General features: G+C 72.5%; 57 protein-coding genes and 3 tRNA genes (2 of these 60 cut by a window edge). 28 read left to right on the top strand and 32 right to left on the bottom strand.

The window, feature by feature from the left end:
* The 6 genes from ggt to AB0316_RS18815 all read right to left on the bottom strand — a co-directional run.
* A protein-coding gene (gene ggt, locus AB0316_RS18840) for a gamma-glutamyltransferase (RefSeq protein WP_366274659.1) crosses the window boundary here: on the bottom strand, positions 1 to 694 show its beginning. 998 nt of this gene lie to the left of the window's left edge; the window shows 694 of its 1692 coding nt (coding positions 1-694); the start codon lies at positions 692 to 694; the stop codon falls past the left edge of the window.
* A gap of 682 nt (positions 695 to 1376) precedes the next feature.
* Positions 1377 to 2096: a 50S ribosomal protein L1 gene (gene rplA / locus AB0316_RS18835; RefSeq protein ID WP_366274619.1), complete on the bottom strand. Its 720-nt coding sequence runs from the start codon at positions 2094 to 2096 to the stop codon at positions 1377 to 1379.
* 110 nt (positions 2097 to 2206) lie between these two features.
* A complete protein-coding gene (rplK, locus tag AB0316_RS18830) occupies positions 2207 to 2638 on the bottom strand; it encodes a 50S ribosomal protein L11 (protein WP_366274617.1) in 432 nt (143 codons plus the stop codon).
* Between the two features lie 107 nt (positions 2639 to 2745).
* Positions 2746 to 3609 carry a transcription termination/antitermination protein NusG gene (gene nusG / locus AB0316_RS18825; RefSeq protein WP_366274615.1) on the bottom strand — a complete coding sequence of 288 codons (864 nt, stop codon included), beginning with the start codon at positions 3607 to 3609 and terminating at the stop codon, positions 2746 to 2748.
* Positions 3610 to 3682: 73 nt separating this feature from the next.
* Positions 3683 to 3952 carry a preprotein translocase subunit SecE gene (gene secE, locus AB0316_RS18820; RefSeq protein ID WP_366274613.1) on the bottom strand — a complete coding sequence of 90 codons (270 nt, stop codon included), beginning with the start codon at positions 3950 to 3952 and terminating at the stop codon, positions 3683 to 3685.
* Between the two features lie 112 nt (positions 3953 to 4064).
* Positions 4065 to 4137: transfer RNA gene (locus AB0316_RS18815), tRNA-Trp, on the bottom strand.
* Between the two features lie 221 nt (positions 4138 to 4358).
* Here AB0316_RS18815 and AB0316_RS18810 point away from each other — a divergent pair.
* The 4 genes from AB0316_RS18810 (at position 4359) to AB0316_RS18795 (ending at position 8269) form a co-directional block, all read left to right on the top strand.
* The gene (locus AB0316_RS18810; RefSeq protein WP_366274612.1) at positions 4359 to 5732 is read left to right on the top strand and encodes an aminotransferase class I/II-fold pyridoxal phosphate-dependent enzyme; all 1374 of its coding nucleotides are present in this window, start codon (positions 4359 to 4361) and stop codon (positions 5730 to 5732) included.
* Positions 5729 to 6250, top strand: coding sequence for a DUF5709 domain-containing protein (locus AB0316_RS18805; protein ID WP_366274611.1), 522 nt, complete (start codon positions 5729 to 5731; stop codon positions 6248 to 6250). The genes AB0316_RS18810 and AB0316_RS18805 overlap by 4 nt, the downstream gene beginning before the upstream one ends.
* Positions 6251 to 6396: 146 nt before the next feature.
* The gene (locus AB0316_RS18800; protein WP_366274610.1) at positions 6397 to 7425 is read left to right on the top strand and encodes an adenosine deaminase; all 1029 of its coding nucleotides are present in this window, start codon (positions 6397 to 6399) and stop codon (positions 7423 to 7425) included.
* A gap of 136 nt (positions 7426 to 7561) precedes the next feature.
* Positions 7562 to 8269, top strand: coding sequence for a hypothetical protein (locus AB0316_RS18795; protein WP_366274609.1), 708 nt, complete (start codon positions 7562 to 7564; stop codon positions 8267 to 8269).
* A gap of 34 nt (positions 8270 to 8303) precedes the next feature.
* Here the strand turns inward: AB0316_RS18795 and AB0316_RS18790 are convergent, their stop codons facing one another.
* The 7 genes from AB0316_RS18790 to AB0316_RS18760 all read right to left on the bottom strand — a co-directional run bounded on the left by AB0316_RS18790 (position 8304) and on the right by AB0316_RS18760 (position 12027).
* On the bottom strand, positions 8304 to 9377 hold the full coding sequence (locus AB0316_RS18790) for a UDP-N-acetylmuramate dehydrogenase (protein ID WP_366274608.1): 1074 nt from the start codon (positions 9375 to 9377) through the stop codon (positions 8304 to 8306).
* A 17-nt stretch (positions 9378 to 9394) separates the two neighbouring features.
* Positions 9395 to 9844, bottom strand: coding sequence for a MaoC family dehydratase (locus tag AB0316_RS18785; RefSeq protein ID WP_366274607.1), 450 nt, complete (start codon positions 9842 to 9844; stop codon positions 9395 to 9397).
* Positions 9844 to 10290, bottom strand: a complete 447-nt coding sequence (locus AB0316_RS18780) for a MaoC family dehydratase N-terminal domain-containing protein (RefSeq protein WP_366274605.1) — start codon at positions 10288 to 10290, stop codon at positions 9844 to 9846. Before AB0316_RS18780 ends, AB0316_RS18785 begins: the two co-directional genes overlap by 1 nt.
* A gap of 125 nt (positions 10291 to 10415) precedes the next feature.
* Positions 10416 to 10586: a 50S ribosomal protein L33 gene (gene rpmG / locus AB0316_RS18775; RefSeq protein ID WP_142181354.1), complete on the bottom strand. Its 171-nt coding sequence runs from the start codon at positions 10584 to 10586 to the stop codon at positions 10416 to 10418.
* Positions 10587 to 10750: 164 nt separating this feature from the next.
* Positions 10751 to 10827: transfer RNA gene (locus tag AB0316_RS18770), tRNA-Met, on the bottom strand.
* Between the two features lie 60 nt (positions 10828 to 10887).
* Positions 10888 to 10960 (bottom strand) — tRNA-Thr (locus AB0316_RS18765).
* Between the two features lie 128 nt (positions 10961 to 11088).
* Complete coding sequence (locus AB0316_RS18760; RefSeq protein WP_366274603.1) at positions 11089 to 12027, bottom strand: hypothetical protein; 939 nt, start codon at positions 12025 to 12027, stop codon at positions 11089 to 11091.
* A 59-nt stretch (positions 12028 to 12086) separates the two neighbouring features.
* Between AB0316_RS18760 and AB0316_RS18755 the strand changes: the two genes are divergently transcribed.
* The gene (locus AB0316_RS18755; protein WP_366274602.1) at positions 12087 to 12908 is read left to right on the top strand and encodes a hydrolase; all 822 of its coding nucleotides are present in this window, start codon (positions 12087 to 12089) and stop codon (positions 12906 to 12908) included.
* Between the two features lie 15 nt (positions 12909 to 12923).
* Here the strand turns inward: AB0316_RS18755 and AB0316_RS18750 are convergent, their stop codons facing one another.
* Positions 12924 to 13127, bottom strand: coding sequence for a DUF2945 domain-containing protein (locus tag AB0316_RS18750; protein ID WP_366274600.1), 204 nt, complete (start codon positions 13125 to 13127; stop codon positions 12924 to 12926).
* 110 nt (positions 13128 to 13237) lie between these two features.
* On the opposite strand from AB0316_RS18750, the gene AB0316_RS18745 reads away from it, so the two are divergent.
* Together AB0316_RS18745 and AB0316_RS18740 are read left to right on the top strand one after the other, a co-directional pair.
* Positions 13238 to 13558 carry a BatC protein gene (locus AB0316_RS18745; protein WP_366274599.1) on the top strand — a complete coding sequence of 107 codons (321 nt, stop codon included), beginning with the start codon at positions 13238 to 13240 and terminating at the stop codon, positions 13556 to 13558.
* Positions 13558 to 14811: a cupin domain-containing protein gene (locus AB0316_RS18740; RefSeq protein WP_366274598.1), complete on the top strand. Its 1254-nt coding sequence runs from the start codon at positions 13558 to 13560 to the stop codon at positions 14809 to 14811. The genes AB0316_RS18745 and AB0316_RS18740 overlap by 1 nt, the downstream gene beginning before the upstream one ends.
* A 143-nt stretch (positions 14812 to 14954) precedes the next feature.
* Here the strand turns inward: AB0316_RS18740 and AB0316_RS18735 are convergent, their stop codons facing one another.
* Positions 14955 to 15719: a helical backbone metal receptor gene (locus AB0316_RS18735; protein WP_366274596.1), complete on the bottom strand. Its 765-nt coding sequence runs from the start codon at positions 15717 to 15719 to the stop codon at positions 14955 to 14957.
* 82 nt (positions 15720 to 15801) lie between these two features.
* Positions 15802 to 19071 (bottom strand): fused isobutyryl-CoA mutase/GTPase IcmF, encoded by a 3270-nt coding sequence (gene icmF / locus AB0316_RS18730; RefSeq protein ID WP_366274594.1) that lies wholly within the window; start codon positions 19069 to 19071, stop codon positions 15802 to 15804.
* Positions 19072 to 19132: 61 nt separating this feature from the next.
* Between icmF and AB0316_RS18725 the strand changes: the two genes are divergently transcribed.
* Both AB0316_RS18725 and AB0316_RS18720 read left to right on the top strand, forming a co-directional pair.
* Entirely contained in the window at positions 19133 to 19693 is a 561-nt protein-coding gene (locus tag AB0316_RS18725; protein WP_366274593.1) for a MarR family transcriptional regulator, read from the top strand.
* Positions 19694 to 19754: 61 nt separating this feature from the next.
* Complete coding sequence (locus AB0316_RS18720; RefSeq protein ID WP_366274591.1) at positions 19755 to 21038, top strand: AGE family epimerase/isomerase; 1284 nt, start codon at positions 19755 to 19757, stop codon at positions 21036 to 21038.
* Here the strand turns inward: AB0316_RS18720 and AB0316_RS18715 are convergent.
* Positions 21028 to 22269: a D-arabinono-1,4-lactone oxidase gene (locus tag AB0316_RS18715; protein ID WP_366274589.1), complete on the bottom strand. Its 1242-nt coding sequence runs from the start codon at positions 22267 to 22269 to the stop codon at positions 21028 to 21030. The genes AB0316_RS18720 and AB0316_RS18715 overlap by 11 nt on opposite strands.
* Before the next feature lie 146 nt (positions 22270 to 22415).
* On the opposite strand from AB0316_RS18715, the gene AB0316_RS18710 reads away from it, so the two are divergent.
* Positions 22416 to 23417: an aldose epimerase family protein gene (locus AB0316_RS18710; RefSeq protein ID WP_366274588.1), complete on the top strand. Its 1002-nt coding sequence runs from the start codon at positions 22416 to 22418 to the stop codon at positions 23415 to 23417.
* A 30-nt stretch (positions 23418 to 23447) separates the two neighbouring features.
* Here AB0316_RS18710 and AB0316_RS18705 read toward each other — a convergent pair whose 3' ends face one another.
* The 3 genes from AB0316_RS18705 to AB0316_RS18695 form a co-directional block, all read right to left on the bottom strand.
* Positions 23448 to 23774 (bottom strand): hypothetical protein, encoded by a 327-nt coding sequence (locus tag AB0316_RS18705; protein ID WP_366274587.1) that lies wholly within the window; start codon positions 23772 to 23774, stop codon positions 23448 to 23450.
* A 135-nt stretch (positions 23775 to 23909) separates the two neighbouring features.
* Positions 23910 to 24233, bottom strand: a complete 324-nt coding sequence (locus tag AB0316_RS18700; protein ID WP_366274585.1) for a hypothetical protein — start codon at positions 24231 to 24233, stop codon at positions 23910 to 23912.
* 100 nt (positions 24234 to 24333) lie between these two features.
* Positions 24334 to 24522 (bottom strand): hypothetical protein, encoded by a 189-nt coding sequence (locus tag AB0316_RS18695; RefSeq protein WP_366274584.1) that lies wholly within the window; start codon positions 24520 to 24522, stop codon positions 24334 to 24336.
* A gap of 80 nt (positions 24523 to 24602) precedes the next feature.
* Between AB0316_RS18695 and AB0316_RS18690 the strand changes: the two genes are divergently transcribed.
* From AB0316_RS18690 to AB0316_RS18675, 4 genes are all read left to right on the top strand, one after another.
* Positions 24603 to 25085 carry a MarR family transcriptional regulator gene (locus tag AB0316_RS18690; protein ID WP_366274658.1) on the top strand — a complete coding sequence of 161 codons (483 nt, stop codon included), beginning with the start codon at positions 24603 to 24605 and terminating at the stop codon, positions 25083 to 25085.
* A gap of 190 nt (positions 25086 to 25275) precedes the next feature.
* Positions 25276 to 28668, top strand: a complete 3393-nt coding sequence (gene lysX / locus AB0316_RS18685) for a bifunctional lysylphosphatidylglycerol synthetase/lysine--tRNA ligase LysX (RefSeq protein ID WP_366274583.1) — start codon at positions 25276 to 25278, stop codon at positions 28666 to 28668.
* A complete protein-coding gene (locus tag AB0316_RS18680) occupies positions 28659 to 29774 on the top strand; it encodes an alpha/beta hydrolase-fold protein (protein ID WP_366274581.1) in 1116 nt (371 codons plus the stop codon). The genes lysX and AB0316_RS18680 overlap by 10 nt, the downstream gene beginning before the upstream one ends.
* Before the next feature lie 145 nt (positions 29775 to 29919).
* A complete protein-coding gene (locus tag AB0316_RS18675) occupies positions 29920 to 30849 on the top strand; it encodes an SGNH/GDSL hydrolase family protein (RefSeq protein WP_366274579.1) in 930 nt (309 codons plus the stop codon).
* A 12-nt stretch (positions 30850 to 30861) separates the two neighbouring features.
* On the opposite strand, the gene AB0316_RS18670 is transcribed toward AB0316_RS18675, so the two are convergent.
* Together AB0316_RS18670 and AB0316_RS18665 are read right to left on the bottom strand one after the other, a co-directional pair.
* Positions 30862 to 31464: an NAD(P)H-dependent oxidoreductase gene (locus AB0316_RS18670; protein WP_366274656.1), complete on the bottom strand. Its 603-nt coding sequence runs from the start codon at positions 31462 to 31464 to the stop codon at positions 30862 to 30864.
* 116 nt (positions 31465 to 31580) lie between these two features.
* Entirely contained in the window at positions 31581 to 32630 is a 1050-nt protein-coding gene (locus AB0316_RS18665; RefSeq protein WP_366274577.1) for an SDR family NAD(P)-dependent oxidoreductase, read from the bottom strand.
* Positions 32631 to 32680: 50 nt separating this feature from the next.
* Here AB0316_RS18665 and AB0316_RS18660 point away from each other — a divergent pair, with 50 nt between their 5' ends.
* Both AB0316_RS18660 and AB0316_RS18655 read left to right on the top strand, forming a co-directional pair.
* Positions 32681 to 33862, top strand: a complete 1182-nt coding sequence (locus tag AB0316_RS18660) for a zinc-dependent alcohol dehydrogenase (RefSeq protein ID WP_366274575.1) — start codon at positions 32681 to 32683, stop codon at positions 33860 to 33862.
* A 62-nt stretch (positions 33863 to 33924) separates the two neighbouring features.
* Positions 33925 to 34296: a hypothetical protein gene (locus AB0316_RS18655; RefSeq protein ID WP_366274573.1), complete on the top strand. Its 372-nt coding sequence runs from the start codon at positions 33925 to 33927 to the stop codon at positions 34294 to 34296.
* A gap of 44 nt (positions 34297 to 34340) precedes the next feature.
* On the opposite strand, the gene AB0316_RS18650 is transcribed toward AB0316_RS18655, so the two are convergent.
* The 3 genes from AB0316_RS18650 to AB0316_RS18640 form a co-directional block, all read right to left on the bottom strand.
* The gene (locus AB0316_RS18650; protein WP_366274571.1) at positions 34341 to 35012 is read right to left on the bottom strand and encodes a UdgX family uracil-DNA binding protein; all 672 of its coding nucleotides are present in this window, start codon (positions 35010 to 35012) and stop codon (positions 34341 to 34343) included.
* 3 nt (positions 35013 to 35015) lie between these two features.
* On the bottom strand, positions 35016 to 35717 hold the full coding sequence (locus tag AB0316_RS18645; RefSeq protein WP_366274569.1) for a DUF6766 family protein: 702 nt from the start codon (positions 35715 to 35717) through the stop codon (positions 35016 to 35018).
* A gap of 81 nt (positions 35718 to 35798) precedes the next feature.
* Positions 35799 to 36203, bottom strand: a complete 405-nt coding sequence (locus AB0316_RS18640) for a hypothetical protein (protein WP_366274567.1) — start codon at positions 36201 to 36203, stop codon at positions 35799 to 35801.
* Positions 36204 to 36351: 148 nt separating this feature from the next.
* Between AB0316_RS18640 and AB0316_RS18635 the strand changes: the two genes are divergently transcribed.
* Both AB0316_RS18635 and AB0316_RS18630 read left to right on the top strand, forming a co-directional pair.
* Positions 36352 to 37167, top strand: a complete 816-nt coding sequence (locus tag AB0316_RS18635) for a sigma-70 family RNA polymerase sigma factor (protein WP_366274565.1) — start codon at positions 36352 to 36354, stop codon at positions 37165 to 37167.
* 394 nt (positions 37168 to 37561) lie between these two features.
* Complete coding sequence (locus AB0316_RS18630) at positions 37562 to 39010, top strand: cation:proton antiporter (RefSeq protein ID WP_366274563.1); 1449 nt, start codon at positions 37562 to 37564, stop codon at positions 39008 to 39010.
* A 27-nt stretch (positions 39011 to 39037) separates the two neighbouring features.
* Here AB0316_RS18630 and AB0316_RS18625 read toward each other — a convergent pair whose 3' ends face one another.
* Complete coding sequence (locus AB0316_RS18625) at positions 39038 to 39451, bottom strand: universal stress protein (protein ID WP_366274562.1); 414 nt, start codon at positions 39449 to 39451, stop codon at positions 39038 to 39040.
* A 293-nt stretch (positions 39452 to 39744) separates the two neighbouring features.
* Between AB0316_RS18625 and AB0316_RS18620 the strand changes: the two genes are divergently transcribed.
* The 6 genes from AB0316_RS18620 (at position 39745) to AB0316_RS18595 (ending at position 45325) form a co-directional block, all read left to right on the top strand.
* Positions 39745 to 40455: a hypothetical protein gene (locus AB0316_RS18620; RefSeq protein ID WP_366274561.1), complete on the top strand. Its 711-nt coding sequence runs from the start codon at positions 39745 to 39747 to the stop codon at positions 40453 to 40455.
* 1 nt (position 40456) lies between these two features.
* Positions 40457 to 41020, top strand: coding sequence for a pyridoxamine 5'-phosphate oxidase family protein (locus AB0316_RS18615; protein ID WP_366274560.1), 564 nt, complete (start codon positions 40457 to 40459; stop codon positions 41018 to 41020).
* 65 nt (positions 41021 to 41085) lie between these two features.
* On the top strand, positions 41086 to 42903 hold the full coding sequence (locus tag AB0316_RS18610; RefSeq protein ID WP_366274559.1) for a GAF domain-containing protein: 1818 nt from the start codon (positions 41086 to 41088) through the stop codon (positions 42901 to 42903).
* A complete protein-coding gene (locus tag AB0316_RS18605) occupies positions 42867 to 43583 on the top strand; it encodes a response regulator transcription factor (RefSeq protein WP_366274558.1) in 717 nt (238 codons plus the stop codon). The genes AB0316_RS18610 and AB0316_RS18605 overlap by 37 nt, the downstream gene beginning before the upstream one ends.
* 255 nt (positions 43584 to 43838) lie before the next feature.
* The gene (locus AB0316_RS18600; RefSeq protein WP_366274557.1) at positions 43839 to 44177 is read left to right on the top strand and encodes an ANTAR domain-containing protein; all 339 of its coding nucleotides are present in this window, start codon (positions 43839 to 43841) and stop codon (positions 44175 to 44177) included.
* 8 nt (positions 44178 to 44185) lie between these two features.
* Complete coding sequence (locus tag AB0316_RS18595) at positions 44186 to 45325, top strand: ArsO family NAD(P)H-dependent flavin-containing monooxygenase (RefSeq protein ID WP_366274555.1); 1140 nt, start codon at positions 44186 to 44188, stop codon at positions 45323 to 45325.
* A 27-nt stretch (positions 45326 to 45352) separates the two neighbouring features.
* Here AB0316_RS18595 and AB0316_RS18590 read toward each other — a convergent pair whose 3' ends face one another.
* Positions 45353 to 46192, bottom strand: coding sequence for an aldo/keto reductase (locus AB0316_RS18590; RefSeq protein WP_366274554.1), 840 nt, complete (start codon positions 46190 to 46192; stop codon positions 45353 to 45355).
* Between the two features lie 203 nt (positions 46193 to 46395).
* On the opposite strand from AB0316_RS18590, the gene AB0316_RS18585 reads away from it, so the two are divergent.
* Entirely contained in the window at positions 46396 to 47364 is a 969-nt protein-coding gene (locus AB0316_RS18585; protein ID WP_366274553.1) for an aldo/keto reductase, read from the top strand.
* A gap of 3 nt (positions 47365 to 47367) precedes the next feature.
* Here the strand turns inward: AB0316_RS18585 and AB0316_RS18580 are convergent, their stop codons facing one another.
* On the bottom strand, positions 47368 to 47847 hold the full coding sequence (locus AB0316_RS18580; protein WP_366274552.1) for a hypothetical protein: 480 nt from the start codon (positions 47845 to 47847) through the stop codon (positions 47368 to 47370).
* 127 nt (positions 47848 to 47974) lie between these two features.
* On the opposite strand from AB0316_RS18580, the gene AB0316_RS18575 reads away from it, so the two are divergent.
* A complete protein-coding gene (locus tag AB0316_RS18575) occupies positions 47975 to 48340 on the top strand; it encodes a DUF202 domain-containing protein (RefSeq protein WP_366274551.1) in 366 nt (121 codons plus the stop codon).
* On the top strand, positions 48337 to 48669 hold the full coding sequence (locus tag AB0316_RS18570; RefSeq protein WP_366274550.1) for a DUF202 domain-containing protein: 333 nt from the start codon (positions 48337 to 48339) through the stop codon (positions 48667 to 48669). Before AB0316_RS18575 ends, AB0316_RS18570 begins: the two co-directional genes overlap by 4 nt.
* A gap of 57 nt (positions 48670 to 48726) precedes the next feature.
* Here AB0316_RS18570 and AB0316_RS18565 read toward each other — a convergent pair whose 3' ends face one another.
* Positions 48727 to 50946: an MMPL family transporter gene (locus AB0316_RS18565; protein ID WP_366274549.1), complete on the bottom strand. Its 2220-nt coding sequence runs from the start codon at positions 50944 to 50946 to the stop codon at positions 48727 to 48729.
* A 220-nt stretch (positions 50947 to 51166) separates the two neighbouring features.
* Between AB0316_RS18565 and AB0316_RS18560 the strand changes: the two genes are divergently transcribed.
* Positions 51167 to 51727: a helix-turn-helix domain-containing protein gene (locus AB0316_RS18560; RefSeq protein WP_366274548.1), complete on the top strand. Its 561-nt coding sequence runs from the start codon at positions 51167 to 51169 to the stop codon at positions 51725 to 51727.
* Positions 51728 to 51742: 15 nt separating this feature from the next.
* On the opposite strand, the gene AB0316_RS18555 is transcribed toward AB0316_RS18560, so the two are convergent.
* The 3 genes from AB0316_RS18555 to AB0316_RS18545 all read right to left on the bottom strand — a co-directional run.
* Entirely contained in the window at positions 51743 to 53719 is a 1977-nt protein-coding gene (locus tag AB0316_RS18555; RefSeq protein WP_366274546.1) for an alpha/beta-hydrolase family protein, read from the bottom strand.
* A 151-nt stretch (positions 53720 to 53870) separates the two neighbouring features.
* A complete protein-coding gene (locus AB0316_RS18550; protein WP_366274654.1) occupies positions 53871 to 54950 on the bottom strand; it encodes an ABC transporter ATP-binding protein in 1080 nt (359 codons plus the stop codon).
* Between the two features lie 143 nt (positions 54951 to 55093).
* On the bottom strand, positions 55094 to 55911 hold the 3' portion of the coding sequence (locus AB0316_RS18545; protein ID WP_366274545.1) for an iron ABC transporter permease. It continues 814 nt past the right edge of the window; only the last 818 of its 1632 coding nucleotides appear in the window; its start codon lies beyond the right edge, outside the window; its stop codon occupies positions 55094 to 55096.

Raw genomic sequence — 55911 nt, 5'->3', positions numbered from 1 at the left:
GCAGCGTCATCTGCCCGCCCATGACGCTGACTCCGGGAGCCGTGTGCGGTGCATTGGACTCGCGGACGATCGCCTCGCCGAGGCGGCCGCGGTAGAGCTCGTCGACGCCGTGGGTTCGCAACGTGCGGTACGCCTTGGCCATGTCGGGGTTGGAGAACAGCGAGCCCACGGCCGGGGCCTGCCCATTGCGCAGGAAGACGCGCGCGGTCTCCGGGAACTTAGAGAACCGTGCCGCGTTCTGCGCCGTCTGGTCGTGGAACGTCTGGTCGACGACGAAGCCCTTCGCCGCCAGCCGCTCCGCCGGCTTCAGGGCCTCGTTCCACGACAGCGTGCCGTAGTCGCGCAGAGCCTTGGCCCACAGTGCGGGCGTGCCCGGCACCCCGATCGACAGTCCGGAGTTGACCACCGTGTTGAAGTCCATCGCGGACCCGTCCGGTTTGCGGAAGGTGTTCTCAGTGAAGGTCGCCGGGGCAGTCTCGCGCCCGTCGATCGTCGAGACCTTCTTGGTCTTCGCGTCGTAGTAGACGAGGAACCCGCCACCGCCGATGCCCGCACTGTAGGGCTCCGTCACCCCGAGAGCAGCAGCAGTGGCCACCGCCGCGTCGGCCGCGTTGCCGCCACGAGCCAGCACGTCGATGCCCACCTGCGAGGCATCCCGGTCGACGGAGGCGACCGCTCCCCCGGACCCGGTCATCACCGGGACCTTCGGCAGCGTCACCGACTTGCCGTGCCACCCGCGGTCGTGCCCGGACTTGGCAGGCGCCACGGAGGGTTGTGCCCCGGCCGCGGCCGGCAGCAACGAGAGTGGGAGTCCGACGACGAGAGCGCCGAGTACCCAGCGTGAACGTGTTGTGCGTGCGCTGTGACGACTCATCCTTCGACCGTAATGCGGCATCCCAGACACCGCCCGTCGAAACCCGTCCTCGAGACATCTGGGACGGAGCGCTCACTCGACTGGGACGGGGCGCTCGCTCGACTGGGACGGGGCGCGCTCTCGAGTGGGGCGGGGTGCGCTCTCGAGTCAGCCTGAGCCGGCTTGGAGCGAGTGGTGCCCATCGTCGGGAGCGGCATCGGCGACGGGCAGCGTGTCCCGGGAAGCGAGCGTGCCGGCATACGCCCGTCGACGCTCCACGCCGCGAGCGACGGTGGGCGCCGGGAGTGACCGGTCGGCCCCGGGAGTGACCGGTGGGCGCCGGGAGTGACCGATCGGCGCCGGGAGTGACCGGTGGGCGCCGGGTGCGACCCCACGCGGCGAGCGGGTGCGGTCGCCGCGGCGCATACCCAGCCACAGACGACGAGAGCCCGGCACCCCAGAAGGGTGACGGGCTCTCGTGAGCAACGAGATCAGGCGGAAGCCTGCTCCTCCTCGAGGAGGATCAGGCGGAAGCCTGCTCCTCCTCGAGGAGGTTGCGGGTCTTGGAGAAGTCGAGCGGGATGCCCGGGCCCATCGTCGTGGAGACGGTGGCCTTCTCGATGTAGCGGCCCTTCGAGCTCGACGGCTTGAGACGCAGGATCTCCTCCAGCGCGGCGGCGTAGTTCTCGACGAGCTTGGTCTCGTCGAAGGAGGCCTTGCCGATGATGAAGTGGAGGTTCGCGTGCTTGTCGACGCGGAACTCGATCTTGCCGCCCTTGATGTCGGAGACGGCCTTGGCGACGTCCATCGTCACGGTGCCGGTCTTCGGGTTGGGCATCAGGCCTCGCGGACCGAGCACCTTGCCGAGCCGACCGACCTTGCCCATGAGGTCAGGGGTCGCGACGACGGCGTCGAAGTCGAGCCAGCCGCCCTGGACCTTCTCGAGCATGTCGTCGGAGCCGACGTAGTCGGCGCCGGCCTCGCGGGCGGCCTCGGCCTTGTCGCCGTTGGCGAAGACCAGGACCTTGGCGGTCTTGCCCGTGCCGTGCGGCAGGTTGACCGTGCCGCGGACGGCCTGGTCGGCCTTGCGGGGGTCGACGCCGAGGCGCATGGCGACCTCGACGGTCTCGTCGTACTTGGCCTTGGCGGTCTGCTTGGCGACGCGGACGGCCTCGAGCGGGGCGTAGACCTTGCCGGGCGCGATGAGCTCGGCGGCTGCGCGGTAGTTCTTGCTGCGCTTCATGGAACTGCTCCTTGCGTGGTGGTGGAGTCGTGGTGCGGACCAGCGCTGGCCCTCCCACGTGGCCGACGGCATACGGTCCGTATGCCGTGCGGCGGGGGTGACGTGCGAGCTCAGAGCTCGGTGTCGATGCCCATCGAGCGAGCGGTGCCGGCGATGATGCGCGCCGCCATCTCCTCGTCGTTGGCGTTGAGGTCTTCCATCTTCTGGCGGGCGATGTCGAGCACCTGCTCGCGCGTCAGCTTGGCGACCTTGGTCTTGTGCGGCTCACCGGAGCCCTTGGGGACGCCCGCAGCCTTCTTGATCAGCTCGGCGGCCGGCGGCGTCTTGGTGACGAAGGTGAACGAGCGGTCCTCGTAGACCGTGATCTCGACCGGGATGACGTTGCCGCGCTGGGACTCCGTCGCGGCGTTGTACGCCTTGACGAACTCCATGATGTTGACGCCGTGCTGACCGAGGGCCGGGCCGACGGGCGGGGCGGGCGTGGCCTGACCGGCCTGGATCTGCAGCTTGATGAAGCCGGAGACCTTCTTCTTGGGGGGCATGGATGCCTACCTTCTGTGTTGCTGGGCCGACGCCAGTGGAACTGGATGGGCGATGACCCGGTTGCATGTCCTCGGGCGGTCAGCCGCACGAGGTCCTACGACCTTCGTCAGATCTTGGCGACCTGGCCGAAGGAGAGCTCGACCGGGGTCTCCCGGCCGAAGATCGAGACCAGCACCTTGAGCTTCTGCGTGTCGGCGTTGATCTCGGAGATCGTGGCGGGAAGGGTCTCGAAGGGCCCCTCCATGACGGTGACGGACTCGCCGACCTCGAAGTCGACGACGCGGACGTCGCGCGGGCCTGCGGTCTTGGCGGTGGCTGCACCCTCGGCAGCAGCGGCGGCCTCGAAGTTGGGGGCGAGCATCGTGAAGACCTCGTCGGTCGAGAGCGGCACGGGCTGGTGCGCGTTGCCGACGAACCCGGTGACGCCCGGCGTGTGGCGCACGGCGCCCCAGCTCTCGTCGGTGAGGTCCATGCGGACGAGGACGTATCCGGGCATCCGGACACGGCGGACCTGCTTCTTCTGGCCGTTCTTGATCTCGGTGACCTCCTCCATGGGGACCTCGATCTCGAAGATGAAGTCCTCCATGTTGAGGGTCTGGATGCGCGTCTCGAGGTTGGCCTTCACGCGGTTCTCGTAGCCGGCGTAGGAGTGGATGACGTACCAGTCGCCGTCCTTCATCCGCAGCTCGCGCTTGAAGTCGGCGACGGGGTCACCGCTGCCCTCGGCGGCCGGCTGCTCGCCGGTGCCGTCCGCGTCGACGGCCTCGTCGGACGCGTCGGACGCGTCGGACTCGCCGGAGTCGGCGAACTCGCCGGCCTCGAGGCCCTCGTCGTCCGCGGAGGCGGTGTCCCCAGCACCGGAGGCGAGGTCGGATGCCGAGACCTCGTCGGCCTCGACCGTGGGGTCGACGACGTCAGTCTCGGTGCTCTCGCCGTTCGGAGCGCCCTCGTGGGCGAACTGCTCGGACACGCTCTGACCTACTTCCTTGCTCGTGGACCAGCCGGTCGCGGCTGGCGGTGTCATCCCGTGACGGGCGGTGCCGTCAGGTGGTGGAACCGGTGAAGGCCCAGGAGATCAGCTTGGTCAGGCCGAAGTCGAGCACCGAGACCAGCGCCATCATGACCACGACGAAGACGACCACGACGGTCGTGTAGCGCACGAGCTCGGGGCCGGTCGGCCGCACGACCTTGCGCAGCTCGTCGAGGATCTGGCGCACGAAGAGGCTGACCGCGCTGAAGAAGCGCGACACCGGGTTGCCGCCGCGAGCCTTGTCGGCACGCCCGGACCCGCGCTTGGCGCTCGTCTCCGTCACGATTCCTTCTTTCTGCCTGGGTGTCGGCCCGCGACAGGCGCCCGACCCGTGGGTCCCACGTCGGGCAGAAGTCGCGTGCCGCCTTGCACGACGACCACATCACCGGGATGCGCAGGGCAAGAGGGACTCGAACCCCCAACCGCTGGTTTTGGAGACCAGTGCTCTACCAATTGAGCTATTGCCCTTCGCCGCAGGTGTTGGGTGCCTCCGGCGGGACGGCATGCGTCAGCATGGCCAGCGAAGCCGTCCGAGGATCGATCATACGGGACGGATGCGCTCCAAGGCGAACCGACCGAGAAGCGGGTCCGCCGCAAGGTGCCGGACTGCTCCTGAGGCACCCACGCGACACCCACCGGCATACGGACGGGGCAGCCTCGGCGACAGGCGGCAGTGGCAGGATCGACGTGTGACGAACCCGCGTACTCCTCTCGCGTCCCTGTCCGACGACGACCTGGCCGGCTTCCTCGCCGAGCAGCGCTCAGCGTACGCGTCGCTGCAGGCGCGCGGTCTCAAGCTCGACCTGACGCGGGGCAAGCCGTCGTCGGCCCAGCTCGACCTGGCCGACGACCTGCTGCGGCTGCCGAGCACGACGAAGGACCGCGCCGGCGTCGACGTGCGCAACTACGGCGGCCTCGAGGGCCTGGCCGAGCTGCGGGAGATCTTCGCCGAGCTGCTCTCGGTCGAGCCCTCGCAGGTGGTCGCGGGCGGCAACTCGAGCCTGTCGATGATGTACGCCACGATCGTCGACTTCCTGCTCTTCGGCGGCGTCGAGTCCCCGCGCCCGTGGAGCCAGGAGGAGAAGGTCCGCTTCATCTGCCCCGTGCCCGGCTACGACCGCCACTTCTCGATGCTCGCGTCGTTCGGGATCGAGATGGTGACCGTCGACATGCACGCCGACGGACCGGACATGCCGGCCGTCGAGGCGCTCGTCAGGGACGACCCGAGCGTCAAGGGCATCTGGATCGTCCCGACCTACGCGAACCCGACCGGCGCGGTCGTCTCCCAGGAGGTGGCGGCGCGCCTGGCCGCCATGCCCACCGCCGCCCCCGACTTCACGATCTTCTGGGACAACGCGTACGCCTTCCACCACCTGACCGAGGAGGAGGCCAAGAGCGCCGACATCCTCAGCCTCTGCGCCGCCTCCGGGCACCCGAACCGTCCGATCATGTACGCGTCGACCTCCAAGATCACGTACGCGGGCGCGGGCGTCGCCGTCCTCGCGGCCAGCCAGGCGAACGTCAAGTGGTACCTCGGCCACCTCGCGATGGGCTCGATCGGCCCGGACAAGGTCAACCACCTGCGCCACGTCGAGTTCTTCGGCGACGCCGACGGCGTCCGCGCCCACATGCGCCGCCACCGCGAGATCATCGCCCCCAAGTTCGCCGCCGTCGACGAGGCCCTGACGGCCGGGCTCGAGGGCCTGGAGATCGCGCAGTGGAGCCACCCGACCGGCGGCTACTTCGTCAACCTCGACGTCCTCGACGGCACGGCTTCGCGGGTCGTGACCCTCGCCAAGGAGGCGGGCATCGCGCTCACCCCGGCGGGCGCCTCCTTCCCCCACGGGCACGACCCGCGCGACCGCAACATCCGCCTCGCACCGACCTTCCCGGTCCTCGACGAGGTGCGCACGGCCATGGCGGGCGTCGCCACGTGCGTGGCGCTGGCGGCAGCCGAGAAGCTGACGCACGAGCGTGCCGGTCGGGTAGGGGCACAGGGCGACGGCTCCACGCCGTCGGCGCAGGACGCCCCGAATACCGCCACCGAAGGAGCCTCGCGATGAGCGACACCGGTCCCACCGAGAACATCGACACCGACCTGACGAGCTACAGCGTCGACGACGAGGACCAGCCGTCGAACCTCGAGGGCCTTCCCGACGACGACGTCGAGGACGAGCTCGACCGCGGATACTCCCCGCCCGAGAAGGAGCGGGGCACCGATGCCTTCGGCACCACGGCCTACGAGGAGTCGCTCGACGAGACGATCGACCAGCGGATCCAGCAGGAGGAGCCCGACCCGAACACGGCCTACGGCGCCCCGGACAACGAGAGCGGTCTCGACGAGGAGCGCGTCGGCGGTGACGACCCCGACTCCATCGCGGCCGATGACGACTGGCTCGGTGACAACGAGGTCGGCGACCAGCGCGCCGGGCGCCTGGTGGCCGACGACGAGGGCGCCCACGAGGACACGGAGAAGCAGGTGTGGGCCAGCGACGTGGGCATCGACGGCGCGGCCGCGTCGGCCGAGGAGGCCGCGGTCCACGTCGTCGACGAGATCGCCGACGAGCCCGACGAGGTCTGAGCCGGCGAACCTGCTGGCCCCGCGCGTCCTGTGACCGGGCGCGCGGGGCCGCGCAGGCATGAGACCGCCCGTCGTTCACCGGCCGTATGCCGTCCGGTCCCCGACACGCCGAGGGCACGCTCTGCGGGGGTGACACACTGACCCGCATGACGCGCGCGGTGCAGGACCTTCCGAAGGCGCACCTGCACCTGCACTTCACCGGTTCGATGCGCGTCGACACCGTCCGCGAGCTCGCCGCCCGCCACGGCATCCGTCTCCCTGACGCCCTCCTGGCCGACTGGCCGCCCCGGCTCGCGCGTGCGACCGACGAGCGGGGCTGGTTCCGCTTCCAGCGCCTCTACGACTCGGCGCGGGCGTGCGTGCGCGGCGAGGAGGACATGCGCCGCATCGTGCGCGAGGCCGCCGAGGACGACGCCGCCGAGGGCTCGCGGTGGCTCGAGCTGCAGGTCGACCCCACGTCGTACGCGCCGTTCGTCGGGGGCATCACCCCCGCCCTGGAGATCGTGCTCGACGAGGCGCGAGCCGTCTCGGCGCAGGGCCGGATCGGTGTCGGCGTCGTCGTGGCGGCCAGCCGCATGCGCCACCCGCTCGAGGCGCGCACCCTGGCTCGCCTCGCGGCGCGGCACGCGGGTGAGGAGCCCGGCGACGTCGTCGGCTTCGGCCTGTCCAACGACGAGCGGCGCGGGCTCATCGGCGACTTCGCACCCGCCTTCGCCATCGCGCGCCGTGCCGGTCTCGCCCTCGTGCCGCACGGCGGTGAGCTGCTGGGGGCGCAGTCCGTCATGGAGACGCTCGAACAGCTTGGCCCGGACCGCATCGGGCACGGCGTGCGCAGCGTGGAGGACCCCCAGGTGCTCGACGCCGTGGCCGAGGCAGGGGTGACCCTGGAGGTGTGCCCCGGCAGCAACGTGGCGCTCGGCGTCTACGCCGACCGGCAGGAGGTGCCGCTGCGGGCCATCGTCGACGCCGGCGTGCCCGTGGCGCTGGGAGCCGACGACCCACTGCTCTTCGGGTCCCGGCTGACGGACCAGTACGCGGCGGCCCGCGAGCTCGGCTTCGACGACGAGGAGCTGGCCGGACTGGCCCGCGACTCCCTCCACGGCAGCCGGATGCCGGAGCGGCTGCGCAAGGCCGCGCTCGCCGACGTGGACTCCTGGCTCGCGGACGGTTCGTGACGCCGGACACGCCGCCAACCCGGACATAGCGGGCAGCCACGAGGCCTGCCCGGACGTCCGACGGCCGCACAGCACGGGCTCAGCCCTGCGGGCGAGTTTGCCCAGGGTCGGGCCCTCCGGTCATGCTGGGCGGGCCATGAAGACTTCTGCCGCCGCTCCCGCACGCCCGTCCACCGCCCCCCGACGCCGCCTGGCCCGCCTCGCCGCCCTCGGCCTGGCGGCCCCCGTGCTCGCGCTCGCGGCCTGCAGCGGCGAGTCCCCGGTCGCGGCCGGCGGCACCACGCCGGCGAGCAGCGCCCCGGCCGGCACGACGGCCCCGACTCCGAGCACGCCCGCACCCGACACGAGCACGACGGCGGCCACGCCGGCGCCGACGACCACGACCGACGGGCCGGCCAGCGACAAGGTCGCCTACGCCAACATCGACGCGGTCATCAAGGACCCGGATCTCGGCCACACCATCACGGCCACGCGCATCGCCCGCCACCTGAAGTGGCCGGGCGGACAGCCGGTCGGCGCCGAGCAGTTCGAGATCGTCGGCGTGCGCGTCATCGCGCAGGCGGGGTCGCGCTACTCCGCCCGCATCGACCCCGCGATGCTCTCGCTCGTGGCAGCGAACCCCGCCCAGACGATCACGCCCACGTCGGAGTTCAAGAACCGCTGGGGTGCGGTCGCGCTCGGGACCGCCCAGCGCTCGCAGACGAGCACCGGCTGGGTCTTCTTCAAGGTCGACCGCGGCACGACGAGCTCGCTCAAGCTGGCCTTCAACCGCCCCGCCTACGAGGTGAGCACGACCGGCAAGAACATCCCGGCGAAGACCTTCTCGGCCGTCCTGGTCAAGTAGGTCCCGCCGGGCCGGGCCTGCGCCCGGTCGAGCCTCAGAGCTGCTCGCCGACGAGCACCGGCTCGTTGACGAGGGTGACCCCGAAGGCGTCGCGGACCCCGTCGCGCACCTGTCGTGCCAGGGCGAGCACGTCCGAGGTCGAGGCTCCACCGCGGTTGGTGACCGCAAGCGTGTGCTTCGTGGACAGCGCTGCCGGAGCCGGCAGGCCGAAGCCCTTGCCGAACCCGGCGTGCTCGATGAGCCACGCGGCGCTGGTCTTGACCCGTCCGTCGGCCTCGGGGAACCGCGGGGGCGTGGGGCCCTCCCAGCCGAGCCGCTCCCCCACCCGCTCGACGAGGTCGTCGAACTCGCGGGAGGTGAGGATCGGGTTGGTGAAGAAGGAGCCGCACGACCACGTGTCGGGGTCGGCGTCGTCGAGCACCATGCCGCGGGACCGGCGCTGCTCGAGGACCGCCTCGCGGGCATCGGAGAGGGGCACGCGCGTGCCGAGGGGGACGTCGAGTCCCTTCGCCAGGGCGGCATACGCGATCGGCCGGCTGAGGTCGGCCACCTCGAACTGGAAGAGCGCGTCGAGCACGACGTAGCGCGAGTGGCCCTTGAACCGCGAGTGGCGGTAGGTGAAGGCGCAGTCGGCGTTCATGAAGGTGCGCACGGCCTGCTCCTGGCGGTCCCAGGTGCGCACCTGCGCGATGGTCTGCGAGACGTCCTGGCCGTAGGCGCCGACGTTCTGGATGGGGGTGGCGCCCGTCAGCCCGGGTATGCCGCTGAGGGCCTCGACGCCCGCCCAGCCCTCCACGACGGCGCGAGCCACGACGTCGTCCCAGACCTCGCCCGCCGCCACGCGCACCACGGCGCCGCCGCAGTAGTCGGCCGACTCTGGCGTGATGCCCGAGGTGGCGACCCGCACCACGGTGCCGGGGAAGCCGTCGTCGGACACGACGAGGTTGGAGCCTCCGGAGACGACCAGCAGCGGCTCGTCGGCGTCGTCGACCTCACGCACGGCATCGACGAGCTCGTCGGTGGTGGTGGCGGTGACGACCCGGGCGGCCGGGCCGCCGACGCGCATCGTCGTCAGGGTGGACAGGGGCAGGTCGGACTGCTCGAGCACGCGGGGGACCCGGACCCTCAGGCCAGCACGGCGACGGCCTGGGCGCGGCCGAGGACCTTCTCGCCGCCTGCCGTGGCCGTCAGCTCGACGGTGACGCGGCGGGTGTCGGGGTCGACCGCCTTGACGACGCCGGAGACCTCGATGTCGGCACCTTCCTCGTAGGGCACCACGACGGGCCGGGTGAACCGCACGCCGTACTCGACGACACGGCCGGCGTCGCCCACCCAGTCGGTGACGATCGTGACCGCGGAGCCCATCGTGAACATGCCGTGGGCGATGACGTCGGGCAGGCCGACCTCCTTGGCGAACCGCTCGTCCCAGTGGATGCGGTTGCGGTCGAGCGAGGCGCCGGCATACTGGACGAGCCGGGCCCGGTCGACGTGGACCGTGAGCGGCGGCAGGGCGTCGCCGACGGCGACTCCGTCGAAGGACCGGACGCCGGCGGGGGTGGTCGACTGGGCGCTCATCACTCTGCTCCTCGGATGACGATGGTCGAGGTGGCGGTGCAGACGGGCTCGCCCGCCTCGGTGGCCAGCTCGGTGCGGGTGGTCACCATGGAGTGGCCGCCGGCCTCCCGGACGGTGTCGACGTGCAGGGTGCCCACGATCGCGTCGCCCGCCGTCAGCGGCCGGTGGTGGACGAAGCGCTGCTCGCCGTGGACGACCCGTGAGAAGTCGATGCCCGCCTCGGGGTCACGGATGAGCTGGGCGTCGCACTGCTGGGCGATGAGGACCGCGAAGGTCGGCGGCGCGATGACGTCGGCGTAGCCTCGCGACCGCGCCACGTTGGTGTCGACGTGCACCGGGTCGGAGGAGCCGACGGCCTCGGCGAACTCGCGGATCTTGGCGGCACTGACCCGGTAGGTCTCGGTGGGCGGGTAGACCCGCCCCTGGAAGTCTGCGTTCACCGGCATACGCGCACCCTACCGAGCGGCGCCGACGCGGGCCGCACGGCGTGCGGGCGCCCGACGGGCCGCGGGAACGACAACGCTCCCCCGGCCCAGGGGGCCGAGGGAGCGATCGCGTCGTGTGCGGGAGCTCAGCGGGTCTCGCGGTGCTCCGTGTGGTGGCCGCACTTGGGGCAGAACTTGTTCATCGCGAGACGGTCGGGGTTGTTCCGACGGTTCTTCTTCGTGATGTAGTTGCGGTCCTTGCAGTCCACGCACGCCATCGTGATCTTGGGACGGACGTCGGTGCTCTTGCTGGCCACGGCAACCTGCTCTTTCGGGAACGTACTCGGGTGTTCTGTCGTCTTGCGACGGGCGTCGCGCGCGTCACGCGTCCCGAGGGCTGCCCGGGTGACATGCAGGCGCGACGTCCTAGGTTACGCGACACACCGACCGATCCGGAAATCGGCGCGGGTGCGCGCGGAAGTGGTAGCGGGAGCGGGACTCGATCCCGCGACCTCACGATTATGAGTCGTGCGCTCTAACCAGCTGAGCTACCCCGCCAAGGCGGCCGTTCCCGGCCCCGTCGCCGTGACGACGGGGAACCGGAATCCGGCTGACCAGAGCCCCAATAGGGAATCGAACCCTAGACCTTTTCCTTACCATGGAAACGCTCTGCCGACTGAGCTATTGGGGCACGGCCGACGTGGTGGACGCGTCGCGTGGACGCTTCCGTCGACCTGTTGTGCGACCGTGACACTACACGGTCCGCGGCGTGGATACGAAATCGAGCAGCCCTGCCGCAGCGAGCCGGTGGCGCCGCCGTCAGTCGTCACGTGCGGCGCCGCGCTCGTCGCCGTCGTGGGCGTCCAGCGCCGACTGTGCCGCAGCCTCCTGCTGCTCCCGCCGATCGCGTATGCGGCCTGCCTCCTCGAGCTCGCCCGTGACCTTCTCGAGCCGGGCCCGAGCCGCGGCCAGCCGGCGCTCGAGGTCGGCGACCCCCTCCACGACCTCCTCCTGTCGAGCCGTGAGCACCGCGACCTGCCGGTCGGCCGAGCGCAGCCCCGACCGGGCGGTCTCGAGCGCCGCCTGCAGCCGGGCCCTCTCGGCCGCCCGTCGTGCGCGCCGCCGCTCCTCGAGGTCGACCGCCTCGCCGTCACCACCCGCCCCGTCTCCCCCTGCGTCTCCCCCTCCACCACCGGGGAGGACTGAGAGGGAGGGACGCTCGGCCGCGCCACGGTTGGGCGTCGCCTCGTCACCGAGCGCGACGGCGTCGGCCAGGTCGACGGAGCCGAAGCCGGAGTAGCTGAGGGCCTTGACGAGGGAGCCGGTCAGCACCGAGGCCTCGGCGTCCTCGTCGGCGATGAGCGCCGTCAAGGTGTCGCGCACCTCCTGCGCGACCCCCGCGCCCAGCCGCTGCCCCTCCTCGGCCGCCACCTCGGCGATCCGGTCGGCGACGACGTCGACCCGCTTGGCACGCTCCCGCCCGAGGACGCGCAGCTGGTCGGCGTCGAGGGTGCGCTGCGCCTCCCGGAGAAGCTCGGCGAAGGACCGCAGCTCGTCGACCTCGTCACGGTGCTCGCGCACGAAGTGGTTGACGGCCCACGCGGCCACGGTCGGCTTGCGCAGCGCGCCGACCGAGGCGGCGAGCGCCTTGTCGCCGGCCGACTTCGCCTGGGCCACCAGCTCGGAGCGCAGCGGCGTGAACCGGGCCGGCGGGACGGCATACAGCTGCTCGACCGCGGCGCGCAGGTGCAGGATCACCCTCGCATCCTCGCGCAGAATCGGTGGCGTGACCCGTCGCGGACCGGCAGGCTGGGCGCGTGACCTGGATCTGTGAGACCTGTGGTGTCGAGACCGCCGACCTGCCCGAGCCTCCGAAGGCGTGTGAGATCTGCGAGGACGAGCGGCAGTGGGTGCCCGAGGACGGGCAGCGGTGGACGACGCTGGAGCGTCTCCGGGAGGCGGGCACGACGATCTCGGTGAAGGAGGTCGAGCCGGACCTGTGGGGTCTGCGCGCGGAGCCCTCGGTGGGCATCGGCCAGCAGACGATGGTCGTCCGCACGCCCGAGGGGGTGCTGCTCTTCGACTGTGTCGGATACCTCGACGACGCCGCGGTGGAGCACGTGCGCTCGCTGGGCCCGGCGCTGGCGGTCGCCGCGAGCCACCCGCACATGTACGGCGTGCAGACCGAGTGGGCGCGGGCCCTCGGGAACGTGCCGGTGCTCGTCGCCTCCGCGGATGCCGAGTGGGTGCGCCGACGCGACCCGCTCGTCGAGCTCTACGACGAACAGCGCGAGGTGGCACCGGGACTGACCCTGCACCGCGTCGGCGGGCACTTCCGTGGGCAGGCCGTCGTCGAGTGGACGGCCGGAGCCGAGGGTCGGGGTGTGCTGCTGGCGGGCGATGCCGTGTTCCCCAACCCGGACCGTCGGTCGGTGAGCTTCATGCGCAGCTACCCCAACCGGATCCCTCTGTCCGGCAACGTCGTACAGCGCATCGCCGACCAGCTCGAGGGCCTGCACCACGACCGCCTCTACAACAACTTCGGCGCCGTGGTGCCGTCGGGCGCGAAGGCCGTGGTGCGCGCGTCCGCGGACCGGCACGCCGCGTGGACGCGCGGCGACTTCGACCACCTGACCTGAGCCCCCGGCCCGGTGTCAGCCGGCGTCGAGTGACGACTCCTTGTGGGCCGCCTTGGCGCCCGTCTTGCTCGACTCGACGATCCAGTACGGCTCGTCCTTCGAGGCGTTGAACTTCTGGCCGTCGAAGGTGAACTCCTTCTCGCGCTTCTCGACCGCCTTGCCGGTGGTGCGGCCCTGCGACGTGTTCCAGTGGACGGTGTCACCCTTGGAGATCCCCATGCGCTCGATCAGAACACGATCCGGCGTGTCGTGCCAGGGGTGAACCGACCGGGTAGGAGGAGGGCGACGTCGCTGTCCGGCGCCGTCTGACACCCCACGGAGGAGAAGCCATGACTGACACCCCGATGGACCCGGTCGGCGAGCCCGCCGGCGACGACCCGATGGCCGAAGGTACCGCCGACGGCGGAGCGGACACGGCCGCACAGGACGGCGGTGCAGACGGCGGCGCCGACTCGAGCGGCGGCGGCGCAGGCGGCGAGGGCCCGGCCGACGGCGGGGCCGACACCGGCACCCACGACGGCGGAGCTGACGGCGGCGCCGACTCCAGCGGCGGAGGCGGCGAGGGGCCGGCCGACGGCGGTGCCGACACCGGCACCGAGGACGGCGGCGCCGACAGCGGTGCCGGGGTGGACCCGACGAACGCGATCTGATGACCGCTGGCACGACGGACCGGGTGCCCACGCGTCGGCGTGGGCACTCGGCCTTGGCACAGCTCGTCCCCTTCAGCCGCGACGAGTTCGCCCGCGACCACTGGTCGCACACGCCCGTCGTCACGCGTGCCGCGGACCTGCCCGGCGGCATACTCGATCTCTTCGGGGAGGAGTCGGTCGACGAGCTCGTGTCCCGTCGCGGACTGCGGGCGCCGTTCCTGCGGGTCGCCCGCGACGGGCGCACGCTCGGCGACCGGGAGTTCACCTCCGGCGGTGGCGTCGGCGCGTCGGTCGCCGACCAGGTCTCGGACGACAAGCTGCTCGGCCACTTCGCCGCCGGCGCCACGATCGTGCTCCAGGGCCTGCACCGCACCTGGGCGCCGCTGATCGACTTCACCCAGCAGCTGGCCGAGGAGCTCGGGCACCCCGTGCAGGCCAACGCGTACGTCACCCCCAGCCAGAACACCGGCTTCAGCGACCACTACGACGTGCACGACGTCTTCGTGCTGCAGATGGGCGGCGAGAAGCGCTGGCGGGTGCGTCCCCCGGTCCACGAGTCGCCGCTGCGCGACCAACCGTGGACCGATCACCGTGTCGCGGTGCAGGAGGCGGCGCGGCGCCCCGCCGAGCACGAGTTCACGCTCCGGCCCGGCGACGTGCTCTACCTGCCCCGGGGCTGGCTGCACTCCGCGACGGCCCTGGGCGGCGTCAGCACCCACCTCACCCTCGGAGTCCACGTCTGGACCCGCCGGCACGTGGCCGACGAGATGGTCTCCCTGGCACTGGCACAGGTCAGTCGGGACACGAGGGTGCGCGCCTCCCTCGGCGTCTGCCCCACCGGCTTCGACCGCGACGGCCTCACCCCGGACATCGAGCTGGTGCGGTCGGCCCTCATCCGCGCCCTGCACGAGCTCGACCCCACCGCGGTCGTCGACGCGATGGAGTCCCGGTCCCGCGCCGCGCTGCGCCCGGCCCCCGTCGGACCCCTGGCCCAGGTGGCCTCGGCAGAGGCGCTCGGGTCGGACATGGTGCTGCGGCTGCGCTCTCACCTTCGCGCGTGCCTCGTGCCCGGAGACGACGGCTCTGCGACGCTGCGAAGCCGGCTGGCCGACTTCGCGGTCGAGCCGCGCGACGTAGGCACCCTGGTGGCCCTCGTCGACGGCGGTGAGCTGCGGGCCGGCATGGTCGGCCTCGACCTGGCGCGACGGATGGTGCTCGCCGGCCTGCTCGTCGTGGTGGAGGACACCGACTGACAGCTCCGCCTGGCCCCTCCTCAACCGTCGAGAGGCCACGTCTGGCCCCTCCTCAACCGTCGAGAGGCCTCATGTGGCCCACCCGGACGCGCCGAGAGGCCACGTCGGGCCCTCGACAACCCCTCGACCAGCTGCCTCTGGCGTCAGCCGGTCACCGCGGCTGTCAGCGCGGCCCGGGCACCGACGAGGGACGGGCCGTACCACGTGAGCAGCCGGCCGCTCACGAGCGCGGTGCGCGCCCGCGCGAACGCCTCCGGCCCGTCGTCCGGGGTGAAGACGTAGGGCTCGTCCGGGAGCAGGACCGTCACGCCTTCGCGGTCGAGGTCCGCGAGGTCGACGTGCGGGTAGCGCTCGGGCGCGTCGGCCAGCACGTTGCGCCAGCCCAGCCGCGCGACGACGTCGCCGGTGAACGTGTCCCGGCCGACGGCCATCCACGGGTCGCACCAGATCGCGACGGCCACCTCGAGCGACGGCTCCGGCAGCGGGCCGCCCCACTCGTCACGGGCCTGCGCGAGCCACGCCGGCGTGCCGACGTCGAGCACCTCGACGAAGAGGCGCTCGAGCGAGTCGAGTGCCGCCGGCACCGTCTCGATGTCCGTGACCCAGACCGGTATGCCGTCGGCGCGCAACCGCTGCACGTCGAGCTCCCGGTTCTCCTCCTTGTTGGCCACGACGAGGTCGGGCCGCAGGCCAGCGATGGCCGCCCGGTCAGGGTTCTTGGTGCCCCGAACCCGTTGCACGGCAAGCTCGCTCGGGTGGGTGCACCAGTCCGTCGCACCGACCAGCCGATCAATGCACGTCGCCGCCAGGGCCTCGGTGATCGACGGCACCAGCGAGACGACCCGGCGGGGCGGCGACGGGAAGGACACGGCATACGCCAGGTCGTCCTCGAGCGTCACGGGCGGCACGACGTGGCCTCTCGACTGCGCGAAGGGGGCAATTCGTGGCCTTTCGACGGTTGAGGAGGGGCCAGACGTGGCCTTTCGACGGTCAGACGTTGCGGCGGTACTGGCCGCCGACCTCGAAGAAGGCCTCGGTCACCTGCTGGAGCGAGCAGACCCGCGCTGCGCGCATCAGGACGTCGAAAACGTTGCCGCCTTCGATGGCGACCGCCTTGAGCTCCTCGAGCTCCGCCCTCGCCTCGACCTCGTGCGCCTTCCGGAACGCCCGCACCCGCGAGAGCTGGCTCTGCTTCTCCTCCTCGGTGCCGCGGGCGAGGACGACCTTGCGCGGCGCCTCGCCCTCGTGCGGGTTGCGGAAGGTGTTGACACCGATGATCGGCAGGCTGCCGTCGTGCTTGCGGTGCTCGTAGAGCATCGACTCGTCCTGGATGCGGCCGCGCTGGTAGCCGGTCTCCATCGCGCCGAGCACTCCGCCGCGCTCGGTGATGCGGTCGAACTCCTTGAGCACCGCGGCCTCGACCAGGTCGGTCAGCTCGTCGATGACGAACGAGCCCTGGAGCGGGTTCTCGTTCATCGCCAGGCCCCACTCGCGGTTGATGATGAGCTGGATAGCCAGCGCCCGGCGCACCGACTCCTCCGACGGGGTCGTCACCGCCTCGTCGAACGCGTTGGTGTGCAGGGAGTTCGCGTTGTCGTAGATCGCGATGAGCGCCTGCAGCGTGGTGCGGATGTCGTTGAAGTCCATCTCCTGCGCGTGCAGGCTGCGGCCCGACGTCTGCACGTGGTACTTCAGCTTCTGGCTGCGCTCCCCCGCGCCGTACTTCTCCTTCATCGCGACGGCCCAGATGCGCCGGGCGACCCGGCCGAGCACGGAGTACTCGGGGTCCATGCCGTTGCTGAAGAAGAACGACAGGTTGGGCGCGAAGTCGTCGACCTTCATCCCGCGAGCGAGGTAGCTCTCGACGTAGGTGAACCCGTTGGCGAGGGTGAAGGCGAGCTGGCTGATCGGGTTGGCCCCGGCCTCGGCGATGTGGTAGCCGGAGATCGACACCGAGTAGAAGTTGCGCACCGAGTGCTCGATGAACCACTCCTGGATGTCGGCCATCATCTTGAGGCTGAACTCGGTGCTGAAGATGCAGGTGTTCTGGCCCTGGTCCTCCTTGAGGATGTCGGCCTGCACCGTGCCGCGGACGTTCGCGAGGGCGTATGCCGTGAGCTGGTCGCGCTCCTCGTCGCCGGGCTCCCTGCCCTCCCGCGCCCGGAAGGCGTCGACCTGCTGGTCGATCGCGGTGTTGAGGAAGAAGGCGAGGATCGTCGGTGCCGGGCCGTTGATGGTCATCGACACGGAGGTGGTCGGCGAGACGAGGTCGAAGCCGTCGTAGAGCGCCTTCATGTCGTCGAGCGTTGCGATGGAGACGCCGGACGTGCCGACCTTGCCGTAGACGTCAGGGCGAGGGTCGGGGTCGCGGCCGTAGAGCGTGACCGAGTCGAAGGCGGTGGACAGGCGGGTGGCCTGCTGCCCCTCCGAGAGCAGCTTGAAGCGGCGGTTGGTGCGGAACGGGTCGCCCTCGCCGGCGAACATGCGCGCGGGGTCCTCACCCTCGCGCTTGAACGGGAAGACGCCGGCCGTGAACGGGAAGTAGCCGGGGAGGTTCTCGCGGCGCAGGAAGCCGACGAGCTCGCCGTGGTCGCGGTAGCGGGGCAGGGCGACGCGCGGGATCTTGTTGCCGGACAGCGACTCTCGCGTCAGGACGTTGCGAATCTCCTTGTCGCGGATGCGCACGACCTGCTCGTCGCCGGAGTACGACTCGACGACCGACGGCCAGTCGTCGAGCGCCTTGGACACCTCGGCCGGCAGGTCGGTGCGCGCCTCCTCGAGAAGGGCGTCGACCGCATCGACCGCGGAGCCGGCACTGCCCACCTCGCCGGCCGCGGCGGCGCCTGCGAGCTCGCCGCGCACGGACTCGAGCCGCTGCACGCGACTGGCCGCGGCGGCATACCGCTCGGTGGCTTCGTGGTAGCCGCGGACGGTGTCGCTGATCTCGGAGAGGTAGCGCACCCGGGAGGCGGGGACGATGGTGGCGATGCGCGTCGACTGCTTGGTCGCGACGTGCGGCAGCGCGCCCTCCTCGACCGGCATCCCCTTGTCAGACAGCAGGGCTCGCAGCTCCTGGTACAGGGCGGTGACGCCGTCGTCGTTGAAGGTGGCGGCCGACGTGCCGAAGACCGGCATGTCGGCCGGACCCTTGCCGAAGGCCTCGCGGTTGCGCACCATCTGGCGCCCGACGTCGCGCAGCGCGTCCTCGGCGCCGCGGCGCTCGAACTTGTTGATGGCCACGACGTCGGCGCGGTCGAGCATGTCGATCTTCTCGAGCTGGCTGCTGGCGCCGAACTCGGGCGTCATGACGTACAGGGAGACGTCGGCGTAGTCGACGATCGCGGCGTCACCCTGGCCGATGCCCGGCGTCTCGAGGATGACGAGGTCGTAGCCGGCGGCCTTGACGACGGAGAGCACGTCGTCGAGGTGGGTCGGGACCTGCGACCCGCCGCGCGTGGCGAGGCTGCGGAAGTAGACGCGGTCGCCGTCGAGCGAGCTCATCCGGATGCGGTCGCCGAGCAGGGCGCCGCCGCCGCGGCTGCGGGTCGGGTCGACGGCGAGGACGGCGACGCGCAGCTTGTCCTGCTGGTCGAGGCGCAGGCGGCGGATCAGCTCGTCGGTGAGGCTGGACTTCCCCGAGCCACCGGTGCCGGTGATGCCGAGCACGGGGACCCGGCGGCGGGACGCGGCCTCGCGGATGCCACCGAGGGTCGCGTCGTCGAGCTCGCCCTCCTGCGCACCCGTGATCGCTCGGGCCACCGCGGTGCGGTCGCCGGCGAGGACGGCCTCGAGCGAGGGGGCACCGATCTCCCACGGGTCGAAGTCGCAGTCGGCGATGACGGTGTTGATCATGCCGGCGAGACCCAGGCGCTGGCCGTCCTCGGGGCTGAAGATGGTGACCCCGGAGTCGCGCAGCCGCGCGATCTCCTCGGGGACGATGACGCCACCCCCGCCGCCGACGACGCGGATGTGGCCGGCGCCGTTCTCCTTGAGCAGCTGCACGAGGTACTCGAAGTACTCGACGTGGCCGCCCTGGTAGGAGCTGACGGCCACACCCTGGACGTCCTCCTCGATCGCCGCGTCGACGACCTCCTGGACGGACCGGTTGTGCCCGAGGTGGATGACCTCGGCGCCCTGCGTCTGCATGATCCGCCGCATGATGTTGATCGAGGCGTCATGGCCGTCGAAGAGGCTGCTGGCCGTGACGAGGCGGACGTGGTGGGAGGGCTGGTGGTGCTCGCGCTGCGCTGCGTCGGACATGGCAAAATACTAGGACTTCCGAATAATGGACGTCAACGCGTCACGCCCCTACGATGGCAGCATGACTGCGGGAACGAGCGCCCCGGCCAGCAGTGCCGGCTCCGTGAGCCCTACGAGCGGTGTCGGATCCGGGCTCGACTTCGACCCCATCGCCCGCGCTCGTCAGCAGTGGACCGAGCAGGGCTGGGTCGCGGCGGCCGACGGCATGGCCGCGATCACCTCCCTCATGCGCGCCCACCAGATCGTGCTGGCTCGGGTCGAGGCGACCCTCAAGCCGCTCGGCGTCACCTTCGCCCGCTACGAGGTGCTGATGCTGCTGTGGTTCAGCAAGCGGGGGTCGCTGCCGATGAAGGTCATCGGCTCGCGCCTGCAGGTGCACCCGACGAGCGTCACCAACGCCGTCGACCGCCTCGAGGACGCCGGGCTGGTCACCCGTTCGACGCACCCGGACGACCGGCGCGCGATGCTCGTCGCCCTGACCCCCACCGGGCGCGAGCTCGCCGAACGCGCCACCAGGGCGCTCAACACAGAGGTGTTCGAACGGCCCGACCTGGGCACCGAGGACGTGCGCTCCCTCGTCGACGTGCTGACCCGGCTGCGCCGCAGCGCCGGCGACTTCTGAGCCGACACCGGAAGTCGACGACCCGGCCTCCGCGCCGCCACGGACTCGTCAGACTGGAGGCGTGCCCGACCAGCACCAGCGCCCACAGCGCCCGCAGCACCCACACCCCGACGAGGAGCAGCACCTGGTGCAACTCCTCCGCGGTCGCCGCCTGCTGCGCACCCTGGTGGGCCGGGCCCGACGGCCCGACGGCGGCTTCGGCTGGCTCTCCGACGACGGCCACCTGCTGGCCGACCGCGGCGTGCACCTGTGGGTCTCGGCGCGGATGACCCATGTGGCGGCGCTGGGGGTCCTCGAGGGCGACGCGACCTGCGAGGAGCTCGCCGACCACGGCATCGAGGCGCTCGTTCCGGGAGGCCTGCTGCACGACCGCGAGTGGGGCGGGTGGTTCGCCTCGGTGCGCGCCGACGGCACGCCGGCCGTCACGGACAAACGCGCCTACGAGCACGCATTCGTCGTCCTGGCCGCCGCGAGCGCGCTCACTGCTGGCCGGCCAGGGGCCGACGCCCTCCTCGACGAGGCGCTGCACGTGTTCGACCAAGGCTTCTGGGGCGATCACGACGGGCTCGCAGCCGACTCGTGGGACCGCACCTGGACGACGCTCGAGGACTACCGCGGGGCGAACGCCAACATGCACTCGGTCGAGGCGCTGCTCGCCGCGTGGGACGTCACCCGGGACCCCCGGTGGCTCGGCCACGCCCTGCGGACCGTCGAGCGGCTGGTGCACGAGGTGGCCCGCGCCTGGGCGTTCCGGCTCCCGGAGCACTACACGCCGGACTGGCAGCCGCTGCCGGACTACCACCGCGACCGCCCAGCCGATCCGTTCCGGCCCTACGGCGTGACCCCGGGACACCTGCTCGAGTGGGCACGACTGTGCCTGCACGTGCGTCACGCGCTGGGCGCCGAGGCGCCCGGGTGGCTGCTCGAGAACGCCCGATCCCTCTTCGACGTCGGCGTGCAGGACGGCTGGCACGTCGACGGCGAGGACGGCTTCGTCTACACCACGGACTTCGACGGCCGCCCGGTCGTCCGGGACCGCCTGCACTGGGTCCTGGCTGAGGCGATCTGCGCGGCACGGACGCTGCACCTGGCGACCGGGGACCCCACGTATGCCGAGTGGTACGACCGGTGGTGGCAGCACGCACACGACCGCTTCGTCGACGACGACGGCTCGTGGCGCCACGAGCTTGGTCCGGACCTCACCCCGTCGAGCACCGTGTGGACGGGCCGGCCGGACGTCTACCACGCCTACCAGGCCTCGCTCGTGGGAGCGCTCGGGCCGATGGTCTCCTTCGCCGGTGCCCTGCGGGACCGCCGCCGGAAAGCCGTCGACGTCAGCCGATGACGCGTCGCAGGAACGCGTTGTCGAAGGTGCGGTCGGGGTCGAGCCGGTCGCGCAGCTTTCGGAAGTCGCCCATCCGCGGGTAGAGCGGCTCCAGCCGGTCGCGCTCCGCGACGAAGCACTTCCCCCAGTGCGGACGCGCACCGAGCGGCAGGAGGGCCTCCTCGACCGCCGGCAGCACGGCGTGCACACGCTCGGGCTCCCGGGCCCACGTGAAGTGCACACCGAGGACGTCCTCGCCGTACGCGCTGCTCAGCCAGTGCTCGTCCGCGGCCACCGTGCGCAGCTCGCTCACCTGCAGCACCGGTGCGACGACGTCGCGCAGGGCCCGGAGGCGCTCGACCGCCGCGCCGGCGTGGCGGCGCGGCAGGAGGTACTCGCTCTGCAGCTCCTCCCCGCGACTGGGGGTGAAGCCCATCCGGAAGTGCGGCAGCCGTTCGAGCCACGCCCCCGGCTCTCCGAGCTGCGCAGTCACCGCCTCGCAGTCACCGCCCTCCAGCATGTGCACCGTCGCGCCGGCCGGTGACGCCCCGCACAGCTCGGTGGGCACGTCGCCGTCGCGGCTCTTGACCCAGACCTGGTCGATGCCCTCGGCCCAGCGGGTGAAGAGGCTGACGCTGTAGGCGCTCGACAGGACGGCGTCGAGCTCCGCTTCCACCGCGTCCCAGGGCAGCCCGGTGAAGACCGTCTGCCGCACGTCGTAGCTGGGCTCGACGTCCAGCGTGGCGTGAGTGACCACACCGAGTGCCCCGAGCGAGACCACGCTGCCGTGGAAGTCCGCGTCGCCGCGGCGCACCGTGCGCAGCTCCCCGTCGGCACCGACGACCTCCAGGGCGGCGACGGCCGTCGCGAGGGAGCCGTTGTGCACGCCCGACCCGTGCGTGCCGGTGGCCACGGCGCCCGCCACCGAGATGTGCGGCAGCGAGGCGAGGTTGGCCAGCGCCCACCCCTGCTCCTGCAGTCGCGACCCGACGAGGCCGTATGCCGTCCCTGCCGTCACGCGCGCCGTGCGGGCGGCCGAGTCCACCTCCACCACGGGCGGGAGGTCGGCGAGCGAGACGAGGACACCACCGTCAGGAAGGTCGGCCAGGTCGGTGAAGCTGTGGCGGGTGCCCAGCGCGCGCACCCGTTCGGCCGCCGCCACGACCTCCTGCAGGTGCTCGACGGACCGCACCCGCTCGATCCGCGCGCGGTAGGTGTGGTTGCCGGCCCAGTTGTTCTCCGCGCTCGCCATGCCCACAGTCTGCGGCACCCGACCCCGCTGCCGCCGCTCGAGCCGGAGGCACCGGGCTCGTCGGCTGGGACGGGGCGCCCACCAGTGGCAGGCTTGCCGGACGGCCCGCGCCGGGCCCGACCCCTCGACCGCAGCAGGAGCCTCGCATGCCACCCGAAACGCCGACGTCCGTCGAGCTCGTCACCGAGGGCCTGCTCCTCGAGGTGGTGACGGCCGGGGCCGCCATCCGCCGCCTCGTCGTCACCGACGACACGGGCGAGACGAATGTCGTTCTCGGACATGCCGACCCGATGACGTATGCCGTGGACGGCGGCTACCTGGGGGCGACGATCGGGCGCTTCGGCAACCGGATCGCCGGGGCCCGCTTCACCCTCGACGGTACGACGCACGTCCTGGCCGCCAACGAGAACGGCAACGCGCTGCACGGCGGGCTCGAGGGCTTCGACCGCCGGGAGTGGACGGTGCTCGACCGGGGGCCGCAGCACGTGCGCCTCGCCCTGCACAGCGCGGACGGCGACCAGGGCTTCCCCGGCGCTCTGGACGCGACGGTCACCTACTCCGTGCAGCCGGGTGCGGTCCGGATCGACTACACCGCGACGGCCGACCGCGACACGGTGGTCAACCTGACCAACCACACCTACTTCAACCTCGACGGCGAGGGCAGCGGGCCGGTCGACGCCCACGAGCTGCGCCTGTCGGCCGATGCGTTCACCCCCACCGACGCCCAGCTGCTTCCCACCGGGGAGCTGCGGGACGTGACGGGGACCGCGTTCGACCTGCGACGGGCGACCCGGCTCGGCGAGGTGCTCGCGGCCGACGACGAGCAGCTGGTCTTCGGTCAGGGCCTCGACCACAACTTCGTCGTCTCAGGCGTGGGCGCCCGACACGTCGCGTCGCTGCGCGGCGCTTCGGGCCGCACCTTGGAGCTGCACAGTGACCAGCCGGGAGTGCAGGTCTACACCGGGGCACACTTCGACGGCACGGTCACCGGGACGTCCGGGACGGCGTACGGCCCCCGCGCAGGGATCGCCCTGGAGACGCAGGGATTCCCCGACGCGCCGAACCAGCCGGCCTTCCCCTCGACCGTGCTGCGCGCGGGCGAGGTCCACTCCAGCACGACGACCTGGCGCCTCGGCCGCGAGCGCTGAGGGCCGGCGGCTGGCCGCCACGCCCGGTTGTCAGTGACGGCGCAGGTGCCGGGGCTCCTCGTGCAGCTCGGGGTGGACGTCCTCGGGCAGATCGACGGGCTCGGCGCCCTCGCCGGGCCTGGCCACGCCCCAACCGTCGGCGCAGATGGTGTCGACCGGGGGGTTGCCCACGAGGTGCGACCGCTCGGCGCCCTCGGGGTGGTCGCGCCGCCGACGCTCGGTCTCGGGCACGTGCGGGTTGAGCGTCTCGTTGCCGTCGCTGCCGCGCCACCGGTGTCGCGGTGCCACCACGACCAACCCGACGATGAAGATCACCACGATGAGCAGCAGAACGAACTCTCCGAAGCCATCACCCACGACGGCACCTCCCGGTGTGCGGTCCCCGTCACCTCAGAGGGTACTCCCGGGCGGTGCGGAGCGTCCCCGGTCGACAAGAGGTCGTAGCGCCGCGCGGAGCGCCGGGAGGTGCGGTCTGCGTGCCGGCGGGACGGGTCAGGTCGTGTCGGGAGAGTGACCCACGTCGTTCGGCGGCGCGCGCAGCGGGTCGCGAGCGTCAGGGGTCCATCCCCCCGCGCCGGCGCCCGCGACGGCGCTGCCGTCACCCGAGGCGTCGAGGACGTCGGCGGGCGGGTTGCCGACGAGCCGGTCAGGGTCCGGCGGCGGGACGGACCCGCCGTCCTTCGCCTCGACCCGTGGGTTGAGCGTCTCGTGCTCCACGTCGCCCTTGGTGCGTCGCCGCGGGATCATGACCCACAGGATCGCTGCCAGCACGATGACGATGGCCAGCATGACGAAAAGCCCTACGCGGTCACCCATGTCTCTCCCTCCGTCGCGGTGTCCTTCAGGACGTACCCACCGACCCACCGGCGACGCACCGGCCCTGGCGAACGGACGGGGCGAGTGATGCCGGACCGTGTCAGTCGGAACCGGAGGAGCCTGCCCGGGCGCGAGCGATCCGAGCAGCTCGCTCCCGCTCCAGGCGCGCCTTGGGATCGTTGCTCTCCCCGAGCTGGGCCGGGCCGAAGATCGTCAGCACGAACATCCGGATGCGGTAGCCGATGCGATAGCCGATGGACAGCCCGTCGCGGGATTTCGAGCTCGACACGATTAACGCCTCCAGGATGATTAGTGTACGAACTGTTAGTGTACTCGCATCTCACCGAACGATGGACCGAGGAGGACGAGGTGGCCAGCAGCCCCCAGCCGAGCTCCCGGGCGCCTGCAGCCTCGGTCTCGCCGGACGAGCTGCTCAAGCTCGACCAGCAGGTCTGCTTCGCCCTCGCCGTCGCGGCCCGCAACGTCATCGCGCTCTACCGCCCCATCCTCGAGCCGCTCGGCCTGACCCACCCGCAGTACCTCGTGATGCTCGCCCTCTGGGAGCGATCGCCGCTCACGCTGCGTGAGGTGGGACGGCTGCTCAGCCTCGAGCCGGCCACCCTGTCTCCCCTGCTCAAGCGCCTGGAGGCCGCGGGCCTGGTGAGCCGGGAGCGCCATCCCGGCGACGACCGGGCGCTGGCCCTGACCCTGACCGACCGCGGCCGCCAGCTGCGGCAGCGCGCCCTCGAGGTGCCCCCGCAGGTCGTCGAGCGCCTCGGCCTGCCCGTCGAGGACCTCAGGACCCTGCACGCCGCGCTCACGCGCGTCATCGCGGCGACGACGACTGACTGACGGCGACGGACTGACGGCGACGGACTGACGGCGACGGACTGAGCACGACGGACTGACCGGCAGCGACTTGCCAAGGCCGAACAGCGGCCCCGGGCGGATCTCGAGGCTGGGAGTCTGCTGCACGAACACTGTGAGCGGTTCTGCAGCGAACCTGCAGCAACCGCCCAGCGGCAGGGTGGAACCTGTGAGCATGGCCACCTCATCCTCGCGTGCGCCGGCACCACACCGGCCGGCGCGACTGCTCACGGGGCTCTACGCGCTCGCCACCGTCACCGCGCTCCTGCTCACCCTGCTCGGCCGGCGGCGACCTCACCCGATCCTCGCGGAGCAGTTCTTCGGGCTGCTCAACATCCCGGTCGCCCCCACCTTCGTGTCGGTGGTCGTCCTCGCGCTCGCCACGCGCGCCCTGCTCGGGCGCAAGCGCGTAGGGCTGTGGTTCGTGGCGGCCTTCCAGGTCTTCGGCATCTATGTGGGGCTGGAGGAACTCGTGCCGTCGGTGGAGGTGCCGCTCACCGAGATGTGGGTCAGCCGCGGCGGCCTCGGCCGTGGCCTCGACGTGGTCTCCACCGTGGTCGCCGCACTGGCCCTGTGGTGGCTGTGGCGCATCCGTCACGAGTTCACGGGCCGGCTGCAGCGTGGCTCCTGGGGCCTGTCGGTGGCGGCGCTGGCCGGCGGCTCCGCCATCACCCTCGCCGTCGCGTGGCTGCTCATCGGCGCGGTGGGCGCTCCGCAGTCGCAGGTCGACCCGCTCGTCGACACCGTGCTGGAGGTGTTCGGCGGGGTGAGCCGTCGCACCGCGCTGCTCGTGCCCCCGTGGGTGGTGGACGTCGTCGCCGTCCTCGCCGGCCTGACCATCCTCGCGGCCGTCACCCTGTTCCTCGCCTCGGCCCGGCCCCGCAGCCGGTGGTCGGCCGACCGCGAGGTGGCACTGCGCGAGCTGCTCGCCCACCACGGCTCCGACGACTCCCTGGGCTACTTCGCCATCCGCCGCGACAAGGCCTCGGTCTTCTCCCCCGACGGACGGGCAGCCGTCACCTACCGGGTCGTCGCCGGTGTCTCGCTCGCCTCCGGCGACCCCGTCGGCCACCCGGACAGCTGGCAGCCGGCGATCGAGGCGTGGCGGGCGGAGGCCCGTGAGTTCGGTTGGGTGCCGGCGGTGCTCGGCGCGAGCGAGCGAGCCGCACGCGCCTACGCCGCGGCGCACGGCATGCGGGTGCTCGTGCTCGGCGACGAGGCCATCGTCGAGACCCGCCGCTTCGACCTGCGCCGCGCGTCCCTCGCGCCGCTGCGCCGGGCCGTGGCGCACGCGAGCCGCGCGGGCCTGACCGTGCAGGTGCGCCGCCAGCGCGACCTGCGGCCCGAGGAGCTGGCCGAGATCACCGACCGCGCCGAGGCCTGGCGCGGCGGGGAGACCGACCGCGGCTTCTCGATGGCCCTGAACCGTGCCGGCGACCCGGCCGACGGCGACATCCTGCACGTGACCGCGCACGGGGCCGACGGCACCCTGGCCGGCGTCCTCTCGCTCGTGCCGTGGGGACGCTCCGGCGTCTCCCTCGACGTCATGCGGCGCTCCCCCGACGCGCCCAACGGCGTCACCGAGCTGATGGTGACCGAGCTGCTGGGTCACGCCCGAGAGCTCGGCCTGTCGCGGGTGTCGCTGAACTTCTGCATGTTCCGCGGGGTCTTCGAGGACGCCGAGCGCATCGGCTCGGGCTCACTGACCCGGGTGAGCGCCTCGGTGCTGGGCTTCTTCGACCGCTTCTGGCAGCTTGAGCGGCTCTACCGGTCGAACGAGAAGTACGAGCCGCAGTGGCAGCCGCGCTTCCTCTGCTACGACGACGCCGTGTCGCTGCCGCAGGTGGCCGTCGCCGCGGGAGCCCTTGAGGGCTTCATCCGCTACCCCGCCCTCGGCCATGCCAGGGGCGAGCTGGACGCCGAGCACCTCGCACGTGCCGCCGCGGTCTCCACCCCGAGCGTCGACGTGGAGGCGCTCGGCCCCCGCCGCACCGAGCAGTACCGGCACCGGGCGGCGACGCTGGAGCGGATGCGTGCCGCGGGGGTCGAGGCCTACCCCGTGGGCGCCGCCACCACGCCCACCACCCCCATCGCACAGCTCTGCGGGCGATTGGACGGCGACCGCGCCGGGTCGCGCCCCGCGACGGACACGACGCACCCGACGGACGAGCACCTGTCGGTGGTGGGCCGCGTGCGGGAGATCCGCGACCACGGTGGCGTGCTCTTCGCCACGCTCGTCGACGGCGATGCGACGGTGCAGGTCCTCCTGGATGCCGCTCGCGTCGGTCGCCCTTGCCTCGACCGCTTCACCGCGTTCGTCGACGCCGGCGACCTGGTGCGGGTGGACGGGCCCATGGGGTGGTCGCGATCCGGCACCCCGAGCCTGCTCGTGCACCACTGGCGCATGGAGGCCAAGTCGCTGCATCCCGTGCCGTTCCGGGCCTTCGACGACCCGACCGCTCGCGCCCGCAACCGCTCCACCGACCTGCTCGTGCACCCGCGAGAGGTGGAGCTGCTCCGCCGGCGCTCGGCCGTGGTCGCCTCGATCCGCCGGACTCTCACCGACGGCGGCTTCCTCGAGGTCGAGACCCCCATGCTGCACAGCGTGCACGGCGGCGCGACCGCGCGTCCCTTCACGACGTTCATCAACGCGTACGGCGTGGACCTCTCGCTGCGCATCGCCCCGGAGCTGCACCTCAAGCGGCTGCTCGTCGCCGGACTCGGACGCGTCTTCGAGCTCGGACGCAACTTCCGCAACGAGGGCGCCGACTCGACCCACAACCCGGAGTTCACCTCGCTCGAGGTCTACCAGCCGCACGCCGACTACACGACGATGCGCCACCTCACCGAGCGCCTGGTCCGCGAGGCGGCCCGGGCGGTGCACGGCCGTGAGGTCATGCCGCTGCCGGTGGGACGCGGGGGGCGTCCCCAGTCGTCCGACAGCACGCCCGCTGAAGCGGTCGAGCTCGTCGACATCAGCGGCGAGTGGCCCGTCGTGCCCGTGCTCGAGGCAGTCTCCGAGGCCGTGGGACGCCCGGTCGACCTCGGTACCGACATGGACGTGCTGCTCGAGCTCGCCTCGACCCACGGCATCAGGGTGCGTCCCGAGATGGGCGCCGGCGCCCTGATCGAGGAGCTCTACGCCGAGCTCGTCGAGCCGGCCACGGTGCTGCCCACCTTCTACACCGACTTCCCGGTGGAGACCTCGCCCCTGACCCGCCAGCACCGAGCGACCCCCGGGCTCGTCGAGCGCTGGGACCTCGTCGTGGCCGGGATGGAGATCGGCACCGCATACAGCGAGCTGACGGACCCGGTCGACCAGCGCGCCCGCCTGACCGAGCAGTCCCTCAAGGCGGCCGCCGGCGACCCGGAGGCCATGGAGGTCGACGAGGACTTCCTCCACGCGCTCGAGCTCGGCATGCCGCCGAGCGGCGGCCTCGGCATCGGAGTCGACCGGCTCGTGATGCTGCTGACCAACACCTCGATCCGCTCGGTCCTCACCTTCCCCTTCGTCCGCCCCGTCGCGCAGCCCCGGACCGAGCGAGAGGCGAGCCCTGCATGGAGCTGACGGACACCAGCCTCGTCGTCCTGCTCGCCCTCCTCGCCGTCGCCGCCTTCGGGCTGATCGTCGCCGGCTCGCCCCGCCGGGGCGGGCCCGTGGTCCGTGGCGTCGTGCGAGCCCTCCAGGTGGTCGCCCTCAACGTCTTCGTCCTCGCCCTCGCGGGCGCGGCGCTCAACGACCAGTACCTCTTCTACTCGAGCTGGAGCGACCTCTTCGGCGCCCGCGCCGACACCGTGCGGGTGCACCAGGGCGGGAAGCCACCCGGCGGTGCGGCAGCGCACGTCCAGGGCCCCGGGCTGCCCGTGGTGGGCTCGCCCTTGGTGCTGCCGCCGCTGCCCCACCCCGGCACGCGGCTGCAGGTGTTCACGGTGAGCGACAGCCGCTCGAGGACCCGGAGCGAGGTCTACGTCCAGCTGCCCGTCGGCTACAACCCGCGCTCGGGCCGGCTCTACCCGGTCATCGTCGGCCTGCCGGCGCTGCCGAGCGGGCCACAGGGATTCCTGCGCCTCGGCGTCCTCAGCACGGTGGACCGCCTGACCGCGCAGCACCGGCTCTCCCCCTCGATCGTCGTCGTGCCGACCATCGACACCGCGACCGCGCCGGACACCGAGTGCGTCGACGGCGCGCCGACCGAGCCACAGACCGACAGCTGGCTCGCACGCGGCCTGCCCGCCTGGACGGCACAGCACTTCCGCGTCCAGCGCAGCCGGCTGGGCTGGACCACCCTCGGCTACTCCTCCGGTGGGTGGTGTGCGGCGTCGGTCGCGATGCGCCACCCCGACGTCTACGGCGCTGCCGTGGTCCTCGCCGGCTACTTCCGGCCGGACTTCAGCGCCGCGTACGATCCTCGGAGCAGTGCCGCGCAGCGTGGCTACGACCTGGTCGCCCTCGCCCGCACTGCCCCGCCACCCGTGTCGATGTGGGTGCTCACCTCCCGGGAGGACTCGTTGTCGTACCCCACCACCTCGGCCCTGCTGAGCGCCGCGCGACCCCCGCTCGACGTCACCGGGACCGTACTCGCCCGCGGCGGCCACCACGACGCGCTCGTCACCCCGTACGTCCCGGTGGCCCTGTCGTGGCTGGCCCAGACCCTGCCGGGCTTCCGTGGCTGACGGGCGAGGGCGTGTGCCGCAGGGCCGGGACCCGCACGCGCCGGACGTCGCGCCCAGGCAGCGCCGCCGCTCCGGGCAGCACCGCCGCTCCGGGCAGCACCGGCGCGCCGGTGGGGCGGCAGCGGGAGGACCCAGGCCCAGGCACGTGCTGGCAGCCCTGCTCGGGCTCGTCGTGCTCGCAGCACTCGGCATCAGCGGCGTCGTGCCCGGGCTCGGACCCGCAGGCACCTCGCTAGGGGCGGGCACGGCCACCGGCACGGCCGCACCCACGGGTGCGGCATCGGGTGAGCCCTCGAGCCCGACGCCCGCGAGCCCGACCCCGACTGCCTCCAGCGCCTCCCCCTCGCCGACGTCGACGGCGACCCCGACCGGTCCCCTGACCCTCGTCGGGCTCGGCGACTCGGTGCCCTCGGCCACCACGTGCGGCTGCACCGGCTTCGTCGAGCAGGTGGGCAGCCAGCTGCAGAAGCTGACCCACCGCCCGTGGACCGTGCACAACGACGCCCAGGGCGGCTGGACCACGGCCGACGTCGAGAACGACGTCAACACCTCGCCCACGCGTGACCACCTCGCCAAGGCCGACCTCGTCGTCATCGAGGTCGGGGCCAACGACTTCAACCTCGACCGCGTCGACGACCAGGGCTGCTACCCCGCCGCCGGCTCGTCGTGCTGGTCCTCGACCGTGGCCGGAGTGCGTGACGGCCTGCTCCGGATCATCGCGGCGATCCACCGGATCGACCAGCGGCCCGACCTGCGCATCGCCCTCCTCGGCTACTGGAACGTCACCCGGGACGGCGCGGTGGGCCGCGCCCTCGGCGAGGCCTTCGTCAACGGCAGCGACTCGCTCACCCGGCTCGTCAACGACACCGTGCAGCAGGTGGCCGGGTCCACGGGGGCGATCTACGTCGACGCCTACACGCCCCTCAAGGGCCCGGCCGGCGACCGCGACCCCACAGGCGACCTGCTCGACGACGGTGACCACCCCAACGCAGCCGGGCACACGCTGCTGGCCGGTGCCGTCATGGACCAGCTCTCCGCGGCGGAGGCGGTCAACGCGTTCCGGTCGGCGCCCTGACGGGGCCGCAGCTCACTCGGACGGCGGGTAGGGGCTGCCGGCCAGCAGCCCCGCGAGGTGGGCCGCGTTGGCCGCGAGCGTACGCGTCGTGCTGGCCACCGTGTCGGGCGTCGAGTCCAGGTCCTTGTAGTCGGTGCCGTGCATCGCCTCGCCGTTCCAGTAGGTCACGCCACCGGCAGGGATCGTGAAGCCGACGTCGTTGAGCGCCTGGAAGAGGACCGCACTGATGTGGTGGGCGCCGTCCTCGTTGCCGACGACGACCGCCACCGCGACCTTGCCGTAGGTCTGCAGGCGACCCTGGTCGTCCTTCTCCGACAGCTCGGCGTCGAGCCGCTCGATGACGCGCTGGCACACGCTGCTGTGCTGCCCGACCCACGTCGGGGTGGCCACCACGATGATGTCGCTGGCGACCAGCTGCTCGCGGATGCCCGGCCAGGCGTCGCCGTGGCCCATGTCGAGCTCGACACCGGGACGGACGTCATGGTCGACGACGCGCACCATCGAGCCGGACACGTCGTGCTCGGCCAGGGCGTCGAGCACCTGCTGGGCCAGCAGCTCGGTGCTCGAGTCGGCCGGGGACGGGCTGAGCGTGCAGTTCAGGGCGAGGGCGGTCAGGGGCACGGGAACCTCCGGTGTCGTCGGGTGCAGGTCCCGGTCCCGTACCCGCGGACGCGGTGGGAACACCCACCCCCGACGGGCGGTGTGGTGGTCGAGCGGTCGGCCGGGCGGCTCTAGATGTCCGAGTCGCCGCCTGCCGGAGGCGCTGCGTCGTGCGTGCGCCTCGCGGCGCGGTCACCGAGCGTGGTGAGCCGGTCGACGAGCGGCGAGGCGAGACGGCGCGCGGCCTCGGCGCCCTCGACGGTCCGCGCACCCTCCCGCCCCGCCGGCCCTGGGAGCAGCCGTGCGGCCAGGCCCATCAGGCGCGTCGTCGTGGCAGGGGCGAGACCGCGCACGCGGATGCCGACCCACGCCAGCGGCGTGAGCACCACCATGGCCTTGCCGCGCAGCACGCCGTCGACGATGCGGCGGGCGGCACGCTCGGCATCAACCGAGACCAAGGGCAGGGAGGCAGCCGGGGCGAACCACGCGTACTCGGCCGGCGCGTCCCCGCCGAAACGCGCGTGCACGTGGCCCCCGGTGCGCATCAGTCCCGGCACCACCGTCGTGGCCGAGACGCCGGTGCCGCTGAGGGCCGCGGCGAGCCCGTCGGAGAAGCCCACGGCCGCGAACTTGGCAGTGGCGTACGGCAGCAGGTGCGGCGGCGAGACCATGCCCCCGATCGAGGTGACGGTTCCGATCCGGCCGTGTCCGCGCCGGCGCATGTGCGGCAGCACGGTCATCGCCGCGTGGATCGGGCCCCAGGCCATGGTGTCGATCGCGTCCTCGAACTCGTGCAGGGCCAGCGACTCGGCCGGCGCAGCCTGGATGACCCCCGCCACGGTGACGAGCACCTCGATGGGTCCGACGGTGTGCTCCACCTTGCCCACGAGCTCGCCGACCTGGTGGCGGTCGCGGACGTCGCACGGCTCGACGGCCAGCGGACCCAGTCCTTCGAGGTCGCGGGCCGCGTCGGCCAGCTCGGCCTCGTCACGTGCTGCGAGCACCACGTGGTGGCCCCGCTGCAGCAGGTCCCGGGCGATGAGGAACCCCAGCCCGCGCGAGGCGCCCAGCACGACGGCGACGGGCAGGCGGCCGGTCGGTGCGTCACCGTCGGGCGTCGCCGGTGACGACGCCGGGGTCGCCTCGTCGACGCCCGATTGGGCTGATCCGGTCGGGGCCATGGTGTCTCCTTGCAGGTTCTGCGGCGAGCGGGCGCGGGTACGAGCCGGACATGAAGGCTCTGACCTGGCACGGCATCGAGGACGTCCGCGTGACCGACGTACCCGACCCCGTCATCGCTCACACCACCGACGCGATCGTCCGCGTCACCTCAACCGCCATCTGCGGCTCGGACCTGCACCTCTACCGGGTGCTGGCCCCCTACCTGCAGCCCGGCGACGTGCTCGGGCACGAGTTCATGGGGATCGTCGAGGAGGTCGGCCCGGGCGTGGCCACCCTCGCCGTCGGGGACCGGGTGGTCGTGCCCTTCAACATCTCGTGCGGCCGGTGCTGGATGTGCCAGCGCGGGCTCTTCGCCCAGTGCGAGACGACCCAGAACACTGAGGCCGGCAAGGGAGCCAGCCTCTTCGGCTACACCAGCCTCTATGGGTCCGTCCCGGGCGGCCAGGCCGAGTACGTCCGCGTGCCGCACGCCGACTTCGGCCCGATCGTCATCCCGCACGAGATGCCCGACGAGCGCTTCCTCTACCTCTCCGACATCCTCCCCACGGCCTGGCAGGCCGTCGAGTACGCCGACGTCAACGGGAACGACACGCTCGCGGTGCTGGGGCTCGGGCCCGTCGGACAGCTGGCCGTCCGGTCCGCGCTGCACCGCGGTGTCGGCCGGGTCATCGGCGTCGACCTCGTGCCCGACCGGCTCGAGCTGGCCCGGGCCAACGGCGCCGAGGTCGTCGATGCCCGCGACACCGACGTCGCGCAGGCCCTCATCGACCTGACCGACGGCCGCGGCCCGGACGCGGTCATCGACGCGGTCGGCATGGAGGCACACGGAAACCCACTGTCGGAGAAGGTGATCGGAGCCGCCAGCCGGATGCCCAAGCCGGTGGCGCGCGGCGCGATCGAGCGGTTCGGGATCGACCGCCTCGCCGCGCTCCACACCGCCGTGGCTGCCGTGCGCCGCGGTGGCACGCTCTCGATCAGCGGCGTCTACGGCGGGATGGCCGACCCGATGCCGATGATGGAGCTGTTCGACAAGGGACTGACCATCCGCATGGGCCAGTGCCACGTGCGCCGCTGGAGCGACGAGCTGCTCGACATCGTCCGCACGGACGACGACGTGCTCGGCCTGGAGGGCCTGGCCACGCACCACGCCCGCCTCGAGGACGCGCCGGAGCTCTACCGCGTCTTCCAGGAGAAGCAGGACGAGTGCCTCAAGGTGGTCCTGCGACCCTGAACCACCCGCGGGCCAAAAGCACAAGCCCCCGACCGACGCCGAACGAGAGAAGGAGACCGCAGATGAGCGTCACGAGCTTCCAGGACCTACCCCTCGCCGACCGCGACCGCCAGTGGGACGGTGCTGCCGCGGAGAAGCGGGTGCGGGAGTGGGCGGGTGCCAGCGACGAGCCGAACGAGAAGTATCGCGATGCCCACGTCTGGTACGACGCCGACAACAAGACGAACTTCACGGCATACAAGCTCCTCGTCGCCGACGTCGTCGACGGGAAGCTCACGGCCGTGCCGCGGGGCGTCATGGCCGCCGCGGCCGTCATGCAGGGCTCGCGCGGCGGCGTGGACCTGCCTGACAAGGACCGCGACCGGGTGAAGAGCCACCTGGCCAAGTACTACGCCAAGATGGGCGAGGACGCCCCGTGGGAGCGCGACGACTGACCGCGCAGGCTACGCAAGCCGCGTAGGCCACTTGCGGCCGCTCGTCAGCGCAGCAGGTCCCGGGCCACCTCGAGGTCGGCGACGAGCGCGGCCAGGTCGGCATCGCGCTGCCGCGACCGCAGCACCGACGAGGGGTGCGCGGTTGCGACCAACCACCCGGGCTGGCGCGTCAACGCGAAACGCTCTGTGGGCCAGTCGATCCGGCGGCCCCGCGAGGCGCCGACCCGGAAGGACGGGCCGAGGAGGGACTGTCCCGCCGTGGCGCCGAGCACCACCACACCGACGGGGCGCACGGCCTCCAGCTCGCCCAAGAGCCACGGCTCGCAGGCCGCGACGTGCCACCGTGACGGCGACTTGTGGATCCGCTTGCCCGCCCCGCGTTCGTGGCGGAAGTGTTTGACGACGTTGGTGCGGTAGGCCGGTACGTCGCCCAGTCCGGCGGACTCGAGCGCATGGTCGAGCAGCCGCCCGGCAGGCCCCACGAAGGGCAGGCCCTCGCGGTCTTCCCGGTCGCCCGGCTGCTCACCGAGGAGCATGAGCCGCGCCCCCTCGGGGCCATCGCCCATCACGGCCTGCGTGGTGTCCTCGAACAGCTCGCACCCACGACACGCCTGCACGGCCGCCTTGAGGGATGCGACCGTGGGCTCGGACGGCACCCACGGTGCGGCGCCCCCGCCGTCGTGGGGTGCACCGCGGCCTGCACCAGTGGCTGCCATCGGTCAGTCGTCCGAGGTGGTGACGTGGTGGGGCATGCCGACCGGCTTCGACTCCGGTGAGCCCCGCTCCCGCAGGTAGATCGCGAAGACCGCCATCGAGCCGATGGCCAGCATCTCCGACTGCCAGTTCTGCAGCGTGCGGGACCAGAAGTCGGGGCTCACGACGTAGTCGCCCAGGCTGATCGGGTCGAGCCGGTTCCGCAGCCGCTGGTCGTTCTCGGCGACGCGGCCCGTGACCGCCTGGGCGAACCACGAGAGCAGGAACACCACGGCCATGACGATGACGAGCGAGTGCGAGTAGACGCTGCGGCGCCAGCCCCGGCGCGCGGCCCACGACGGGGAGTCGGGTCGGGCGAAGGGGCCCACCATCTGCGTCTCGTCCGAGTCCCGCCCCTCCTCGCCGGGCTTCTTCGACTCGGACGACCCTCGCTGGACGAGCCAGACGGTCAGCAGGATGTAGAGCGTGAACTGCAGGTACTCGGACTGCCAGTTCTCCAACAGGTCTACGGCGAAGGAGGAGGAGGTCACGTAGCGCAGCAACGAGAGCTCCTGCAGGCCTTCGGTTCTCATCGACTCGTTGTATTCGGCGAGGCCGGAGACGGCCTGGCCGACGACGAAGGCGAGCAGGAGGAGCCCGAAGACGATGGTCAGGCTGTTCGCGCGCCAGAACGAGCGGGGACCGCTCGCCGGTCGCCGGGCCCTCATCGACCCGCCACCCCGACGGTGAAGGCCAGCGCGAACCCGGCCGCGATGACCAGGCAGTAGAGGACGAACATCGTCTTCACGTCAGCTCCCCTCGACCGCGCACCTGTAGGGCACCGCGTCGTCCGAGGACTCGCGCGTGCAGCCGGCCGCCGTCACGCGCCAGCCGGAGTCGAACCGCGCGAGGAAGACCGCCTGGTCGCCCATCCGGACCTGCGCCGAGTTCATCGCGACGGTCACCCTCGTGGCCTCACCCGGCGCGGGCGGCTTCGCCGACTGCAGGCCCTTGGGGCAGCTGCCCCCGTCATCCTGGAGGCGCTGTGCCGTCTGCGGCGCGAGCAGCTCGCACGCGGCCGTCGCGTCGGTGCGCGCCAGGGTGAGGAACCGCTGCGCCACGGCGGAGGCGCCGGGCTCGTCCACGGACGAGCACCCGGTGAACGTCACCGCGCCGATGGCGGCGAGGGTCAGGAGCGAGTGGACGCGTCGCATGGCCGTCTCATACCCGAGACGGGCCCCGGCAAACGTGCTCGATCGGATGCCTGCCATTGCGCAATCGTGTGGACCGTGAGACCGTCGAAGTGTCTGAGCGGTCCAATCACAGCGCCGACTCTTTCGTCCGAATGATCGGAGATGAGTCATGGCGCATTACTCTGTGCACCCTCGACTTTCCTTTGCCGAACGCGACCTCGAGACCGCCGAGCTCTTCGAGCAGATGCGGCACTGCAGCAGCACCGAAGAGTCGGAGCAGGTGGTCGAGCACATCGTGCACCTCTACCTCGACCTCTGCACCACGATGGCCGGCCGTTACGAAGGTCGGGGCATCGAGCACGACGACCTGGTCCAGGTCGCACGGCTCGCGCTCGTCAAGGCGGTCCGGCGCTACGAGCCGGGTCACGCGCCCTCCTTCGCGGCGTATGCCGTGCCCACGATCTCGGGAGAGCTGAAGCGCTGGTTCCGCGACCGCGGCTGGGTGGTGCGCCCGCCCCGCCGCCTGCAGGAGCTGCGGGTCAACCTCCAGTCGATCCGTGCCGAGCTCGAGCAGCAGCTGGGGTCCACCCCCAGCGACGCCGAGCTGGCCGAAGCCGTCGGCGTCTCGGTCGAGGACGTGCGCGAGGTGGCGTCCGCCGCCACGGGATTCCGGCCGCTCTCGCTCGACTGCAGCCCCGCCGACGACGAGCGTCCGGGCCTGTCGGCCTTCCTGGCCGCCGACGACGAGGACATGGAGGGCGCGGACGACCGCGTGTGCCTGACCGAGGCGCTCACCGAGCTCGACGACGACGAGCGCGAGCTGCTGCTGATGCGCTACGTCGAGGGCATGACCCAGCGTGAGATCGGCGAGGCCCGGGGCGTCAGCCAGATGCAGGTCTCCCGGACGCTGCGCCGCATCACGGGGCGTCTGCACGACCACCTCGTCGAGCACACCGAGCACGAGCAGGTGACCGCCGCGTCCTGACGGGCGTGACAGCCCTGACGGCCCGGCTCGAGCAGCCTGCTCGAGCCGGGAGGGCGGTCAGCCCGCGACGTCACCGCGTCGCGGGCGGCCGCGCCTCGCGGCCGGCAGCTGCGCGGTGTCGGACACCTCGAGCGCCACGTCGCGCAGCTTGCGGTTGGTGTCCTGGCTGGCCATTCACAACAGGCCGAACGCCTGGTCACGTGTCAGCTGGTGCCGGGCCGTCAGCACCCCCAGCTCAGCTTGCTCGGCAACCCGAGCTCGCTCGCGACGCGCCTGCCCGACGGCCCGTGCGCGAGAGGCGCCCACGCCTCGGCGCGAGCCGTCGCGGATCGCGCCGGGCCCGCGCCGGGTAGGTGACGTGGGGCCCACCGGAGGAGCAAGCTGCAATGACACCATGTCCATCGACCTGATCTACCTCATCGCGGGCCTCGCCATGTTCCTCGCCGCGGTGCTGCCGAACATCCTCGAGCGGTATGCCGTGTCGGCCGCGATGGTGCTGCTGCTCCTCGGCATGGGGATCGGGCTGCTGCCGCTGCCGCAGGGTATGCGTCTGGACCCCGTCGCGATCCGGCCCCAGGTCGAGCGCGTGACGGAGTTCGCCATCCTCGTGGCCCTGATGGGCGTCGGGCTCGCCATCGATCGGTCCTTCGACTGGCGCAGCAAGGCCTCGTGGGCGTCGTGGTCGCCGACGTGGCGGCTGCTGGCGGTCGCGATGCCGCTGTCGATCGGCGCGATCGCCCTGCTCGGCTGGGGCCTCGGCGTGGCACCGGCCGCCGCGCTCCTGCTCGGGGCCGCGCTGGCCCCCACCGACCCGGTGCTGGCCAGTGACGTGCAGGTCGGCGGCCCCCGTGTCGGCGAGGACGAGGTGAGCCCCGGCGGGGACTCCGCCGGGGGCATCCGCTCCGATGGACCGGACGCCGCCCACAGCGAGGCCGTGCCCGGGGCAGCGGAGTCCCCGCAGGGCGACGACGGCGAGCCGGTCGACGAGAAGGACGACGTGCGCTTCGCCCTGACCTCGGAGGCGGGACTCAACGACGGCCTCGCCTTCCCGTTCGTGACCGCGGCCGTGCTGCTCGCCTCGGCCGGTGGCTTCGCGTCGTGGGGCGCGCACTGGCTCGCGTGGGACCTCGTGGGCAAGATCGTCCTCGGCGTCGCGGCCGGCGCCGCCGTCGGGTGGGTGCTGGCCCGCATCGCCTTCCGCTCCCCCAGCCCCTCCCTGCGCCTGGCGGAGCAGGGCGAGCCGCTGCTCGCGCTCGCCGCGCTCGTCATGACCTACGGTGTGAGCCAGCTCGTCGGTGGCTACGGGTTCGTGTCGGTCTTCGTGTGCGGCATGACTCTGCGGGCTGCGGAGCGCAACCACCACTACCACCGCTCGATGCACGAGGTGGTGCAGCGTCTCGAACGCCTGCTCACGCTCATCATCCTGCTGCTGCTCGGCATGGGCATGACCAAGGGCGTGCTCGACGCACTCGACTGGCGCGGGGTCGTCATCGCCCTCGCGCTCGTCTTCGTCGTGCGGCCCCTGGCGGGCTGGCTCAGCCTGCGGGTGGCGGCCCGGCGCGCGGACCTGCCGGGCGGCCTGGGTCGGCGCGAGACGCTGGCGACGGCCTTCTTCGGGGTACGCGGCGTCGGCTCGCTCTACTACCTCGCCTTCGCGGCCGGCGAGCACGCCTTCTCCGACGAGCGCTGGATGTGGTCGACCGTCGCCTTCACGATCCTGCTCTCCGTGATGGTGCACGGGACCTTCGCGACACCGGTCATGCGCCACCTCGACCGTCGCCGCGAGCGTGCGGCGGCGCGCGCGGAGCGCATCGCTGCGGCCGCCGCAGCAGAGGCCGCCTGAGACGGCCGCAGACCGCCTGAGACGGCCTCAGCGGGCGACGACGACGGTGCAGAGGGCGTGCTCGAGCACGGCTCGGGTCACCGAGCCCAGCCTCATCCCCACGAAGCCCCCGCTGCCGGTGGCGCCGAGCACGACCACGTCGGCCTGGGAGGAGAGCCCGATGAGCTCCTCCGCCGCGTGACCGGCGATCACCCGCCGCTCCACCTGGACGTCCGGGAAGTCGGCGGTGACCTCGTCCACGACCTCCCCGAGGAAGGCACGGGTGGCTTCCTCGGGGTCGGCCGTGAACCACCACGGTGACGCCCCGACTCGTTCAGGGGGCGCCAGCGGGTAGAGGTGCCACACCGAGACGGCAAGGACGGCGCAGCCGCGGACGCGTGCCTCGGAGCAGGCCCAGCGCAGCGCGATCCGGCTCTCCTTCGAGCCGTCCACCCCCACCACGACCAGGCCCGTCTGCCCAGCGGGAACGGCACTCCCTCCTACCGCTGACCGCTGTGGCGCGCGTGACGGCTCGGAGGCCGTAGGGCCGGCGCCTGATTGCGTCGTCTCGTCCATGGAACTCACCTCATGACCACACTCGCCCACCCCGACGGGACTGGTCAGGTGCTTTGGTCCTGTCCGATCCGGGACCTTGGTCCCGTCCGTCCCCGACCTTCGGCCGTGCTCCCCGAGCACGACGTCGACGCAGGATCGACGCAGTGCCGCACCAGGCGGCCGTCGAGCACGGAGAGCACATGAGCACGGTCCTCATCACCTATCCCACGCCCCCACCGCCGTCGGACGAGCCCCGGCGCCGACCTGTCGACGTTGAGGCGACCGAAGGCCCCGCCACCGGAGCGCCGACCACGTCGGTGGCCGCGACCACGGCGGGGATCGACGAAGCCATCGCCGCGACCATCGCCGACGAGCTGAGCCTGGTCGGTCACCAGGTGACCTGCCGGCCGTGCGTGGCGATGCCGGTGACGGGCGGCTACGACCTCGTCGTCGACGTCGACCGCCTGCGAGTGACCCACCGTGGCGCTGGAGCGAACCGGGAGCCGCAGCGGCGAAACAGCCTGCTGACCGACGACGCGGCCGCCGACGAGCGCGCCCACAGCGGGGACTCGTCGATCCCGATGACGTGGGGAGCCGACTGGCGTGCCGTGGACGCCTGGGCCCGCACCGTGGGTGACAGCCTCGCCGGTTACCTCGAGCTGCGCTCGGAGCTGGTCCGCGTGCGCACGGAGCTCGAGCAGTGTCGCGAGCTGCTGCACGCAGCCACCGCCCCGCCCTCGCCGATCACCGAGGTCCCCGAGCCGAAGGCCCTGACGCAGAGCCCGGCACTGAGCCCGGCACTGAGCCCCGCGCTGACCGCCCCGGTCGGACACGGACGGACCGACGGGCCGGGCCACAGTCGTCACCGCCATCGCCGGCTCGCCGCATCCGGCGTCGCACGGGAGACCTGACATGGCCCTGTCGAAGACCCCCGCCGGCCAGCGTTCGCGCCCGGCCCGGCCCGCCCAGACGGCCGAGGCAGCTCGGTCGGTCCATCCGGCCCCGCTGGCCCCGCCGGCGCCCATCACGCCACAGCCGCGCCGGTCCAGCCGACGGCTCAACTACGTCGACCTCACCCTGCCCGAGTGCCAGACGCTGCTCGAGTCGCGCGACATCGGGCGGATCGCGTGGAACGCCGGCGGCGGACCGCAGATCCTGCCGGTGAGCTATGCCTGCGTCGGTGAGCTGCTCGTCTTCCGCACCTCGCCCTTCGGTGTGCTCTCGGAGCTCGTGCGGCCGACGCAGGTGGTCTTCGAGGTCGACGAGCTGGATGCTGCGCGCCACGCCGGCTGGAGCGTCATCGTCCACGGCCGAGCCCAGGCGGTCGCCTCGCCCGCGCTGCTCACGCACTTGTGGACGGTCGAGGGCGCAGAGCCGTGGGCGGGCGGGGTGCGCAACGTGTTCATCGGCATCACGGTCGAGCGGATGACCGGGCGCTCGTTCGGCTTGCCCAGAACACCGGTCAATGCCCGATAAGTACCTTTTGAGCTGAAAACCACTGTCGCAGAATGCCCCCGGGGCCGGCGTCCCGCGCTCTAGCCTTGGATCGTGACCGGGGCGTGCAGGGCCCGCGCGACCCGGCGACGGAGCTCGCCTCTCGGGACGGGACAGGGACGCCGCTGATGGGCACGCGGGCCACGACTGCAGCCGGCCCTTCCGGCTCGGCCGAGGACCGGCTCCGCACCCTGCTCGCCGCCAACCGCTCCGTCGTCTCCGAGCTGACGCTCTCCGCCGTCCTGCGGCGCATCGTCGAGGCCGCCCGAGACGTCGCGGGGGCGCGTTTCGCGGCCCTCGGAGTCATCGGGCCCGACGGCCGCCTCGAGGAGTTCATCCACACCGGCATGGACGAAGCCGCGGTGGCCCGCATCGGTCATCTTCCCACCGGCGACGGCATCCTCGGCCTGCTGATCGAGCGGCCCCAGCCCATCCGCCTCAGTGCGATCGCGGAGCACGCGCGGTCGGCCGGATTCCCGGCCGGCCACCCGACCATGCAGGGTTTCCTGGGAGTGCCGATCCGCTGCCGGGGCGAGGTCTTCGGCAACCTCTACCTCGCCGACCGGGTCGACGGCTCCGACTTCACCGACGACGACGAGGACCTCGTCGTCGCCCTGGCGGCCAACGCCGGCGTCGCCATCGAGAACGCCCGGCTCTACGAGGAGTCGCGCCGTCGGCAGGAGTGGCTGCGCGCCTCGGCGGAGATCACCAGGGACCTGCTGCGACCGGGGCTCGGCAGCAACGTCCTTGTGCGCATCGCGGATGCCATGCTGCGCCTCGCCGACGCCGATGTCGTCACCCTCGACTTCCCCGAGGTGAGCGCCGCGCCGGGGGCCGAGACCTCGAGCGGCGAGGCCACGGGGGCGTATGCCGTCCGCCTCGTCGTGGAGGTTGCGCGCGGTCGGCAGGCCGACGACCTGGTCGGGACGGCATACCCCGCCGAGCGGTCGCTCGCGGGCGTGGCGATGCGCGAGCGCCGCGCCGTCGTCACCGGCCCCGCCTCGGACGGCGAGCCGGCGCTCGTCGCAGTTGCCGGACAGGGTCCGTGCGGGCCCGCGATGGCGTGCCCGCTCGCCGGGGAGTCCGGCGTGCGCGGCGTCGTCGTCATGGCTCGCGGCAAGGGCGGGCCGGTCTTCTCCCGGGCCGAGGTCGAGATGGCCGAGCAGCTGGCCAACCACGCAGCCGTGGCGCTCGAGCTCGCCGACGGGCGGGCCGACGAGGAGCGCATAGCGGTCCTGGAGGACCGCCAGCGCATCGCCAGGGACCTGCACGACCACGTCATCCAGCGGATCTTCGCCACTGGACTCTCGCTCGAGGCGGTACGCAGCCGGGCCGTCGAGCCCACCGTGAGGGAGACCGTGGCCCGCGCCGTCGACGATCTGGACGGCACCATCCGCAGGATCCGGTCGGCGATCTTCGAGCTGCAGGTCCACCCGGCCTCGAGGGACGCCCGGGCCGTGCTCCTCGAGGTCGTGGCGTCCGCGTCGGCGGCCCTCGGGTTCGAGCCGGCCCTGCGACTGGAGGGCCCTGTCGCGACGGCCCTGGAGCCGGGCCTGCTCCACGACGTGACGGCCGTGCTGCGCGAAGCTCTGACGAACGTCGTGAAGCACTCGGTGGCCTCGGCCGTTGACATCCGGGTGACCGTATCGGCCGACGTCGTGACGGTGCAGGTCAGCGACGACGGACCGCTGGCCACGGGCGTGACCGGCGCCGGCCTCGAGCAGCCGGCCCGAGGCCCCGAGAGCGGCCTGTCCAACCTCGCCAGCCGCGCCCGGGCCCGGCACGGTGACTGCGCGCTGACGACGAACGAGAGAGTGACGGTGCTGACATGGACCGCACGACTGGACGACGGGGCGAGCACGTGAACGACCCGATGGACGAGGTCACGATCTTCCTGCTCGACGACCACGAGATCGTGCGTCGCGGCCTCGTCGACCTGCTCGAGGCCCACGACGGCTTCCGGGTCGTCGGCGAGGCGGGCACGGCCGCCGAGGCACGGCGGCGGATCCCGACCCTGGCTCCCCGCGTCGCCCTGCTCGACGCACGGCTGCCCGACGGCAGCGGCATCGACGTGTGCCGGGACCTGCAGATGAGCTCACCGGACACCCGGTGCCTCATCCTCACCTCCTACGACGACGACGACGCCCTCTTCGCCGCTGTGATGGCCGGCGCCTCCGGCTACCTCCTCAAGCAGATCCGGGGCCCGTCCCTGACGGAGGCGGTCGAGCACGTGGCAGCCGGCCACTCCCTCATCGACCCGGCCCTCGTCGAGCGGCTGCTGCAGCGGCTGCGCAGCCCCGAGACGGAGACCAGCGCCGGCCCCCGCCCCGACGGCCTCACCGACCGTGAGCAGGAGATCCTCGGGCTCATCGCCGAGGGGCTCACGAACCGCCAGATCGGGGCGCGACTGCACCTGGCCGAGAAGACCGTCAAGAACTACGTGTCGGCCCTGCTCGCCAAGCTCGGCTTCGAGCGCCGCACCCAGGCCGCCGTCTACGGGGCCCAGCACTTCGGCGACGGCGAGCTGACGCACGAGGCCCCGTGACGACATACGGCACAGTGTGTAACGCAACGGCGGGTGGCGCGATGGTGTGGGTGAGGCGGCACCCGATCCCCCGAGCGGGTGCCGTCTCGCCTGTTCCCGTGACTCGTGTGGCTCCCGCGACTCTCCCGGTCACCCGGCTCGCACCGCGCCGTCGCCCTCGGCTCCCCTCGTTGTCGGAGGGCTCCCCTAGGGTGGGACGTTCACCGGTCGAGGTCGAGACAAGGCCAGCCGACCGGGTTGCACGAGGAGCGGTCCATGGAGCCTGAGGCCCTGACGGACACACCACCAGCGGAAGGGGTCGACGCGGCTTTCGGAACGACGGCGCACGGCATGGCGGAGCTGACGCCTGTCGAGTGCTACCTTCTCGACGCGCTCGAGCGTCTCGACGCGGCCGAGTCGCGAGCGATCCAGCTCGAGTCGGCACTCGGCCACAGCCGGGACATCGGTGCTGCCATCGGCATCCTGATGGCCCTGTCCCGGCTCACCCGGGAGCAGGCCTTCGAGCAGCTGCGCCGCGCCAGCATGTCCCGCAACGTCAAGCTGCACGTGCTCGCCGCCCAGGTCGTCGAGACCGGGTCACTCGACCGGCTCTGACGGTAGGCGTGCACGACTCCAGCGGCGGGCGCGAGGTGGAGGTCCTCGTCGTCGGCGCCGGCCAGGCCGGCCTGGCCGTGGGCTACCACCTGCGACGCGCCGGCCTCCTCGCGGGCAGCGACTACGTCCTGCTCGACGCCGAGGAGGGCCCGGGCGGGGCGTGGCAGCACGTCTGGCCGTCCCTGCGACTCTTCTCACCGCCGGGCTTCTCCTCCCTGCCCGGCTGGCTGATGCCCGTGACGCAGGAGGACTACCCGCCGGCCCGCCACGTCGTCGACTACCTCACCCGCTACGAAAAGCGCTACGGGCTGCCGGTCGATCGCGGCACCCGCGTGCTCGGCGTGGAGCGTCCCGAGCCGGGCGAGACGCGGCTCATGGTCCGCAGTCGCCCGACGAGCGGGACGACCGGCACGACAGGGACGACGACCTGGCGGCCTCGCGCCGTCGTCAGCGCGACAGGCACGTGGGGTCGCCCGTTCGTGCCGTGCTACCCCGGCGCCGAGACGTTCGCCGGCGAGCAGCTCCACAGCGCGGCCTTCCGCACCGCCGAGCCGTATGCCGGCAGGCGGGTGGTCGTGGTCGGCGGGGGCAACACCGGGGCGCAGCTCCTCGCCGAGGTGTCGCTCGTCGCCGACACCACCTGGGTCACGCTGCGGCCGCCGCGGCTGCTGCCCGACGACGTCGACGGGCGCGTGCTGTTCGAGGTCGCGACCGCCCGCCGCAAGGCTCTCGACAGCGGCAGGGACGACCCGGGTGGCGTGGCGGGCCTCGGCGACGTCGTCATGGTGCCGCCCGTGCGGGCGGCCCGCGACCGGGGGGTGCTCGTGGCCCGGCCGATGTTCGAACGCCTAACGCCCACCGGGGTCCAATGGGCTGACGGCACGACGCAGGAGGCCGACGTGGTGCTGTGGTGCACCGGGTTCCGCCCCGACCTGCAGCACCTGGCACCGCTGCGCCTGTCCCGCGACGGCCACCACCCGGCGGTCGTGGGCACCCGGGCGCGCGACGAGCCGCGCCTGCACCTCGTCGGCTACGGCGACTGGACCGGCCCGGCGTCGGCGACCCTCATCGGCGTCGGCCGCACCGCCCGCGACGCCGTGCGCGAGATCGTCACGTCGCTCGGCAGGCCCGACCTCGCGGCCCGGTGATCGCCGGCTGCTGGGGGCCCGCCGCGCTCACATCTCCTCGTGGGTGTCGGGGTCGCCGCCGAAGAGCCGCCCGTCGTCGCGGCCGAGCCCGCTGATGGCGCGGACCTCCTCCTCGCCCAGCTCGAAGCCGAAGACGTCGAGGTTGGTCCGCTGCCGCTCGGTGTCGGCCGACTTGGGCAGCGGGACGACCCCGAGCTGCACCTGCCAGCGCAGGATCGCCTGCGCGGGGGTGACGCCGTGGGCCTGCGCTGCCGCCGCGACCGGGTCGGCGGCGAAGGGGGCGTTGCGCTTGCCGAGCGGGCTCCACGCCTCGGTGAGGATCCCCAGACGCTCGTGGGCAGCACGCAGCTGCTCCTGCGGGAAGAGCGGGTGCAGCTCCACCTGGTTGAGCACCGGCGTCACCCCCGTGGCGTCGATGACCTCGCCGAGGTGCCTCTCGGTGAAGTTGCTGACGCCGACCGAGCGCACGAGACCGCGGCTGCGGCACTCGACGAGCGCACGGTAGGCGTCCACGTAGAGCCCGACGCTCGGGTTGGGCCAGTGGATGAGGGCCACGTCCACCTGCTCGAGCCCGAGCCGTTCGAGCGAGGCCTCCACCGAGGCGATGGCCCGGTCGTACGCATGGTCGCGCCCGGGCACCTTCGTCTGCACGACGATCTCCTCGCGCGGGACGCCGGACCTTCGGATCGCCTCGCCGACCTCGCCCTCGTTGCCGTAGTTCACGGCGGTGTCGAGCAGCCGGTAGCCGGCGCGCAGCGCCGACTCGATGGCGCGTATGCCGTCCTCCCCCTTCAGCGGGTACGTGCCGAAGCCGATGGCGGGCAGCGTCGTGCCGTCCGAGAGCGTGCGCGTGGGGACCGTCACCATGACCCCAACCTACGCAGGGGGCGGGAAGCGCGCGAGGGCGCGAGGGCCGGCAGCATGCGCCGGCGGCGGAGGGGCGGCGGCGGAGGGGCGGCGGCTGGCCTACGTGCCCGTCGGCGCCGTCCGGGTATGGGTCCGGGGCGCCGCCGAACGCAGCCGCCGAACGCGGCTGACCTGCACCGAAGAACCTCGGAAGGACACCCACCATGGAGTACACCCGCCTCGGCCAGTCAGGCCTTCGCGTCAGCCGGATCGCGCTCGGCTGCATGAGCTTCGGCGACAGCAGCCGCGGCAACCACGCGTGGTCGCTCAGCGAGGCCGAGAGCGAGCCGCTCTTCCGCCAGGCGCTCGAGCTCGGTATCACCTTCTGGGACACCGCGAACGTCTACAGCGCCGGTTCCTCCGAGGAGATCGTCGGGCGCGCCATCACCCGGTACACCCGGCGCGAGGACGTGGTCCTCGCCACCAAGGTGCACGGCCGGATGCACGACGGCCCGGGTGGAGCGGGCCTGTCCCGCAAGGCGATCCTGGAGCAGATCGATGCCTCGCTCACGCGGCTCGGGACCGACTACGTCGACCTCTACCAGATCCACCGGTTCGACCCGGACGTGCCGGTCGAGGAGACGATGGAAGCCCTGCACGACGTCGTCAAGGCCGGCAAGGCCCGCTACATCGGCGCCTCCTCGATGTGGGCGTGGCAGTTCGCGACCATGCAGCACGCGGCCGACCTCGGGGGCTGGACTCGCTTCGTCTCGATGCAGGACCAGTACTCCCTCATGCAGCGCGAGGAGGAGCGCGAGATGTTCGGCCTGCTCGAGGCCCAGGGCGTCGGCGCCATTCCCTGGAGCCCACTGGCACGCGGCCGGCTCGCCCGCCCGTGGGGCACGGAGACCAAGCGCACCGGCAGCGACGCCTTCGGGCAGACGCTCTTCTCCGACCGCGACAAGCCGATCGCCGACGCGGTCGAGCAGGTCGCGTCGGCGCGCGGCATCCCGATGGCGCAGGTCGCCCTCGCCTGGGTGCTGCGCCACCCGGTCGTCAGCGCCCCGATCGTCGGGCCCACCAAGGAGCACCACCTCGCCGACGCCGTCGCCGCGCTCGACGTCCACCTGACCGACGAGGAGGTGGCGACGCTCGAGGGCGCCTACACCCCGCGCGAGCCCACCGGCTTCTGAGCCCTACCCGCGCCGCCGGCCGAGCCACGCGAGGGCCCGGTCGGCGAGCAGCGGGGCCAGCAGGTAGGTCAGCAGCACGTAGGGCCAGGCATAGCCGCGCTCGACGTGCCAGCCGACGAGGATCTCCTCGACCGGGCGGCGGATGAGGAGGCTGCCGGCCCACTCGAAGGCCAGCCACAGCCCCATCCAGAAGAGGCCGGCGAGCAGCAGGCTGCCTGGGTCGTGGCCGGCATCGTGGGAGTGCGCGACACGGACGATCACGACGGCGAGCGCCAGGGCGATGACGATGCGGGTCGCCATCGCGATCTGGTGCGCGTGCAGCTGCCCCACCCGCGGGGCGTAGACGTGGTCCATGAGCACGAAGGCGTTCAGGGCCGCCACCGGGATCTCGGCGAGCCATACGCGGAAGGTCGTCATGAGCAGGTAGGCCCTCGTGCCGAGCGCTCGCGCCCGGTGGCCATCGGCACCCTCGGACGGCCTCATCGCGTCCCTGACCATCTCCTCCAGGTTCCTTCCAGCACAGCACCGGCGCTCGCGCCGCGCCCAGTGCCCAAGGTCCCGTGCGCGGGCGGCACACTGGCGCGAGGATCGGCTCGAGGAGGTGGACATCGTGAATGCAGACGAGCAGCCGCGCTTCCCCCGCTCGGTCTTCGACGAGGGCGAGGACCCCGACCCACGGTTCAGCCTGGCCAACGAGCGCACGTTCCTGGCGTGGATCCGCACCGGTCTCGCCTTCGTCGCGGCGGGCCTCGCCGTGGAGACCCTGCCGCTCGCGGTGCCCTCGTGGCTGCGTCTGACCATCTCGGTCGTGCTCGTGCTGGCCGGGATGGCATCGACGGCGCAGGCGTGGCTGTCGTGGGTGCGCACCGAGCGTGCCATGCGGCGTCTGGCACCGCTGCCGTCCTCGGGTCTCAAGCTGCCCGTCGCGCTCCTGCTGGGCGTGGTCGCGGTCGCCGTCCTGGTGGCGGTGCTGTGACGCAGCCCGCCGACCCGGGACTCCAGCCGGAGCGCACCGCCCTGGCCTGGCGCCGCACCGCCCTGTCCGTCACCGTGGGCTCGCTCGTGGCACTGCGTGTGCTCCCGCCGGAGCTGGGGCCGATCGGGTATGCCGTCTCGGTCCTCGGCCTGCTCTGGGGCCTGGACCTCGCGCTGGCTGCCCGACACCGCTACCGCGACGCCGCCCGTATGGTGGCGGCCGGCTCGGGCGCCACCACCGCGGGCGTCGCCGTGGCGCGCACGGCCGTCGTCAGCGGACTCGTCGGGGTGGCCGCCCTGGTGGTGGTCGTCGTGCTCTGGACCCGCTGACGACGCGACCCCGCATGTCGTGCCCCCTCTGACACACGGCATACGGGGTCGGTCGGGTCAGCGGGCCGGCTGCGCCTCGTGCGCGGGCTCGGCGGGACCGGCAGAACCGGTGGAGACGGTGGAGCGCAGGCTCTCGCCCTCGATGTCGACGTTGGGCATCGCGCGGTCGAGCCAGCGCGGGAGCCACCACGCCCGGTCGCCCAGGAACGACATGACGGCCGGCACGAGCGAGAGGCGCACGACGAACGCGTCGACGGCGACACCGAAGGCCAGCGCGAAGCCCATCGACTTGATGATCGGGTCCTCGACGAGCACGAAGCCGGCGAAGACCGACATCATGATGAGCGCCGCGGCGACGACGACGCGGGCGCCGTGCCCCACGCCGGAGACGACGGCGGCGCGTGCCGTCTCGCCGTGGACGAAGTCCTCGCGCATCCGCGAGACGAGGAAGACCTCGTAGTCCATGGCGAGGCCGAAGAGGATGCCGATGAGCAGGATCGGCAGGAAGCTGACGAGCGGCCCTGCGGTGTCGAGTCCGACGACCGAGCGCAGCCAGCCCCACTGGAAGATCGCGACCGTCGCACCGAACGCGGCACCGATGGTCAGGAGGAAGCCGACGGTGGCCTTGAGCGGCACGAGGAGCGACCGGAACATCAGCATGAGCAGCACGAAGCCGAGCCCGACGACGACGAGCAGGTAGACGGGCAGCGCGGCGGCGAGCTTGTCGGACACGTCGACCCCGACCGCGGTCACGCCGGTGACCGAGATGTCGGCGCCGGTGGACGCGGCCGTCGCTGCGAGCCTGGAGCGCAGGTCCCGCACGAGGTCGAAGGTGGCGTCGGCCGTGGGGCCGGACTTCGGGATCACGGCGAGGATCGTCGTGCGCCCGTCGGCGCTGGTCTGGCCGGGCGCGACGGCGAGCACGTCACCCAGCCCGGTGGCCGCCTTGGCAGCACCGGCGGCAGCCTGCTGCACCTGCTCCTTCGCGTCTGCGTGGACGACCATGACGAGGCGGCCGTTGAAGCCCTCCCCGAAGCCCTCGGAGACGAGGTCGTAGGCGACGCGCTTGCTGCTCGTGGTCGGCGCGGTGCCGTCGTCGGGCAGTGCCAGGCGCATGTCCGCGGCGGGAAGGGCCACCGCGCCGAGGACGACGATGCCGGCGAGGAGCACGGGCACGCGGTGGCGCACCGTGAAGCGTCCCCAGGCGAAGCCGCGGCCGTCGAACCGCTCGTCGAGGTCCGTGGCCGCCGCACCGGCGCGCTGGGCGCGGCGCTGGCCGCGCGAGAGCACCCGGTCGCCGGCGAAGCCGAGCAGTGCGGGCAGCAGCGTCACCGCGACGAGCACGGCGACGAGGACGGTGCCGGCAGCGGCGAGGCCCATCCCGGTCAGGAACGGGATGCCGACGACCGAGAGCCCGGCCAGGGCGATGAAGACGGTGAGGCCGGCGAACACCACCGCGGTGCCGGCCGTGCCGACCGCCTGGCCCGCGGCCTCCTGCCGGTCGAGGCCGAGCGCGAGGTTGTGCCGGTAGCGGGAGGTGATGAAGAGCGAGTAGTCGATGCCCACCGCGAGGCCGAGCATGAGGGCGAGCACCGGTGTGACGCTGGTGAGCTGGGCGGCGTGGCCGACGATCAGCAACCCCACCATGCCGACGCCCACGCCGACGAGGGCGTTGACCATCGTCATGCCGGCCGCGACGAGCGAGCCGAAGGTGAGGACGAGCACGACGAGGGCGACGAGGACACCGATGCCCTCGGTGGAGCCCACCTCGGGGGTGGCCAGCAGCGGCTCGCCACCCGCTGCGACGGTCCATCCGGCCGGCGCCGCGGTGCCGAGCGCCTCGTAGTCCGCGCGCTGCTCGGGGGTGAGCTCGTCGGCCGTCTGGGCGAACTGCACCGTCACGAGCCCGTAGCGGCCGTCCTGGCTGACGGCCTTGGTCTGGGCGGGGCCGAGCGCCGCGACCACTCCCGGGATCTTCGTGGCGCGGGCCACGATGCCGTCGACCACCGGCTGGGCGGAGGGCGCCACGACCGTCTGGCCCTGCGGCGCCCGGACCACGACCGTGCCCGCGGCCCCGCTCGCCTGCGGGAACTCCTTGGCGAGCGCCTCGAGCGCCCGCTGGGACTCGGTGCCGGGGATGGTGACGCTCGAGGTGGGGGCGGTGCCGAGGGACAGCAGCACGCCGACGAGCACGGCGAGCAGGACGAGCCAGGCGGATGCGACGAGGCCGCGGCGCCCGAAGGCGAAGCGTCCGATCCGGTAGAGCAGGGTGGCCAACGGGAACTCCAGGGTCGGATGGGTCGGGTGCCCGAGCGGCCCGGGCGAGGAGCAGTGGCCGGGCGGCGATGACCAGCGTCGTCAAAGTTATCCGATCGGCTAAGTCCGGACAAGCAGCGGACCGTGGCCGGCCGCTACGCTGTCGCGGTCCCGGCCCGGGCGCAGGGCCCCGGCGGCGGGGACCGAGGACCGGCGGCTGCCGCCGGAGGAGAGGGGACCCATGGCACGACCTCAGGCGCCCCGTGGACAGGGCCGGGCACGCGTCATCGACGCCGCCGTCGAGCTCTTCGCCGAGCACGGCGTGCGCGGGACCTCGCTGCAGATGATCGCCGAGCACCTCGGCGTCACCAAGGCAGCGGTCTACTACCAGTTCCACGCCAAGGAGGACATCGTCCTGGCGGTCCTCGAGGAGGCGCTCGAGGAGATGTCGGCCTTCGTGAGCGCCGCTGAGGCCGAGACCTCGGCGGACGCCGCCGCCACCGCGGCCCTTCGTGGACTCGTGGAGCTGATGGTCAGCCACCGCAAGGCCGTCGCCGCCCTCATGCGCGACCCCGAGGTCGAGCGCATCATGGCCGCGCACGAGAGCCTGCACTCCCTCGTGGGCCGCCTGAACTCGCTGCTGCTCGGCCCCTCACCCACCCTGCGCCGGCGCATCGCGGTCTCCGTCGTCGGGGCCGGCGTCGCCCAGTCGGGGATCGACCCGCTGCTCGCCGACGTCGACGACGACGCCCTGCGGGCCCAGCTGCTCGAGCTCGGTCCGACGATGCTCGCGCGCGGCTGACGCGGCTGCCCACCGTCAGGAGAAGGCGCCCTCGCGGTAGGCCTCGCGCCGGCGGACGGCGTCCTGGATGGCGGCCATCTGCTCGTCGGTGCAGCTCAGGCCGTAGACGTCGCGGATGAACTCGGGCAGGTCGGCCCGGTAGTCGTGGGCCCACGCCCGGAAGGATCCGGGGACCTGGGCGTTCTTCATGTCGACGAGCGTCTGGACGAACGTGGTGATGGGGCGCCACCGCATACCGGCGGGTATGCCGCGGGGTGACCTCCCGGGGATGTCCTCCCGTCGTGGGCGGTCGGGTCCGAGCCAGGCGGGGCGGCGGTTGAGCAGATCGAGCCCGAACTTGGTGACGCCGTCGTTGTCGTGGCTGAGCAGGACGTAACGCAGCCGAGAGCGCGCCTCCTCGCCGAGCGCCAGGAGCTGCTCGTGGTCGTTGACGACCGTGACGAGCGACGGGTCGACGTCGGGTCGCGCGGCCCCGGTGACCTCGTGGCTCCACTTGCTGCCATCGGGTGTGCCGATCCACAGGGCGCGGTCGATGCCGAGCGCCTGCGGGCCGAGGGTCCCCCAGCCGAGCAGGACGTCCTGGCTGGTGTGGGCGCCGAGCGACTCCCCGAAGAGGACGACCTCGGGGCGGTCCTCGGGTGCCATCTCGCGGACGCGCTGCAGGATGCGCAGCCACAGCAGCCGGTTCTGCTCGCGCGCGTCCTTGACCTTGCCGAGCGACAGTGGTGACGGGCGCTTGGAGTACTGCATCGTCACGCTCGCGACGTCGCCGCGCGTGAGGTACTGCAAAGCGGCCATGGCGACGTAGTTGACGTAGCCGGTGCCGGTCGGAGACACGAGCACCAGCAGCGACCGGGACCAGGCGTCGGTGCGGTCCATCTCGGCGATGGCCAGCGCGACCCGCTCCGTGGGCTTGGCGGCGCTCTCGAGCCCGACGAAGACCTGCACGGGGTGCGCGCGGGCCGGCTCCCCCATCACCGTCTCGATCGACATGTCGGACGGCACGGTGCCGTCCGGCAGGGGCGGGGGCGAGACGATCTTCTCGGGTCGCACGAACGAGACGGCGTGACGTCGGCCCTCGCGGCCGAGGGACTCCCACGACACGAGGCTGGCCGGGTCGCCGCTGACGAAGGAGTCCGTCCACACCCCTGGTGCTGTCTGCATCCAGGGGTCGACGGTCGTGGTGGCCGACTCGACCCGCTGCATGGCGCGGGTCCAGAGCGCATTGAGCACCGCTCCGCCGCCGGCCACGAAGGCGGCGTGCGAGAACAGCTGCCACGCCAGGCCGGTGCCGGGGGTGGCGCCCGGAGCGAGTCGGCGGACCTGCTGCGCCGTCCACCGCTCGCCCTCTGCGACGCCGTAGAGGATGGCGAGGACGCCCGCCCCCGCGGCCAGGCCCCGGGCCGTCGGCACCTCGTCCGCCGGTTCGAGTCCCTGCTCGGTCGCGACGCGCTGGACGCGGTCGAGGACGACCGAGGCGGCGAGCCCCACCGGGATCGACAGGGGCAGGGCCGCGAGGCGTCCGCCTGCGCCGAGCGCCCGGTCCAGCCGGCGCACCGCCGCCGTGGCACCGATCAGCGCGGCGCCGCTGAGGGCCGTGGCCCCGAGCCGCCAGGCGAGCTGCCGCACCAGCCCTTCTCGCGCCGTGCGGACGCCACGACGGTCGAGGTACGCCGCGAGGCCGAGCCCCAGCGGCGCGGTGGCCAGCTCGCAGCCCAGGGCCGCGATCGAGTCGCGTCGCGCGTCGGACCAGTCGTCCGGGTAGAGGCCCCACGTGGCGGCTGCGCCGGCGGCGCCGCACGACACGACGTCGATGAGGTCCTGCGAGGTGAGGGCGAGCAGGTAGTGGCCGCCCGTCGACAGACCGGTGATGAGGCCCTGGTCCTGCCACGACCGCTTCGACAGCGACGGGGCCAGGGTCGACGGCGTCACGACGGACGCCATCACGAGCCCCACCTTCTGGCCCGTCTGCACGAAGTCCGACTGCTCCATGACCCCTCCTCGCTCCCTCGACGCGCGGACCCGGCGACACGCGTACCTGGCTCGAGCGTGGACCGGTCGGGCCGTGGATCACTCACCCGTCGCGGATGATTCCGGGCCGCGCCGCGGCCGGACGGCAGCAGGGCGCTGAGCGGGCCGCGGCTCAGGCGTCGGGCGGGAAGGCGATGGCCTCGCCCTCGATCCGCAGCCGCAGCTGCGTGCCCGGCGGGGCGATGAAGGCGCTCGAGTGCCGGATGCTGATGACCTGGCCCTCGCGGGCGAGTGACGATGTCTCGCAGCCCGGCTCGCGCCCTGACGTGAGCTCGAGGCGCACGGTGCTCTCGGGACCGAAGTAGTCGGTGTCGAGCACCACCCCGAGGATCGGGCCCTCCTCGTCGACCCGGATCTGCTCGGGCCGCAGCATCAGCTGCACGCGCCCACGGTGGGCCGTCGGGGCCAGCCGGACCGACCCGAGGGAGCACGTGGCGGTGTCACCGTCGGCCCACGCCTCGAGCATGACCGCGTCGCCGAGGAACTCGGCCGTGGCGCGGTCCACCGGGTGGGTGTAGACCTCGAGCGGGTTGTCGACCTGGGCGAGCCGGCCCTCCCGCATGACGGCGACCTGGTCGGCGAAGGACAGGGCCTCCGCCTGGTCGTGGGTCACGAGGACCGTGGTGATGCCGGCCTCGCGCAGCACGGCCCCGACCGTGCGACGGGTGGCCACGCGCAGGCCCGCGTCGAGGGCCGAGAATGACTCGTCGAGGAGCATGACCTCCGGCTCGCGGGCCAGTGCTCTCGCAAGAGCGACGCGTTGTTGCTGGCCTCCGGAGATCTCGTGCGGCCGGCGGGCAGCGAGGGCCGGGTCGAGCGAGACCATCTCGAGCAGCTCGCCGACCCGCGTCCGGATCGCGCGACGTCCCGCCCGCCCGGTCCCCCGGTCCATGCCGAAGGCGATGTTCTGGCCGACCGTCAGGTGCGGGAAGAGGGCACCGTCCTGGGCCACGTAGCCCACGTCGCGGTGGTGCGCCGGGACCCAGACGTCCCCGCGGGCCAGGGTGCGACCGCTCAGCGCGACGTTCCCGGCGTCGGCGCGCTCGAACCCGGCGATGAGGCGCAGCAGCGTGGTCTTGCCCGAGCCCGAGGGCCCGACGATGGCCGTGGTGCTGCCCGGGTCGACCGACAGGGTGACGCCGCGGAGCACCTGCTGGGCGTCGAAGGCCTTGACGAGGTCGGCGACCTCCAGACGGCCCCGCTCGGCAGCGTCGTCCCGGGGGCCCGGCGGCTCGCCCGGGCCGGTCGGCTCGGTCGGCTCGGTCGGCTCGGTCGGCTCGGTCGGGTCGCTCGGCTCGGTCTGCGCGGTTGACGCATCGCGCCTGGCTGTGTGGCTCACTGTCCGGCCGCTTTCTTGGACTGCTGGAAGAGGAGGTAGGTCATCGGCGCCGAGAGCACGACCATGAGCAGGGCGTACGGCGCGGCACCGGCGTAGTCGATCTCGCTGCTCTTGGCCCAGAACTCGGTGGCCAGCGTACGGGTGCCGTTCGGCGAGAGCAGCAGGGTGGCCGTCAGCTCGTTGACGATCGCGAGGAAGACGAGTGCCGCTCCGCCGGCCGCGGCCGGGGCGGCGAGGCGCAGGGTGACGCGGGCGAACGCGGCGAAGGGGTGCACGCCGAGGGCCTGCGCCGCCTCCTCGAGCTCCCGCGGCGCCTGGGCGAGGCCCGAGCGCAGGCTGACGAGCGCGCGGGGCAGGAAGAGCAGCACGTACGCGGCCACGAGCACGAACGCCGTCTGGTAGACGGACGGGAAGAGCCGGATGCTCACGGTGACGAAGGCAAGACCCACGACGATGCCGGGCATCGAGCTCGTCACGTAGTTGGACAGCTCGAGCGACCGGGTGAACCAGCTCGGGCGGCGCACCGCGAGGAACGCCATCGGGAAGGCCACGGCCGTCGTCGCTGCGGCGCCCGCCAGGCCGTAGAGCAGGGTCTGCACGAGCGCCGGCACGAGCTCGTCCGGAGCCCAGATCGCTGAGCCGCCGAGCACCACCCAGCGCACGACGAACCACATCGGCACGCCGACGGCGAGCACGACGAGGACCAGCAGCGCGAGCTGCGCGGGCACGTGGAGGCGTCCCAGCGGCATACGGGCGGGGGCTGCCTGGCCGCCCGAGCCGACCCGGGCGTAGCGGGCCCTGCCGCGGCTGCGCA

Origin of the sequence: Terrabacter sp. NPDC080008, from assembly GCF_040702505.1 — a bacterium.
GTDB lineage: Bacteria > Actinomycetota > Actinomycetes > Actinomycetales > Dermatophilaceae > Terrabacter.
This window is presented reverse-complemented; position numbering and strand designations above follow the sequence as displayed.

Coding starts and splice junctions, on each gene's coding strand:
- rplA (WP_366274619.1), bottom strand. CDS start 2,096: ATGAAGCGCAGCAAGAACTACCGCGCAGCCGCCGAGCTCATCGCGCCC.
- rplK (WP_366274617.1), bottom strand. CDS start 2,638: ATGCCCCCCAAGAAGAAGGTCTCCGGCTTCATCAAGCTGCAGATCCAG.
- AB0316_RS18805 (WP_366274611.1), top strand. CDS start 5,729: ATGAGCGACACCGGTCCCACCGAGAACATCGACACCGACCTGACGAGC.
- AB0316_RS18800 (WP_366274610.1), top strand. CDS start 6,397: ATGACGCGCGCGGTGCAGGACCTTCCGAAGGCGCACCTGCACCTGCAC.
- AB0316_RS18795 (WP_366274609.1), top strand. CDS start 7,562: ATGAAGACTTCTGCCGCCGCTCCCGCACGCCCGTCCACCGCCCCCCGA.
- AB0316_RS18785 (WP_366274607.1), bottom strand. CDS start 9,844: ATGAGCGCCCAGTCGACCACCCCCGCCGGCGTCCGGTCCTTCGACGGA.
- AB0316_RS18780 (WP_366274605.1), bottom strand. CDS start 10,290: ATGCCGGTGAACGCAGACTTCCAGGGGCGGGTCTACCCGCCCACCGAG.
- AB0316_RS18750 (WP_366274600.1), bottom strand. CDS start 13,127: ATGGGGATCTCCAAGGGTGACACCGTCCACTGGAACACGTCGCAGGGC.
- AB0316_RS18745 (WP_366274599.1), top strand. CDS start 13,238: ATGACTGACACCCCGATGGACCCGGTCGGCGAGCCCGCCGGCGACGAC.
- AB0316_RS18740 (WP_366274598.1), top strand. CDS start 13,558: ATGACCGCTGGCACGACGGACCGGGTGCCCACGCGTCGGCGTGGGCAC.
- icmF (WP_366274594.1), bottom strand. CDS start 19,071: ATGTCCGACGCAGCGCAGCGCGAGCACCACCAGCCCTCCCACCACGTC.
- AB0316_RS18725 (WP_366274593.1), top strand. CDS start 19,133: ATGACTGCGGGAACGAGCGCCCCGGCCAGCAGTGCCGGCTCCGTGAGC.
- AB0316_RS18715 (WP_366274589.1), bottom strand. CDS start 22,269: ATGGCGAGCGCGGAGAACAACTGGGCCGGCAACCACACCTACCGCGCG.
- AB0316_RS18710 (WP_366274588.1), top strand. CDS start 22,416: ATGCCACCCGAAACGCCGACGTCCGTCGAGCTCGTCACCGAGGGCCTG.
- AB0316_RS18700 (WP_366274585.1), bottom strand. CDS start 24,233: ATGGGTGACCGCGTAGGGCTTTTCGTCATGCTGGCCATCGTCATCGTG.
- lysX (WP_366274583.1), top strand. CDS start 25,276: ATGGCCACCTCATCCTCGCGTGCGCCGGCACCACACCGGCCGGCGCGA.
- AB0316_RS18680 (WP_366274581.1), top strand. CDS start 28,659: ATGGAGCTGACGGACACCAGCCTCGTCGTCCTGCTCGCCCTCCTCGCC.
- AB0316_RS18665 (WP_366274577.1), bottom strand. CDS start 32,630: ATGGCCCCGACCGGATCAGCCCAATCGGGCGTCGACGAGGCGACCCCG.
- AB0316_RS18660 (WP_366274575.1), top strand. CDS start 32,681: ATGAAGGCTCTGACCTGGCACGGCATCGAGGACGTCCGCGTGACCGAC.
- AB0316_RS18655 (WP_366274573.1), top strand. CDS start 33,925: ATGAGCGTCACGAGCTTCCAGGACCTACCCCTCGCCGACCGCGACCGC.
- AB0316_RS18650 (WP_366274571.1), bottom strand. CDS start 35,012: ATGGCAGCCACTGGTGCAGGCCGCGGTGCACCCCACGACGGCGGGGGC.
- AB0316_RS18645 (WP_366274569.1), bottom strand. CDS start 35,717: ATGAGGGCCCGGCGACCGGCGAGCGGTCCCCGCTCGTTCTGGCGCGCG.
- AB0316_RS18640 (WP_366274567.1), bottom strand. CDS start 36,203: ATGCGACGCGTCCACTCGCTCCTGACCCTCGCCGCCATCGGCGCGGTG.
- AB0316_RS18635 (WP_366274565.1), top strand. CDS start 36,352: ATGGCGCATTACTCTGTGCACCCTCGACTTTCCTTTGCCGAACGCGAC.
- AB0316_RS18630 (WP_366274563.1), top strand. CDS start 37,562: ATGTCCATCGACCTGATCTACCTCATCGCGGGCCTCGCCATGTTCCTC.
- AB0316_RS18620 (WP_366274561.1), top strand. CDS start 39,745: ATGAGCACGGTCCTCATCACCTATCCCACGCCCCCACCGCCGTCGGAC.
- AB0316_RS18615 (WP_366274560.1), top strand. CDS start 40,457: ATGGCCCTGTCGAAGACCCCCGCCGGCCAGCGTTCGCGCCCGGCCCGG.
- AB0316_RS18605 (WP_366274558.1), top strand. CDS start 42,867: ATGGACCGCACGACTGGACGACGGGGCGAGCACGTGAACGACCCGATG.
- AB0316_RS18600 (WP_366274557.1), top strand. CDS start 43,839: ATGGAGCCTGAGGCCCTGACGGACACACCACCAGCGGAAGGGGTCGAC.
- AB0316_RS18590 (WP_366274554.1), bottom strand. CDS start 46,192: ATGGTGACGGTCCCCACGCGCACGCTCTCGGACGGCACGACGCTGCCC.
- AB0316_RS18585 (WP_366274553.1), top strand. CDS start 46,396: ATGGAGTACACCCGCCTCGGCCAGTCAGGCCTTCGCGTCAGCCGGATC.
- AB0316_RS18580 (WP_366274552.1), bottom strand. CDS start 47,847: ATGAGGCCGTCCGAGGGTGCCGATGGCCACCGGGCGCGAGCGCTCGGC.
- AB0316_RS18560 (WP_366274548.1), top strand. CDS start 51,167: ATGGCACGACCTCAGGCGCCCCGTGGACAGGGCCGGGCACGCGTCATC.
- AB0316_RS18555 (WP_366274546.1), bottom strand. CDS start 53,719: ATGGAGCAGTCGGACTTCGTGCAGACGGGCCAGAAGGTGGGGCTCGTG.